A 55,602-nucleotide genomic window follows, 5' to 3' on the forward strand; every position below is an offset into this window, starting at 1 on the left:
GCGTCGCCTTCCTTCTGGGGTCAGTGGTGATCTACGGTGAACCATAGGAGACCTCCATATCGAGTCGTGAGTGGTGGTACACCCACATCGATACCGGAGGTCTCCGCCTACTTCACGGACCGATCACAACGTGTCGGGGAACTACACCTAGAACGCGGCCTGATGCGGTGATTGCCGATAAGGCCTACTCCAACGGGATCATTCGGAACTACCTCACCACCCGGGGAGTGAAGGCGGTGATCCCGCAGAAGTCCAACGAGAAGACCTCGCGGAAGAATAAAGGTTCAACAGGTGGCCGGCCGCCGACCTTCGACGCCATGCTCTACAAGGGCCGCAACGTCGTTGAACGCCACTTCGGACTGGCCAAGCAATGGCGCGGCATCGCCACCCGATACGAGAAGCTGGCCATCACCTACCGGGCCACCGCAGTGCTCTGCGCCGTGGTCGCCTGGCTACGCAATTAGGAGACATGCCCTAGTCCACGTATTCGACGCAGGTTCGGTCAGGGGGAACGCCCCGGTGGAGAACCCACAGGCCATAGTCGTCAGCGGTGACGGTATCAAAACCCAACCGCTCTGCTCGGGCGAACGCCTCCTCCGGAGTCAGGGGGTCGCTGCCGCCGAGTTCATCGGCCCAGGAATCGATGATCAGCCAATTGACCCGCTGGTCATCCAGTGTGCCGGCTAGGCCCACGTAGGCTCGGCCGGTCAGGTGGGGCGCAGCGGTGTCGGCGGCCTCCACGCACGCTCCGTCCGGGATGAGATCGACCGCACGCTGATGGGCCTGAGCGCGGTCAGGGAACTGCCAATTCTGTCCCGTATAGGTCCAGTGGAGGGGAAAGATGTGATGCTCGCGTTCGGTGGCCACCTGCATCACCGCGCCACCCACCAGTGAGAGCGCAATCAGACTCATCGGCAGCACGGCTGCGGGCCGGAACGAGTCCCGGCGTGGGCGCAGCCGGTTGCGGATCCGGCGCAGGGTGTCGAACGCGGCCAACACGAAAATCACCGCAATGGGCGCGTCGTAGTGGTAGACAAGGCCCCAGACGGTCAACCGGTCGTTGAGGAGCCGGGAGAGCAGCATCGGCAGCGCGATGAGCGTGTACGGCGAGGCCAGCGGCAGCAGCCACAGCGGCAGCAAGTGCGCGGTCAGCAGCGCGATCTTCAGCGGATGGTCCACCAGCACCGGCAGCGCGTTCCAGGGTTGGGTGAGGAGGAAGACAGCCGCAGCTCCCGCGCTGGGCCCCAGTGCTGAGTAGTGCCAGTAGGAAAACTCTCCATCGGCGGCAAAATGCGGGATGACCAGCCCGACGGCGACCCAGAGCCCAGTGAGCCCCGCGGCACCTAGCACCGCAGCCGGGAGCCAGTGCCGTCGCATCAGCAGAACTGCGGCAATCGCGATACAGGTGGCGCCCATATCCTCACGCACCAGCAGCAGCACCGCTGAGAGCACGACTGCGATCCACGGGCGGCGGCGCTCCACAGCCCAGATCACCCAGCCGAGGATCGGGACCGCGAAAGCGATTTCGTGGAAGTCCCAGTCAATAAACACCTGGAAGGGCCACCAGGCAAGCAGCGCGGCTGCGGCGAGAATACCGATGCGGAAGCTGAACCACCCCCGCACGAGCAGAAAGATCGGCACCGCGGCGCTGACCAGCAGCACCACCAAGGCGATATTGAGCACGCGCGGGTCGCCCCAGAGCCAGTACAGCGGGGCCAGCACAGCGATGATCGGGTGGAAGTGATCACCGAGCAGATGAAAATTCTCGCCCTTGATGGGCACCAGCGGTGCCTCGAACTCAGCGTAGCGGCGTACCGCCTGGTCGAATATCCCAAGGTCATAACCGCGGGCTTCGAAGTTGCGGAACCGCAGCAGAGAATGCGCCAGGTACAGTGCGGCGAACCCCGCCATGACAGCGAAAAGCGCCAGCATCTCCCGGACAGCAGGGCGGGTCACTGAGGGGCCTTGGACTGCTCTGCGGTGACCGGCAGCTCACCGGTGTGCAATTGTTCAGCGCTGTGGGCTCCTGAGCTGGCGCGGCGTCCCGGCTCCACGGTTTCCAGCCGGATGCGGTCGTAGGTGTGCAGCGCATAGGTGCGGCCAAGTCCTGGGGCTTTGAAATGCAGCGGAGCGGCAAACCACCCTTGTGTCCACATCCATCGAGCTGAGGGTAGGAGCGCTATGAGCAGCATCGACGCCGCGGAAGTCGCCAGGGACAGGCGCAGCATCTCTTGATCGAGGTCGAGGAACTCCCACACTGAGAGCTGGTCCTGGGCTCCGTAGCAAATGAAGAAGCCCACGGTGAAGACGACCCACTTGGTCTGCCAGTCGTTGCGGACGCCCACCGCGGCAAACAGAGGCAGCAGCCACAACAGGTACCACGGGTGAATGATGGGTGAGAGCACCACCAGCGCGGCGAACGCCCACGTCATGCGTTGCATGATGTGGCGGTCGCGGCCGATGAACATCAGCAGCACCACGATCAGGACGCTGGCGAGCCGGCCGGCCAGCCGCAGTGCGTCCAACGTCCAGTCGGCGTCCTGACCCAGCGCATGCAGCGTATTGCTCAACGTGTCATCCACAATCCCGACAGGTGACCAGAACGACTTTCCTGTGTCGCCGGTGCCTGCCAGCACCATGATCCAGCGGAGCCCGTACCCGTTAACCCACCCGACCAGGAGCAGAATGGCCCCGGTCAAGCCTGCGGTGAGGCACCAGTACCGGAACTTCCGCATCCAGCCACTTTCGCCTTCAGCCCGGGCAGCAGCCCACAACAGTGCCACGAACGGCAGCAGCACCATGGAGATGATCTTCATACCAATGGAGACCGTGACCAGGACAGTGGCCACCACTCCCCGAGACCAATGTTTATCCGCAGTGGCCGCGGCATAGATGCCAGCCAAGGCGAAACCCATCATCAGCGCGTCGTTGTGGGCGCTGGAGATGAAGCTGATGATGAACAGCGGATTCGCGCACGCTAGCCACTGCGCGCGACCTGCGTGGGTCCCGAAGTGCTCTGCAAGTTTGGGCAGGTAGATCATGATCAGCACTACCCCGGCCACGCAGGCCAGGCGGAACAACAGCACCGCGGCGTCGACCTGGTTGCTGGTGAGCCACATGACGGCCGCCTCGATCCACAGGAACATGGGACCATAGGGAGTCTCGGACTGGGCCCACATCGGGTCTGTGCCGAAATGGAACCAGTTGTCCAGCTGGGAGACCCCCTCCTGATACGGGTCGCCCCCGGCGAGCACCAGACGCCCCTGATTCAGGTAGGCGTAGACGTCGCGGGAGAAGATCGGCACACAGACCAGGTGGGGTAACGACCACACGGCGGTAGCAATATTGACGATCCGCAGACTGCCGGCCGGCCAGGGGCTGCGCTCTGGCTCTCGCAGCGCGCGGCCCAGCAGCAGCCAGGCGTGAAACATCACCCAGCAGCCCAGGGTCAGCGCCACGGTGGTGACCGCGACCCCCCACGGTTCGGTGCGCAGCGGAATGACCCAGAACCACCGGTTGATCACCGACCCGTTGGCCAGCCATCCGACACCGAAGGAGCCGAAGAGCACCAGAAGGGAGCCCAGGAACCCCTGAATGAGGGCGCGAGGAACTCCCTCAGATCTCAGGTGGGGCCGCTCAGCCTCGCCTGCGGCTAGTCTGTGCACCAGTAGAAACTACCACTGCGACACTCAGAGTCGCGGATACTTCGGTGGCTCGGACTGAGCCATGTGTTCCAGCACGCGCACCACCTGCGCCGAGTATCCGTACTCGTTGTCGTACCAGACGTAGAGGATGGCCTGCTTGCCGTTGACGATAGTGGCCAATCCATCCACTACCCCGGCGGCAGTAGAGCCGACGAAGTCCGTGGAGACCACTTCGGCGGAGTCGATGTAATCCACCTGGGAATGCAGCGGGCCTTCGAGGGACTGCTTGCGGAGGAACGTGTTGAGCTCCTCCTTGGTGGTCTCCCTCTGCAGCTCCAGGATCAGGATGGCCATCGAGACATCCGGGGTGGGAACCCGGATTGCATTGCCGGAGAGCTTGCCCGCCAGCTCGGGAAGCGCTTTGGCCACGGCCTTGGCGGCACCTGTTTCGGTCAGCACCATGTTCAGGGCAGCGGAACGCCCCCGGCGCTCGCCCTTGTGAAAATTGTCAATCAGATTCTGATCGTTGGTGTAGGAGTGGACAGTCTCCACGTGCCCATGGTCGATTCCATAGTGATCCTGCATCAGCTTCGCCACAGGGGTAATGGCATTGGTCGTGCAGCTGGCAGCGGAGATCACGGGGGCATCTTCATTGATCTGGGAGTGGTTGACCCCATAGACAATGTTCTTGATATCGCCCTTCCCCGGCGCAGTCAGCAGCACCCGGGAAGCACCCGCGGATTGGAGGTGTTTGCTCAGCCCCTCCTCATCTCTCCAGATACCGGTGTTATCCACCACCACGGCGTCGTTGATGCCGTACGCGGTGTAGTCGACCTCTTCGGGGGTCGAGGCGTAGATCACCTGGATGTAGGTGCCGTTGGCGATGATGGCACTGTTCTCCTCATCGACCCGGATAGAACCCGCAAAAGGTCCGTGGACCGAATCCCGGCGCAACAACGAGGCGCGCTTGGCGAGGTCGTTGCCCTTGCCTTGGCGCACCACAATAGCGCGCAGCCGCAAACCTGTGGCGGAGGAAGCGTGCCCGACCATAATGCGCGCCAGGAGCCGGCCGATGCGCCCGAATCCGTAGAGCACCACGTCCTGGGGTTCGGCGCGCCCCTGCCCCTTCTGGCCGATGATCTCGGCGAACTCCTCGCGAAGGAACTCATCAACGTCAGTGATCGGCGAAGACTTGAATCGGTTGTTGAGGCGGGCCAGGTCAATGCTGGCAGCCCCGAGGTCCAATGTGTCCAGCGCCTGCACCAGCGGCAGTGTCTCGGAGATGGGCAGCTCCACCTCATCGACCTGGCGTGCGAATCGGTGTGCTTTGAGAATGTCGATCGCTGACTGGTTGACCAGTTGGCGGCCATAGATGCTGGTGACCACGTTGTTTTCGCGGTAGAGCCGCCCGATCAGAGGGATCATGGTCTCTGCTTGGGCTTCGCGGTCGATCCATTCGTTGAGGTGCTTGCTCACTGCGGACATGGGAGGATGGGGACCCTTTCGACTAAGACGTCTTTGTCTTGCTGACGGATCTACTCTATACAAGACCGGCAGGCGGGACGGGCCGGTCGGTAAGCCGGGTTCTGTCGTGGACCATCATCCATCTGGGTGCCGCGTTGCCGCGGACCTCAAGCGGTCAACCCGGATACTCGGGCGGGCAGCCCTCGGGCGTATCCTGCTCGACCTTGCTCCGGATGGGGTTTGCCTAGCCGCCTCAGTCACCTGAGGCGCTGGTGGGCTCTTACCCCACCGTTTCACCCTTACCCGCGCTGCAGTGCAGCAACGGGCGGTCTGTTTTCTGTGGCACTGGCCTGCGGGTTGCCCCGAGTGGGCGTTACCCACCATCCTGCCCTGCGGAGCCCGGACTTTCCTCGACACTTACGTGCCGCGATGGCCTGACCGACCCGTCCCTGTCCTCTATGGTACGTCCTGACATCAGCGCCCGGCTTGCTACCCTGGCCCGGTGCTCATCATGCTCCCGCCCAGTGAAGGCAAAACAGCCGCGACCGATCCGCACGCCGAACCGCTCAACCTTGATGCCCTGACCCTGCCGTGCCTCGCACCGGACCGGAACCAGGTGCTGCAGGAGCTGATCGACGTCAGCGGACGGCAGGAGGCGCAGCAGGTTCTTGGGGTCGGGGACCGTGTCATGGAACAGGTGAGCGCCAACCAAGAGTTGCAGCAGGCCCCCACGGCGCCGGCTCACCACATCTACTCCGGTGTGCTCTTCGATGCCCTGGCAGCCGAGACGCTGACCAGCTCGCAACGTCAGCGGGCGGCAGAGCGTGTGCTGATCTTTTCTGGCTTGTTCGGCGTCACCGGTTTCACCGACCGAATACCGGCCTACCGCTGTGCCATGGACGTCAGGCTTCCCACCCTCGGGAAGCTGAGTGCGTTCTGGAGGCACCGGCTGGCGGCACCGGTGAGCGAACGGATCCGGGACCAATGGGTGGTCGACTGCCGTTCTGCTGCCTATGCCACAGCTTTCCGGCCGGATCCGCACAAGACCGTCGCGGTGAACAGCTTCACGGAGAAGGACGGCAGGCGCACAGTGGTCACCCATTCAGCCAAAGCTGCGCGGGGGACGCTGACAGGGATGATGCTGCGCGCAGATTCACCGCCGAAGACGCTCGACGACGTCGCCCACCTCGCTTCGCGGCGCTGGAAGGTCGAGGTGCGGGCCGCCACCGCGAAGAAGCCTCATCAGCTGGATCTCATTACCTCGGAGGCCACGTCCGAATAAACGGAACCCGGACCCGCCGGAGGTCCGGAGCTCAGATGAAGAGGGCGGGGTCCAGCGCGTAAGCGGCCGGATCCACCAACGGCTGGTGCTCCTCTTCACGCCGCTTGCGGTCCTTGGCGGGGACACCGATCAGCACAGACTCTTCCGGGGCGGACTTCACCACCACCGCGTTCGCGCCGACCGCCGAATTCTCGCCGATGTTCACCGGACCCAGCACCTTCGCCCCGGCGCCGACGGTGACCCCGTTGCCCAGGGTGGGGTGGCGCTTCTTCTGCTCCAGCGACGTCCCGCCCAAGGTGACACCTTGGTAGAGCATGCAGTCATCGCCGATCTCGGCGGTCTCTCCGATCACCACTCCCATGCCGTGGTCGATGAAGAAGCGCCTGCCAATGGTAGAGCCGGGGTGAATCTCTATGCCGGTGAGTCCGCGGGTCACCTGGGAAAGCACCCGCGCCGGGGTCTTCAGCGGCTTCACCCCCCACATCTTATGCGCCAACCGGTGCGCCCAGATGGCATGGAGGCCCGAATAGGCCAGAACAATTTCGACGTTCGACCGAGCCGCGGGGTCGTGCTCGCGAGCAGTGGTGATGTCCTCGCGTAGTCGTGAGATGAAGCCCATCGTGTGTGTCCTTCCGACGTGCCTGGTGGCCCTAGCCGCGGATGTCTTCGAAGAGCATGGTGGAGATGTAGCGCTCCCCGAAGTCGCATGCGACTGTCACTATGAGCTTATCCCGCATTTCTTCACGTGCGGCGACTTTCAGGGCGGAGGCCACATTGGCGCCGGTGGAGATGCCCCCGAGGATGCCCTCCTGGCTGCCCAGCTGACGGGCGGTCTCCAGAGACTCCTCCAGGTTGGCGGTGATCACCTCGTTGTAGATGCCGCGGTCGAGAATCTCAGGGACGAAGTTCGGGCCAATGCCCTGGATCTTGTGCGGGCCCGGGGTCCCGCCGGAGAGGATCGGTGAATCCTCCGGCTCGACGGCCACAATATGGATGTCCGGGCTGTACTCGCGCAGACGCCGTCCTGCACCGGTGATGGTGCCTCCGGTGCCGATGCCGAAAACCACCGCGTCGACTGCACCGTCGGTATCGCGCCAGATCTCTTCGCCAGTGGTGTTGTAGTGGACTGAAGGGTTGGCCTCATTGGCGAACTGACGCGCCCAGATGGAGTTGTCGGTCTCCTCCACGATCTGCTTAGCCTTCTCCACCGCGCCGCGCATACCTTCGGAGCCGGGGGTCAGCACGATCTCCGCGCCGTAGGCACGCAGCATCACCCGGCGCTCGGTGGACATCGTCTCCGGCATGGTCAGCACCACCCGGTAGCCCCGTGCAGCACCCACCATTGCCAATGCGATACCGGTGTTGCCGGATGTGCCCTCCACAATGGTCCCGCCGGGCGTCAGTGCCCCTGCGGTCTCTGCCGCGTCGATGATGGCTGCCCCGATCCGGTCCTTCACCGAGGAAGCCGGTGAGTAGAACTCCAGCTTCACCGCGACATTGCCGGGGAGGTCGGAGTCCAGCTTGTTCAGCCGCACCAGAGGGGTGTTTCCGATGGCCTCAGTGATGTTGTTGAGCATGGGCATAGAGCTGTCCTTTCGGTGACATGTCGGTGGTGCGTCGCAGACCAAGCTGGCTGCGTCGGTGGTCGGACCTCAGGCAGAGACTTCCTGCCGCAGCCACTGACTCCATCCGGCGCGCAGCTTGGCCACTTTGGGATCAATGATGAACTGACAGTAACCCACTCCAGGCTGCCGGGAGTGAAAGTCTTGGTGCTCCGGCTCCGCCTCGTAGACCTGACCCAGGGGCTCCAGGGCGGTGACAATCGGGGCGGTGAAGTGCCGTTGGGCGGCGTCGATCGCTTGCTGAAATTCAGCCTTTTCCGCCGCAGAGGTGTAGAACATGGCTGAGCGGTACTGGGTGCCGACGTCGTAACCCTGCCGGTTCAGCGACGTGGGGTCGTGAGTGGAGAAGAAAATCTCGTACAGCACCTCAGCGGGAAGCTCGCCCGGGTCGAAAGTGATCTCCACCGCCTCAGCATGGCCGGTGGTCCCGGAACAGACCGCATGATAGTGCGCAGGGCCGGTCCCGCCGGTATAGACCGAGCGCACACGGCTGACCCCGATGAGCTTTCGCGCGATGGAGTCCAGGCACCAGAAGCACCCGGCGGCGAGAACAACTGTCCGATCCGTCATACCGGTGCCAACTTCCCCACCCTGCGGTTCATTCCTGGGGCTCCGTGCCGGAACAGGGTAGAAATGAGCCATGACACACACCCCTTCACTGCAGGAGGTGCTCGACGTCGTCGAGGACCTGTGGCCGGCAAACCTTGCCCAGGACTGGGACGCGGTGGGGCTGGTGCTCGGTCGTCGGGATGCGGAGGTGACCAAGATCCATTTCGCGGTGGACCCGGTCTCCGAGGTGGTGGAGGAGGCCTGCACTGCCGGGGCAGATCTGCTGATCACCCACCATCCGCTGCTGCTGCGGGGGGTGACCAGTGTGGAGGCCGGAACCTACAAGGGGGCTGCCGTCCACCGGCTCATCGAGTCGGGATGCGCACTGCTGAGCGCGCACACCAACGGCGATTCGGCGGTCGGCGGGGTCAATGATGTCCTGTGCGAACTCCTGGGGCTTCAGGAGACCCGCCCGCTGGCCCAGGCGCCGGAGGGCCTGCCCGAGGAAGGCTTGGGACGCGTCGGCAGCCTGCCGGAAGGTACGACTCTGGGGGACTTCGCCGCCCGCGTGTTCGGGGTGCTGCCCGCGGTCGCGGGCGGCGTGCGGGTCGCGGGCGACCGGAACGCCTTCGTCCAGCGGGTGGCCCTGTGCGGAGGCGCCGGGGATTCGCTGCTCAGTGCCGCCAGCGAGGCCGAGGCGGATGTGTATCTCACCGCCGATCTGCGTCACCACCCGGCCTCTGAGGCGCGTGAGGCTGCGGGCGGGCAGCGGCCCTACCTCATTGATGTGTCGCACTTCGCCAGCGAGTGGCTGTGGCTTCCTGCAGCCGCCCAGACACTGGACCGGGCGCTGGCTGACCGCGACTACGAGGTGGAGATTGCCGTTTCCGGAATCAACACCGATCCTTGGGACTTTGTCATCACCCCAGGGACGTGACCCGGCGCTGCCTGCCCCGGGGTCAGGCCTGCCGACGGTAGAGTGCTGGTCTGTGACTGACTTGATAGTTGAAGCCGACGGCGGCAGCCGCGGAAACCCTGGAATCGCCGGTGCCGGCGCGCTCGTTCGTGACCGGCAGGGAGCCCTCCTCGCGGTCAAAGCCGTCCCCCTGGGGAAGGCCAGCAACAACGTCGCGGAGTACACCGGCCTCATCGCCGGACTAGAACTGGCCCGCCAGATCGACCCCGGCGCCTCGGTGGAGGTCCGTATGGACTCGAAACTCGTGGTCGAGCAGATGAGCGGGCGGTGGAAGATCAAGCACGAGGACATGAAACGCCTGGCCCAGGAAGCCAGCCAGATTCTGTCCCCGTTGCAGGTCACCTACACCTGGATCCCCCGGGCTGAGAACGCCGACGCTGACCGGCTCAGCAATGAGGCTATGGACGCCTCGGCCGCCGGACGTCAGTGGGACCCGGCGGCCAGCGCCCTGCGCGTGGGGTGAGTCAGACCTCGGTCTCGGACCTGTCGCCGGACCAGCGGGTGTGAAACGTGCCCGGCTTGTCCACACGCTGGTAGGTGTGCGCGCCGAAGTAGTCCCGCAGCCCCTGGGTCAGGGCTGCCGGCAGTCGGTCTCTGCGTAGGGAGTCGTAGTACGCCAGCGAGGAACTGAACACAGGCGCAGGCACACCATAGGTGGCCGCCGCAGCCACCACTCTCCGCCAGGCCGGCAAGCATTCGTGGATCGCTTCGGTGAACTCCGGGGCCAGCAGCAGATTCGCCGGACGTTCACCGGCAGGAGCCTCATAGGCCCTCATGATCGTGTCGAGCAGATCGGCACGGATGATACACCCAGCACGCCACAGACTGGCGATGGTGCGCATATCAAGTTCCCAGCCGTACTGTTCTGCTGCGGCGGCGAGCATGTCGAAGCCCTGGGCGTAGGAGACCAGCTTGGAGGCGTAGAGCGCTTTGCGGATGTCCTCCACGAACTCTTGGCGGGCGTCCCCTGCGCCGTAGAGCTCTTCAGCGGTGACCGCTTCGTTGATACCTGCCGGGAAGGCGCGGTTGGTCACTGCGCGCAGTTCCTGCTGCGAGGAGATCGACCGGGCGAAGACCGACTCCGCGATCGTGGTCACCGGTGACCCGACGTCCATGCCGGAGATGGCGGTCCACCGTCCGGTGCCCTTCTGCCCGGCGGCGTCGACAATCACGTCGACCAATGGCCGGCCGGTGAGCTCGTCCTCCTGCTCCAGAACCTCGGAGGTGATCTCAATCAGGTACGAGGCTAGATCGGTGGTGTTCCACTCGCGGAAAACTCTTGCCTGCTCCCCTGGCTCGAGACCGGTCAGCGAGCGCATCAGGTCGTAAGATTCGCCGATGACCTGCATGTCCGCGTATTCGATTCCGTTGTGGACCATCTTCACGAAGTGGCCCGCACCGTCGGTGCCCACCCAGGCGCAGCAGGGCTCGCCGTGATAGTCAGCGGCAATCTTCTCCAGCATTGGGCCCAGCGTGGCGTAGGACTCTTTGGACCCGCCCGGCATGATGGAGGGCCCGTTCAGCGCACCCTCCTCACCCCCGGAGACTCCGACTCCCACGAAGTGCAGGCCGTGCTCGCGCAGGGCCGCTTCGCGGCGTCGGGTCTCTTCGTAGTGCGAGTTCCCGGCATCGATGACAATGTCGCCGTCTTCCAGCAGCGGGGTCAGCTCGTCAATCACTGCGTCCACTGGCGCTCCGGCCTTGACCATGACGAGTACGCGGCGCGGACGCTCTAGCGAATCAACCAGTTCTGCCAAAGACGCCGTGCGGACAAATTCGCCTTCGGAGGAGTAGGAATTGATCAGCGCGTCGGTCCGGCCGACTGTGCGGTTGTGCAGGGCCACGGTGTATCCGTTCCTCGCCAGATTCCGAGCCAGATTTGCGCCCATGACGGCAAGGCCAGTCACTCCGATGTCAGCGCCCATTGAATGCGTCTCCCTCAGCGGTCAGTCAGTGTGGTGTATGCGGTGCCTCACTGATCCTACCGTGCAGCTCCCGCTAGGCCGGGGGGCTAGTCCCCGACTGCGTTGCGCCCACGCTGGACGATCAGCGGATCGGGCTCGCCCACCACTGCGTGATCTTTGCCCTCGTATTCGAACTGCGCCAGGAAGTGGCGCATGGCGTTGAGCCGCGCTCGCTTCTTGTCATTGGACTTGATGGTCATCCATGGTGCGTGGTCGGTGTCGGTGCGGCGGAACATCTCTTCCTTCGCTTCCGTGTAGTCCTCCCACCGATCCAGGGACTCCAGGTCCATCGGGGAGAGTTTCCACTGCCGCACGGGGTCGATCTGCCTGATGGCGAACCGGGTGCGCTGTTCTTTCTGCGTCACTGAGAACCAGAATTTTGTCAGGTGAATGCCGGCATCGACCAGCATCTGTTCGAACCTCGGCGCCTGGTTCATGAATGTCTCGTAATCGTCATCCGAGCAGAAGCCCATCACCCGCTCCACCCCGGCTCGGTTGTACCATGACCGGTCGAACAGGACCATCTCTCCGGCGGTCGGCAGGTAGTAGGCGTAGCGCTGAAAGTACCACTGTCCCTGTTCTCGGTCTGAAGGCTTCGACAGGGCCACCACACGCGCCGTGCGGGGATTGAGGTGCTCAGTGAAGCGTTTGATCGTGCCGCCCTTGCCAGCAGCATCCCGGCCTTCAAAGACAATCACATGCTTGAGCCCGAAGTCCTCGGCCCAGTACTGGAACTTCAGCAGCTCCACCTGTAGGTGGTACTTCTCAATTTCGTAGAGCTCCCGGCTCATCCGCTCCTCATAGGGATAGTTCTCCTGCCAGGTCTCCACCGCGTTGCCCTGGGGGTCGATCAGGTCGGGGTCGGGGGTGTGTCCGTCCTGGACGGTGTAGCCGCCCTCACGCAGCTGGTCGATGAATTCCCGGAGGTTCTGCCGAGGCTTGTTGGCTTCCAGGCCCTCCCACCATTCCTGCTTGACCATTGCTGCCTGTCCTTTCTGAACGCTAGAGCGCCTGCTCGCCCATCTGACCTGCGCGGGCCAGTGCGGTGAGTCGTGAGACTGTCCGGTAGTACTTCTTCATATAGCCGCTGGAGAGCATCTCCTCGGTGAACATCTGGTCAAAGGGGACCCCTGAGGCGACGATCTTCACGTCTTGGTCGTAGAGCCGGTCGGCCAGGACCACGAAGCGCAGTCCTAAGGACTGGCTCTCCACGGTCTCGACGTCCTTGAGGATCAGCACGTCCACTCCCGTGACCAGTTGCCGGTACCGGCTGGGATGAACTTTGCTCAAGTGTTCACACAATGTGGTGAAGTCATCCACCGCCCGCTGCTGGTCAGGAAATTCACGTTCGGCGAAACCTTCCAGCTCGCCGGTGCGCAGCGGGGCGGGGGCCTCAGGCAGCCCGCGGTGACGGTAGTCCTCGCCGTCGACCCGGATCACCCGGAACTGGTCCGCCAGCACCTGAATCTCGCGCTTGAAGTCCGCCGCAGCAAACCGCCCGTCGCCGAGCGAACCGGGCAGGGTGTTGGAGGTGGCCGCGAGCTTCACCCCAGCATCGGCCAGTTCACGCAGCAGCCGCGACATCAGTGTGGTGTCCCCGGCGTCGTCGAGCTCGAACTCGTCGATGCAGATCAGCTGATAGCTGCTCAACACCTCCACCGTCTTGCGGAAGCTCAGCGCGCCGACCAGGTTCGTATACTCCACGAATGTTCCGAAGGCCCGCTGGTCCTCCGGCACCCCCTGTTCGGCTGCAGCGTGATACAGCGAGGCCAACAGGTGCGTCTTGCCCACTCCGAAGCCGCCGTCGAGGTAAATTCCAGCTGGCCCGTGCGGCTTGGCTCGGCCGCCGAAGAGCTTGCCGAAGAAGGACGACGACGCCGGTTTCCCCACCGTGCCGGAGAACTCACGCAGCGCGGTGACAGCCTGCTGCTGGGAGGGGTGGTGCGGGTCGGGGATGTAGCTGTCGAAAGAGACGTCAGCGAACCGGAAGGAGGGGCGCAGTCCCGCCAGGAGATCATCGACGGTGACCTGGGGTGCGCGTTCGGACAGCGGCGGCACGACAGAAGACATGACCCCCACTTTACGCCCGTGTAGCGGGCCCATCCGGCCACCCCGGGGCGCTGGCGCCGACAGGCCGACCCGCAGGCTACGCTTAACCCATGACTGAGGATACCCATCTTCCTCCGGCCCTGGCCGAGATCGTCGAGGACTTCCACTCCGTCGATGACCGGGAGCGCCTGGAGCTGCTGCTCGAGTTCTCCCGGGAGCTGCCGGAACTTCCGGCGAAATACGGCGAGAACTATGCGGCATCCATGGAGCAGGTGGTGGAGTGCCAGTCCCCACTGTTCTTGGCGATGGAGCACCACGAGGACGGCACAGTCGATCTGGTCTTCGCCGCACCCGCCGAAGCGCCAACCACCCGAGGGTTCGCCTCCATCCTCCAGCAGGGACTCTCCGGGCTCCGCGGCGAGGAGATACTCGCTGTCCCGGACGATCTGCATCAACGGCTAGGGCTGGCGAAGGCCATCACCCCCCTGCGGCTGCGGGGCATGGCCGCCATGCTGGGACGCATCAAGCGTAATATTCGACAGCATCTGGTGCCGGTCCCGTGAGCCGGGCTCCCTCTTGGCTGCTGAGCCGTCCGGTGGCGCACCGTGGACTGCACAGCCACCGGCTGCCGGAGAACACGCTGGGGGCTTTCGGGGCTGCCATTGAGGCGGGGTTCCCCATTGAACTCGACGTGCAGCTGACCGCCGACGATCAGATGGTGGTTCACCACGACACTGATTTGCGCAGGCTCTCCGACCGGCCCCAACGAGTGCGTGAGCTGACCCTGGAGCAGCTGCGCCAGGTACGAATCGGCGGAACGGATCAGCATCCGCCGGGCCTGGTCGAGACCCTGGAATACATTGATGGCCGGGTGCCGGTGGTGGTCGAGATCAAAGCGGGCGACCCACGGTATCTGCGCGCGCTGGCCACCGCGGCCGCTCTTCGTCACTACAGCGGCCCGCTGACGGTGCAGTCCTTCGACCCCTTCATTGTGGGCTGGTTCCGCCGGAACGCTCCCGAGATCCTGCGCGGCCAGCTTTCCGGCAGCATGGCCGATGTGCGGACCATCAACTGGGGAACCCGGCGCATGCTGCAGAACTTGGCCTTCAGCGTGGTCTCCCGTCCTGACTACATCGGATACGAGTTCGGCTTCACCACCCCCCGGCGTGCCCGGCTGATCCGGAAGAAGTGGCCGCTGCTGCTGTGGACCATCACTACCCGAGAGGACATGGCCCGGGCGCTGACCCTGGCGGACAATGTGATCTTTGAAGGCTTCGACCCTTCAGCCGGAGGCACCGGGCAGGGGCTCGCTGAATAAGTCGGTCAACCACTCATAGACCGCAGAGTCCCACCGGTCCGGGTCGTAGTTCCGCTCCCTGACGTGACCGGCCTTCTCGAAGGGCACAAAGCTGACCAGCTCGTTGCGCTCAGCCAGCTCCCGACTGGGCTGATAGGGGACGACGGCGTCGTCGACGCTGTGCAGTATCAGAGTGCGGGTGTGCAGCTGGTCCGCCCGGGCGATCCAATTCAGCGCTTTCAGGTCCACTGGTGAGGCCAGGCCGGTGACTTTCCTGCCTGCTTCGTTCGACAGCAGCCACTGGGCCAGGCGGCCGACGGGTTGGGGCACGCGCCGGGACCGGGCCTGATGACTGAGCACGTCCATCCAGTCGATGACCGGACCGGTCAGCACCAGGCTGCGGATCCTCGTGGTCAGCGGGGACCGGTCGGCTACCTGCAGCGCCACTGCACCGCCCATGGACCAGCCGAAGAGGATGACGTCCTCGGCGCCGTGGTCGAGCGCGTACCGAACGGCGACTTCCACGTCCTCCCACTCGGTGCCCCCCAGGCCGTAGCGTCCGTCCGGACCGGCGGGTGCCTCTCCGTCATTGCGGTGGGATACCAGCAGCGCATCCGCACCGAGCGCCCGGGCCACCGGCAGCCCTTTGATGCCCTCTGCACGGGTCGAGGTGCGACCATGCACCATAATCGCCCAGACTTTCTTCTCGGCCAAGGGTCCGGCAGGGTTGCCGTGCGGGACGTACCAGGCCGGAGCATCGCCGACCGGAAGCCGGAGCGTCACATCGGTGTAGTCGAATCCGGCTTCGGCAGGGCTGCGGTACAGCGTGGAGCTGAATGACCCCGTCCTGGTCCGTCGCAGATCTCCGCCGTGAACGCCCAGCACCCTGCGCGTCACCGTCCGGCGCTCGAGGGCGGTGATCTGACCTATCTGAGCCACGGCTGCACCGCGGTTGAAGTGCAGCCCGTACCATCCGGGAACCGTGGTCTCCTTGGTGGCGGGCAGGATGACCTGGAGTCCGTCGGAATCCTCGATCACCGCGAGGACCTCTACGCGCTCTGAGGCGTCGTGGACCGGGACGACCACCATCCGAGCCAGGTATGCCGAGGCGCTCGACATCAGGCCGGCCAGCGCTGTGCCGACGGCCAACCCCGTCCCTGCGCCCAGCAGGGCCGAGCGCACCCAGGGGGTGGGCTCGGCTTCGCGCCGTGTGAGCTGAGCTTGCATTATCCTCCCGCAGCCTCTGACTTCCCCCACTGTACGTCTGCTCCGCATCGGCCCCTAAACTGGAGCCATGCAGAACGACCCATTCCGCGAGAATCTCAATGACTTCGAATTCCACGTGCTGCGCGAAGGCGGCACCGAACGCCCTTATACCGGAGAGTACTGGAACAATAAGGAGCCTGGCACCTATTTCTGCAAAGCCTGCGGGGCCAAACTTTTCTCCTCGGAGACCAAGTTCGACTCCCGCTGCGGGTGGCCCAGCTTCTTCAAGCCCGCGGAGAATTCCAACGTGACCTACGTCAACGACTCCAGCATGGGCATGACCCGCATTGAGGTGCAGTGCGGATCCTGCGGCTCCCACTTGGGTCACGTGTTCGAAGGCGAAGGGTTCGACACCCCCACCGACCTGCGCTATTGCATCAACTCGGTGTCCATGACCTTCGAACCGGCCTCCGACGCCCCCGGCACGGTGGGCAACTGAAATGGGAAAACAGCGCTCGACGGCGACCCATCTGGACCCCAGTTTCGCCTCCGACAATGTCGCAGGCATCAGCCCCAGCATTATCACCGCCCTCGCCCGGGTCAATGAGGCACCGGCGGCCCCATACGGGGGCGACGCCGCCTCAGCCGCTCTGGAGGAGTGGGCTCAGCAGGAGTTCGGCTCGCAGGCGGAGATCTACCCGGTCTTCAACGGAACTGGCGCAAATGTCGTCGCCCTGCAGGCGATGCTCCCTAGGTGGGGCGCGGCCATCTGCAGCGCCGGAGCGCACCTGAATAACGACGAAGGCGCCGCTCCGGAGCGGCTGGGGTCCATCAAGCTCCTGCCCCGGGCGGCGCCGCAGGGCAAGCTGGACGTCAGCGATATTGAGGCTGAGCTGGGTGCGGTGGGCTTCGTCCACGCTGCCCAGCCGCTGGCGGTGACCCTCACTCAGTCCACCGAAGTCGGCACCCTCTACAGCCTCGAAGAGCTGGCAGCCGTCTCCGCCGCCGCCCACCACCACGGTATGGGCGTGCACATTGACGGTGCACGGTTCGCCAATGCTGCGGTGGCCCTGGGGGTGGGACTCGGCGAGCTGGCCGCGCATTCGGGTGCCGACGTGGTCTCGCTGGGCGGGACGAAGAACGGCGCGCTGGCCGCGGAGGCTGTGGTGGTGGTGAACCCCGACCGCGTGGCCGGCCTGGGGTTCATCCGCAAATACTCCATGCAGCTGGCCAGTAAACAGCGCTTCATCTCCAGCCAGCTGCTCGAACTTTTCAGCACTGAGCTCTGGCACCGAAACGCCGAACATGCCAACGCCCAGGCGGCCAAGTTGGCCCAGCGGCTGCAGGATCTGGAAGGAGTGCGGGTGGCTGCCATGCCTTCGGTCAATGCGGTCTTCCCGGAGGTACCTGCAGAGATGGCTGCGCGCATTCAGAGCAGCTACCTGGTCCATACCTGGGATACCGCGCCCTCAGGAAACCCCGTGCTCCGCCTGATGTGCTCCTGGGAAACGACGGACGAACAGATCGAGGATCTGCTCAGTTGCGCCCTGCCGCGGCGTGCCTGACCGCCTGCTGTGGGGGTATTCCATAGGCTTAGGTAGTGAGCGTATTCGGCCCCCTCGCCGGAAGCCCCGCGCAGCCGGCCTCCAGCATCGATGAGTTGCCTGCTCGGTTTCGCAGCGCCATCGACCAGCTGCGCCGCGCTTCTCCCCGCGCTGACGCGGTCGTCGAAGAAGTGCCCGCCCCGGTTCGGCTGGCTCCCTATGCGGCAGCCCTGAGTGCAGAAATCGCCGACCACCCGGCCACCGGTCGCTTTATTCTGCTGCATGACCCTGCTGGACAGCAGGCCTGGGGCGGGGATTTCCGGGTGGTGATCTACATTCGTGCGGAGCTGGACCCTGAAATGGGCAACGACCCGCTGTTGGCCTCGGTGGCGTGGACCTGGTTGAGCGACTCCCTGGCCCAGCATGGGGTCCAGCACTCGCACGCCGGCGGGACCGCCACCCGGATACTCTCGGAGTCCTTCGGCTCCCTGGAGCGTCGCGAGGCCACCAATGATGTGGAGTTGCGGGCCTCCTGGACACCCGAGGACGCCCACTTCGGCGCGCATCTGGAAGCGTGGGCGGACATGGTGTGCTCCTTTGCCGGACTGCCTCCGCTGCCGGACGGCGTGGTGGCCCTGCCCCATATTCGGAGGAGCTGATGGAGGATCCGGAGACGCCGTCGCTGCCATTGAAGTCCGAGCCGGAGGAAGGTGTGCCTGCAGTCATTGCCAGTCAACGCGGGCTGGCTCGCGCTGCTGATGCGCTGGCGGCCGGCCACGGACCCGTGGCTGTGGACGCCGAGCGGGCCTCCGGCTTCCGGTACGGTCAACGCGCCTTCCTCGTTCAGCTCAAGCGCGCGGGAGCGGGAATCTGGCTGGTGGATCCTGAGCCGTTTGACAACCTGGAGCCCCTGCAGCAGGCGCTTGAGGGCACTGAGTGGATACTTCACGCGGCCACGCAGGACCTGCCGTGTTTGGCTGCTCTGGGCATGCAGCCGCACCGGCTGTTCGACACCGAACTGGCCGCTCGGTTGGCAGGGCTGCCCCGGGTAGGGCTGGGAGCGGTGGTCGAACAGCTCCTTCAGGTGCGGCTGGCCAAGGAGCACTCCGCCGCAGACTGGTCACGCAGGCCCCTGCCCAGTGAGTGGCTGCGCTACGCAGCCTTGGACGTGGACCTGCTCCTCCCGTTGCGTGAGAAGCTCGCTGCGCTGCTGGAGTCTCAGGGGAAGTCGGTGTGGGCAGAGCAGGAGTTCGAGCACCTGCGCACCTTCGAGCCGGTAACCGTGCCGAAATCTGAGCGTTGGCGCAAGACCTCTGGGCTCAGCAAGCTCAAGTCCCCCCGGAAGTTGGCCGTGCTGCGCGAGCTCTGGAATGAGCGGGAGTCGCTGGCGGAGAACCGAGACCTCGCCCCGACCCATCTGCTGCCTGACCGGGCATTGGTCGCTGCGGCCGACGCCCTTCCGCGGACTGTGCCGCAGCTGCTGGCGGTTCCCGGCTTTCAGGGGCGGGCGGCCAAGCGTGAGGCCCCCCGGTGGCTCCGTGCGATTCAGGCCGGCGCGCAGACGGAGGACCTGCCGGCCCCCCAGCGTTCCACCGGCGCCCCTCCCCCGCCCCGGACATGGAAGGACCGCAATCCGTTGGCTTTCCGCCAGTTCCGCACCGCCCGAGACCGTCTCGCCCGGCGCGCGGAACAGCTGCAGATGATGCCGGAGTCGCTACTGGCTCCCGCGGTGCTGAAACAGATCTGCTGGACACCGCCGGAGGTGATCGATCCGGACACCGTCGCTGGCGCACTGGCTGAGCACGGGGCTCGACCCTGGCAGGTCAACCAAGTTTCAGCGATCGTCACCGTCGCGATGCTCGAACCTGAGGACCTCAGCGAGGTGTAGGCCCCGATGGTCACCGGTATTACCGGCGGGTAGGATGTGATGCGGAACGCATTCTTCCCGCACACCACAGGAGGCCACAGTTGCCCGCCGAGTTCTCACGCTACCGTCACCTGACCGAAAACTTTCCTCAGGAATTGGTCACTCACGCCCGGGTTGAGGATCTTCCACTGCCAGGAGGATCCGGCACACTGGCCCTGCTCCGGATGGACAACGGGGACCAGAAGCGGCCCAACACGCTGGGACCCGGGTCACTGATCGCTCTCGGGGAAGCCGTCAGCGAGCAAGCCGATCGCGCCCGGTCCGGGGAAATCACCGCCCTGGCCATCACCGGAAAACCAGGGGTCTTTGCAGCCGGTGCGGACATTGTCTCCGCCCGGTCGCTGACCGAATCTCAGCACGGCATCGAGCTGGCAGAGCTGGGCCACACCGTGTTCAATCTGGTCGAAGATTTCCCAGCCCCGACATTTGCGTTCATCAACGGCTCCGCGCTCGGTGGCGGACTGGAAGTCGCCCTGCCTGCCGACTACCGGAGCATCTCAGCCTCCGCCAAGGCCATCGGGCTGCCCGAGGCCTTCCTGGGTCTGGTGCCGGGGTGGGGAGGCATTTATCGTCTCCCCCGGCTCATCGGCCCGGAGGCGGCAGCACAGGTCATCTTTGTCAATGCGCTGAACAACAACCAGACTCTCAACGGCCGCAAGGCCTATGAGTTTGGCATCGCCGATGCCCTCTGGGACGAACCCACCTTCGAACAGTCTTCGGTGGAGTGGGCGTCCAGGATTCTCGCTGGCGACGACGCCGCCCTGACCGATGTGGCACAGCGCCGGGCGCACAATTCCAGCGCGGAGGCGTGGGCGGCAGCTGTCCAGACTGCCGAGCAGACGGTGGCTGCGAAAACGGGTGACACTGCGCCCGGTCCGCTGCGCGCACTGGACATCTTCCGCCAGGTTCCGCACAGCTCACGTGAGCAGGACAGGGCCCGTGAAGTGGCAGCTCTCGGTGAGCTCCTGGTCAGTGACGAGTTCAAGAACGTGGTCTACGGATTCATGGAACTGGTGCAGAAACGGGCCAAGAAACCTGCTGGTGTCCCGGCGGCCAGTCCCCGCCCGATCGGGCGCGTCGGCGTCGTCGGCGCGGGCCTGATGGCCTCTCAGCTGGCCCTGGTGTTTTCCCAGCAGCTGCGTGTGCCCGTGGTCATCAGCGACGTGAACCAGCAGCGCGTGGATCAGGCGCTGGCCTACATCGCCGAGCAGAACGCCAAACAGGTGAGGAAGGGGCGCCTGACCCAAGAACAGGCCGAAGCCCTGACCGGCCTGGTCAGCGGGTCTACGGATAAGTCGGCCTACGCAGAAGCGGATTTTGTCATCGAGGCGGTCTTCGAGGAGCTCGGAGTCAAGAAGCAGGTCTTCGCTGAGCTGGAGGGGATCGTGTCTCCAGAGACCATCCTGGCAACGAACACCTCCTCCTTGTCAGTCACAGAGATGGCCGCCGACCTGCAGCACCCAGAACGGGTGATCGGATTCCACTTCTTCAACCCGGTCCAGGTCATGCCTCTGGTGGAGATCGCCCGCACCGCTCGCAGCGCTGATGAGCCGATCGCCACAGCGTTCGACCTCGCAGCTTCGCTACGAAAGACTCCGGTGCTGACCAAGGACAGCACCGCGTTCGTGGTCAACCGGCTGCTGCTGAGACTGATGGGCCAGGTGCAGCAGGCCTTCGACCAAGGCACCGACGCCCGCACCGCGGACCAGGCGCTGAAGCCCCTGGGGCTGCCCATGACGCCCTTCGAGCTGCTGGCCATGGTGGGCCTCCCGGTGGCACAGCACGTCACCGAGTCGCTCCACGCCGCCTTCGGCGAGAGGTTCTATGTCTCCAAGAATCTGCAGACGCTGATCGACCACGGAGTCACCGAAATCTGGAGCCAGGACGCCGCTGGTGAGCACTACATCAAGGACTGCACCCTGCAGCTGATGGACTTCGGCGACTCGGCGCAGTCCTCCGAGGAGGTGCTGAACACGGTGCTGGAGGCCTTGGCCGAGGAGATCGGACTGATGCTGCAGGAGCAGGTGGTGGCCTCGGTCAAGGATATTGACCTGTGCATGCTCCTGGGTGCCGGCTGGCCTTTCCACCGCGGCGGGATCACTCCGTACCTCGACCAGCAGGGCATCAGCCAGCGAGTCCACGGCGCACCTTTCCACCACTGAGCGGGCGGCCTTCCGCCGCTGCGCTCAGTGTATTGGCCTGACAGGTTGGTCCATCTGGTGGCGGGAGGCTGGTGCAGCAGCGGGCATCACCCCTTCCCTTGGTCAGGGTGCGATGACATCGCTCCATCTCACCATCAGCGACGGATCTCAGATCCGACGCTCTCAGGCACGAGGGAGGGGTGGAGAACGCACGGAATTGACAGTGGTTGGCGTGTCAGTGTTCAGATGCACGGATCACACTGAGTCAACCCACGTCTCCGATGGATACAGCTAGGGCTGCGCGCGGAAGGCCGGGATCTCCCCAGTGGGCAGATCCTCACCGGGAAGGCGCCGGGCAAACGGGACTTTGGTGCCGAGCACCTGAGCCACGGTGTCATGGGCGATCTGCGCGGACGTCAGTCCCACCCGCTCCAACACTTGTCCTCGGGATCCGTGGCCGAGGAACTCCACCGGAAGTCCGACCTCATTCAGGGCTGTGTCGACCCCGGCTTCACGCATCTCCTGCCGGATGCGGGAGCCCACCCCGCCGGCTTTCACACCGTCTTCGATGCAGACCACGATGCGGTGACGAGCCGCCAGCGCCACCACGGACTCCGGCACCGGGAGCACCCACCGCGGATCCACCACCGTGGCAGTGATCCCTTGATCTTCCAAGCGCCGGGCCACATCGAGGGAGAGTTCCCCCATCGCACCCACGGAGACCAGCATGACGTCATTGGTGTAGGAACCATCGTCATCCTTCGCGCTGCTGGTATAGAGCACATCTACGTGGTCCCGCAACCGCTCCACTGCTTCGAGCTCATCATTGACGGTGCCTTTGGAGAAACGGACCACAGTGGGAGCATCTTCCACCGCGACGGCCTCGCGAAGCTCCTCACGCAATCGTGTTGAGTCCCGGGGTGCTGCGATGCGCAGGCCGGGCACAATCTGCAGCAGTGACAGATCCCACATTCCATGGTGGCTGGGACCGTCGGGACCGGTGACGCCGGCGCGGTCGAGGACGAACGTGACCCCTGCATTGTGCAGCGCCACGTCCATCAGCACCTGGTCGAAGGCCCGATTGAGGAACGTCGCGTAAAGGGCCACCACGGGGTGCAGGCCGCCATAGGCCAGTCCGGCTGCCGAGGCGACCGCATGCTGCTCGGCAATGCCGACATCAATCACTCGATCGGGGTGCCGTGCCGCCAGGGTGCGCAGCCCCACCGGGGTGAGCATCGCCCCGGTCAGGGCCACAATGTCCTGGCGCTCATCGGCGATCGCGGCGATCTCCTCTTCGAACACCGAGGTCCAGGAGCGTGCTGATCCGCGGGCGACCGGGTCCCCTGTCTCAGGGTCGATGACACCCACAGCGTGGAACTGGTCAGCTTCGTCGGCACGGGCCGGCGCGTAGCCACGACCTTTTTCGGTGAGGGCATGCACGATCACGGGTCCTTCATACTTGCGGGCATCCGCCAGAGCCTCCTCCAGGGCTGACTGGTCGTGCCCGTCCACCGGACCGATATATTTCATGCCGAGGTCCTCAAAGAGCCCCTGGGGAGCCCAGAAGTCCTTTGCGCCCTTCTTGGCGGCATGCAGGCTCCGGTAGACCATCTGGCTCATCGGACCACCGCTGACGAGTCGGCGTTTGGTCCCGTCCATCACAGACTCATACACCGGGTGGGTGCGGACCTTGTCCAGGAAGCCGCGCCGGAGTGTCGAGAGCTGATTGGCGATTCCGCCCACGGTGGGCGCGTAGGACCGGCCGTTGTCATTGACCACAATCACCACCCGGCGGTCCTTGTCTGCGGCAATGTTGTTCAGCGCTTCCCACGCCATCCCGCCGGTGAGGGCGCCGTCCCCAATGACCGGGACCACATACCGGTCACCCTCGCCTGCCAGCGCACGGGCCCGGGAGATCCCATCCGCCCACGCCAGGGAGCTGGAGGCGTGAGAAGACTCAACGATGTCGTGGACGGACTCGCGCCTGTCGGGATAGCCGGCCAGGCCGCCCTCCTGCCGCAGTGTAGAGAAGTCCTGCCGCCCGGTGAGCAGTTTGTGAACATAGGACTGGTGCCCGGTGTCGAAGATCACCGAGTCCCGGGGAGAGTCAAAGCTGCGGTGAATCGCCAGGGTGAGCTCAACGACGCCGAGGTTCGGCCCCAGGTGCCCTCCGGTGGCGGAGACATGGGTGATAAGAAACTGCCGAATCTCCTCGGCCAGTCGTTCCATCTGCTCAGGACTGAGCTTGGACAGCTCCTGGGGTGAGCGGATCGTAGGAAGAATGCTCATTTGATTCAGTCTACCGAGTCCCCGGCACCACGCGGCTACGGGATGTTCAGTTCGCCGGTGAAGTGTCTGCGCCCAGTCCGGGGATTCCACCCCACAAAGTGCTGTGTCTTGTTCACCCCCGGTGCCGCGCAGAAGGCGACTTTGCCCGGCAGAGTCACCGGCGCCTCGAAACTGATGCTCCAGCGGTGTCCGGCACCCTCCGGTTCCCGTCCTTCGAGCATGCGGGCGGCCAGGTACATGCCGTGCACGATGGCGCCCTTCTGGCCGAGCGCCTTCCCGGCCAGCCCGCTCAAGTGCAAGGGGTTGAAGTCTCCGGAGATGGACGCATACCTCCGGCCGACGTCCGCACCGAGAGTCCACAGCCCTGTCTTCTGGGGCGGTGTGAACTCCTCCCGGGGCCCGGAGGTGGACTCGGTCTTCGCGTACAGATAGGTGCCCAGTCCCAGGTAACAGGACGTCGAGGTGTACAGCAGATCCGCGCTCCCGGTCTGCTGAATATCAATGCCAGCGGGGTACATCTCCAGGACGAGGTCCACCTGTGTCCCTCTCCGGTGCGGGGCAAAGTTTTCGACCCGAGCCAATATTTGTACCGGGGTGCGCGCCGGCACTGGGTGGTGGTGTGTCACCTGGTTCGACAGGTGAACCATCCCGACCAGGGGCAGCGGGAAGTCGGACCGAGACAACAGCGCCATCTGCACCGGGAACCCCGCGATGTGCAACAGGACAGAGGGCAGCGCCTGCCGGTGTGTGCCGTCGAAAGGCTCTCCCTCGAGCAGCAATCGATACTGCTCCGCCTGTTCCTCGGTGATGCCGGGGTGCTCGGTGAGCAGTGGCCGGTCCGGCAGCGCTTTGAGGCTGCCGCCTGAGGACAGGCGTGACCTCACGGCGTTCAGCGCCGCCTTCCGGTAGAGACGTCCCAGCTTCGGCAGCGGTATGGGGATTGGGTCATTCATGAAATCTCACGCTCCCACCAGGTTCTGACCGCAGACCCGCAGCGTCATTCCGGACGTACCGGCCGCCGCCGGAGAGGCCAGGTAGGCCACAGTCTCAGCGACGTCCTCGGGTCGGCCTCCCTGACTCAGTGAATTCAGCCGCCGCGCGACCTCTCGGGTGGCGAAGGGCATCTTCGCGGTCATCTCGGTCTCGATGAAACCGGGAGCGACGGCGTTGATGGTCCCGTGCCGAGCCTGAAGCTCCGCGGAGGAGGCCGCGACCATTCCGATCACACCGGCCTTGGAGGCCGCATAGTTCGACTGACCGCGGTTTCCCGCGATCCCAGATGTTGAGGCCAGGGAGACGATACGCGGTCCCACCCTTCCCTCGGGGCGGCTGAACAGTTCGGAGTCCAGCAATGCGCGATTCATCCGCAGCTGCGACTCAATATTGACCGCGATGACGGAGTCCCAGCGGGCGGCATCCATATTGGCCAGGAGCTTGTCGCGGGTAATGCCAGCATTGTGCACCACAATGTCCAACCGGCCGTAGTACTGCTGCGCATGCTGGAGAATTCGCTCCCCCGCGTCGTCGCGAGTGATGTCCAATTGCAGCGCGGTGCCGCCGACCTCGTTGGTGACCTCGGCCAGCTGTTCGCCTGCTGCCGGCACGTCCACTAAGATCACCTGGGCCCCATCACGGTGCAGTGTCCGGGCGATTGCCGCCCCGATCCCGCGGGCGGCACCGGTGACCACCGCTGTCTGGCCCTGCAATGGAGCCTCCCAGTCAGTCGGCAGCATGCCGTGGTCAGAGCCGACGGTGATGAACTGTCCGGAGACGAACGCGGAGCGTCCTGAGAGTAGGAACCGCAACGCCCCGGCCGCTGACGGTGCTGCCACGTCCACACCAGCATCCAGCATCACCCCGTTGGCGGTGCCGCCGGCCCGCATTTCGTGGGCCAGCGAGCGAGTCAGACCCTCCACGCCCTTACGGGCGGCCCGCTCCGCCGGGAGCTGACTCTGCGCGGGATCGCGAAAGACAGTGACGACCCGGGCGCAGGATTTCAGCTGCTTCAGCAACCCCCCGACTGCCAGGACTGTCTCACTGAGGTCCGCTGGGGTGGAGACTGCGTCGAACATGGCGACCACTGCGGCGACCTGCTCCTTGGGACCGACGTGCCGGCGCACGTCGAGCCCCCAACTCAGCAGGTGACGAGCCAGGGCATCGGAGGCTTCGGTGGAGCCGATCAGCACCACCGGGCCGTGTATCAGCGGGGCCCCGGGCCGGTAACGGCGCAGCTTTGCTGGCTGCGGAAGTCCGAGCGCCTTGGTTAGCTTCTTCCCCACGCCGGTAGTGGCGAATTCGGTGTAGGTGTCCTGAGCCATGGGAAGCTCACCGTCCTTCGATGATTGCAGTGATGCCCTGGCCCCCGGCCGCGCAAACCGAGATGAAACCCAGTTTTCCCGGTTTCCCGTGCAGCAGCTTCGCCAGCGTGGCCACGATTCGACCGCCGGTCGCGGCAAAAGGATGGCCGGCGGCAAGTGACGACCCATTGACGTTGAGCCTGCTGCGGTCAATGCTGCCCAGCGGTCGGTCCAGTCCCAGTGTCGTCCGGCAGAAGTCCTCGGACTCCCACGCCTTCATCTGAGCCAGCACCGTGGAGGCAAACGCCTCGTGGATCTCAAAGTACTCAAAGTCCTCGAACGTGAGCCCATTGCGCTGGAGCATACGAGCTGCGGCATAGGTGGGGGCCATCAGGAGGCCCTCGGCGCCATCGACGAAGTCGACTGCACTGTGCTCATAGTCCACAAAATTGGCCAGCTTGGGCAGGTCGTGGGCATCGGCCCACTCCTCTGACCCCAGCAGCACCGCTGAGGCTCCATCTGTCAGCGGGGTGGAGTTGGCTGCGGTCATCGTGGCGTTGGCCCCCAGGTCCTTGCCGAACACCGGGGACAGTTTGGTGAGCTTCTCGAGGCTGGAGTCAGCCCGCATATTGTTATCGGCGCTGAGCCCGTTGAAGGGCGAGATGAGGTCGTCGAAGAACCCGTCCTGGTACGCCGCGGCCAGGTTCCGGTGTGAAGCGACGGCCAGTTCGTCCTGTTCCTGGCGCGTGATTCCCCATTTGTCTGCAGTAATGGCCATATGCTCCCCCATGGACAGCCCGGTCCGCGGCTCCCCTGTGCCGGGGGCTCGGGGAGCTAGGTGCCCGGGCCGGATCTTCGCCAGTGCCCTCAGCCGCTGCCCGGTGCTCTTGGCTCGCGTGGCCTCCATCAGGATGGCGCGCAGGGCATCACTGACCACGATAGGAGCATCAGAGATGGAGTCGACTCCCCCGCCGATCGCCGAATCGACCTGACCCAGCTTGATCTTATTGGCCAGCGAGCCAATGGCTTCGGTGCCGGTGGCGCAGGCCATCTGCACGTCATAGGCCGGTGTCCGGGGATCCAGGGGGGTGCCGAGCGCTGATTCGCGGACCAGGTTGAAGTTCTTCGAGTGCTTCAGCACGGCACCTGCCGCCACTGCTCCGAGCTGTTCGCCCTGCAGGCCGAAGCGAGCCACCAGACCTTTGAGTGCGGAGGTCAGCATGTCTTGGTTCGAGGCATTCGCATAGGCGCCGTGGGCACGAGCGAAGGGGATGCGATTACCACCGATGATGACGGCGTCGCGCGGTGTTGCTGCCATGGTCTGCTCCTGAGGGATCGCCAATATTACTCGTCAGTATCTTAGTGTACCTGCAACCCCATTCCAACCCTTGACCTTCGGGACCAGCACCTCTCGATGCCCCGGCGATATGGAGCCGATTCCCCTGGTGTCAGTGGGGCAGGACGAGCGCATTGTCGCGGCTACGAACGTGGCTGGGTTCGCAGGGGGTGCTCACACGAGGGCCTCGCCCCGAATGTGTGGCGAGGTAGGCACCGGCAGCCGCGTGGCAGGAAATCGCAGCCGTTCGAGCTGGGTCAGCCTCAGGCCCGAGCGCCGAATGTTCGCCAGCGTGTCGCGACCGGTGTGGCAGCCGCCGGCGACCTGCGGCCAGAGGGTCGAGTCAAGCAGCTGCTGCAGCCATCGGTGCGCCGTAGCAGGCGGTGCGGCGACGTGTTCGAAGAACCGCAGGCGTCCACCGGGACGGAGCACCCGCCGGATCTCCTCCAGCGCAGCCGGCTGGTCACGTACCGAGCACAGCACCAGTGAGACGACCGCGGCGTCGAACGAGTCGCTCTCGGCGGGCAGCCGTTCGGCAACTCCGTCCACGACGCGGATTCGGCCGTCCAGCCGGGCGGCCCGTTGCTCGGCCAACCGGCGGAGGTGCGCCTCGGGCTCCACGGCGAGGACGTCAGTCACCGTCGTGGGGTAGTGAGCGAAGTTGCTGCCCTCGCCGGCACCGATCTCGATCACCCGTCCTTCGAGGCCGGCCACGAGTTCACGGCGGTGGTCCGTGCCTCCGGACCGGTCGAGCTGGCGGGCGACCCGGGGCCAGAGTCGAGCAAACAACGGATGGTGGACCTGTTCGGACATGGCCTCTCCTTGTCTGTCGCGCCCCCGTTGCTGAAGGCGGCACCTGGCTCGAGCAGGCCGGCGTCGACTGCCGGAGCGGATTCAACTGCCGATACATTGGTGAGACGCAGGAACGCGCGCAGAACCAGCTGCTCCGAGAGCCACCGCGGGCCACGGCACCCCCAACCTACCGGACCGACTACCACTCAGGAGACACCTCATGTATACCCAGGCAGCGGCCTACCGCTCATTACCAGGAGGAGCACTCGACCCCGACCGCCAGCTCTATGATCGCATCGCTGCAGCCGAGCGCCGCTTGGTCAAGAAGTTCGACATTCCTGTGCGATCAGGGCACGCATGGGAGGTACCGGCTGGGCACGTCGTACGCATAAGCCAGGTGGATGGCCCCCAGGTGGGGGACCTGAATCTGTGGAACCTCCACGATCCCCGGGAAAGATTCTGGGCTGCGCGAACGCGCCAGCTGCAGAGATCCTCCATGAGCACCTATGACCGTTTCTGGTCCACGCTTCCGCACCTGCGACCGTTAGCCACCGTGGTAGCCGACACCCTGGCGGAGCATCCCGACGCCGCCGTGATTCACGACCTTCTGGGCACCCGTTGCGACCCATACGTCAATCGCATGCTCACCGGCCTCGACTTCGACTACCACTGTCATTCCAACCTGACCCGTGCCGTCCAGCCTTTCGGATTGACAGAGGCCGACGTCCACGATGTCCTCAACGTTTTCCAGCTGGCCGGACTGAACAACAAATATCAGTACTTCATGGCGGCCTGTCCGGCAAAGCCCACGGACTACTTCGAGTTTTTCGCTGAGGTCGACCTGCTCTGTGCACTGTCCACGTGCCCGGGTGGGGATCTGTCAGTGGATATGTGGGGCCCCGAGGCCGCCAGTGCCGAGGAACAGCTGGAGCACTGTCATCCCCTAGCTATTGAGGTGTACGCCGTGGAGGACACAGCGCTGACCGGGTGGCAGCCTCCTATGCCCGCCCAGTACCAGGGCGACCACGGAATCCAGGATTGACGGCGACGGTCGCAGGGAGTCGTGGTCAGGACGACTGGCGAAGTTACTGAGCAGTATCTTAGACTTGACGTGCTGGCTGTCACTATCCCCGAATACCTGAGGAGTTCACCATGGGCGCACATGAAGACGTCACCACCGGCCCCATCGACACTGCCGCGGTGGACACCGCTCACCTGGAGGAGCTCCTGCTGGGCCGCTGGGCCGAGACCCGCCGGACTGCTCGGGAGGTGTTGAAGGATCCGGTCTTTCACAAGGTGGAGAACCAGACCAAAGAGGATCAGCGCGAGCGCACGTTCAAACAGTGTCATGCGCTGGTGGAGGCCAAAGCGGTTCATCGCGCCTTCCCCGAAGAGTTCGGCGGAGACAATGACAACGGCGCTAATATTGCCGCCTTTGAGGAGCTGGTGACTGCTGATCCCTCGCTGCAGATCAAGGCTGGAGTCCAATGGGGGCTCTTCGGCGCTGCGGTGCTGCACCTGGGTTCGCGGGAGCACCAGCAGCAGTGGCTGCCCGGCATCATGGACTTGTCCGTTCCGGGGGCCTACGCGATGACTGAGTTCGGCCACGGCTCCGATGTGGCCGCACTGGGCACCACAGCCACATACGATCCCGAGACCGAAGAGTTCCTCATTCATACCCCCTTCACCGCCGCCACCAAGCGGTACTTGGGCAACGCTGCGCTGCACGCCACCGCTGCGGTGGTCTTCGCGCAGCTGATCACCCGCGGGGTCAACCACGGTGTGCACTGTTTCTACATGCAGATCCGCGACGAGTCGGGCAGTCCGCTTCCGGGTATCACTATCAACGACGACGGCCATAAGGGTGGCCTCAACGGTGTGGACAATGGCCAGCTCAGCTTCGACCAGGTGCGCGTACCCCGCACTCACCTGCTCAACCGGTACGGGGATGTGGCAGCGGATGGGACCTACACCTCCCCCATCACCTCCCCCGGACGGCGCTTCTTCACTATGCTCGGCACTCTGGTGCAGGGCCGGGTCTCGCTCTCCGGCGCGGCAGTTGCCGCCTCGAAGCTCGCCTTGATCGGCGCGGTGACCTACGGCAATCAGCGGCGGCAGTTCCACGCCGCCTCCAGCACAGAGGAAGAGGTGCTGCTGGACTACCAGCTCCACCAGCGCCGGCTGATTCCGCGCCTGGCTAAGACGGTGGCGCTGAGCTTCGCGCAGGAGAAACTGTTGGGCAAGCTCGACGAAGTGTTCTCCGGTGCCGACGACTCTGATGAGAACCGTCAGGAACTGGAGACTCTGGCTGCGGCTGTGAAACCCGTGGCCACCTGGCACGGTCTGGATATGCTCCAGGAAGCTCGAGAGGCTTGCGGTGGTGCCGGCTTCATCTCGGCTAACCGCTTTACCTCGCTGCGGGCTGATCTGGATGTCTATGTCACGTTCGAAGGGGACAACAATGTCCTTCTCCAGCTGGTGGCCAAGCGGCTGCTGGCTGACTATGCCGCCGAGTTCAAGAACGCTGATGTGGGGGCGCTGGCCAGCTATGTGGCCAATCAGGCCGGTGACCGGATCATGCACCGTTTCGGTCTGCGCCGCGCGCTGCAGGGGGTGCGGGACACCGGCAATGAGCGGCGCAGCGCCAACTGGTTCAAGCAGACTGCGGTCCAGCACGATCTGCTGGCTGACCGGGTCCGCCAGATGGTGGCGGATGTGGCAGCCCAGCTGCGTCCGGTCGCCAAACTCCCGTCTGCGCAGCAGGCTAAGGTGTTCAACGACCATCAGTACGAGATCATCAATACCGCCAAAGCGCACGCGGAACTGCTGCTGTGGGAAGCGTTCACTGAGGGGCTGGAGAGTGTCCAGGATGCAGGGACCCGTCAGGTCCTGACGTGGCTGCGCGATGTCTACGCGCTGACCACCATCGAGGAGACGCTCGACTGGTATCTGGTCAATGGGCGGATCTCAGCCCAGCGCGCTCGGACTCTATCGCCCTACATCAATCGGCTGGTGGCCCGGCTGCGCCCCCACGCCCAGGACATCGTCGACTCCTTCGGCTACGGACCCGAGCATGTGCGCATGGAGGTGGCCTCCGGCGCTGAGGCCGAACGTCAGCACGAGGCCATTGAGCATTACCGCGCGCTGCGGGCTTCCTCTGCGGCCCCCGTGGAGGAGAAGACGCTGCTGGAGCGCCAGCGCGCCGCTGCCAAGCGACCCTAGGGTCAGCTCACCTCATCCCATGGCCGCCTGTTGTGCTCGCAGCGAGCGCAGCAGGTGGTCTTCCTCCTCCAGCACGATTCGCCGAAGAGCAGCCGGAGCTGAGCGGTTCTGCTCCAGCCACTGCTGGGTCAGCTGCGCGATGAGGTGCTCGGCCGGCTCCTGACCGGGCTGAAGGCGCTGGACTCCGGGAAAGAGTCCGCGGATCACCCGCGTGGCCTGACCCTGGGACATCCGCTCCCACACATCGGTCAGCGCATCGAAGTACTGGGGTTCGTACCCGAGTGCGCGGCTGTGCGGGTCTGCGCGGAAACCCTCGACGGTCGCGGTGAGGTGGTCATTGGACAGTTCGACGCCGTCCGCATCAGTTCCCGCAATGGCCTGTTCCAGTGCGGCCTGCTTCACCTGTGGGTCCGGGCGCGCCGCCATTGCCAATCGGTGACCGATCTTGCCCCGGGCGGTGGTGCGCCGGGCGATTTCTGCGTCCAGATCTGTTGCGCTGATCCGTCCGTGTGCGGCCAGCGCTTGAAGGAACGCCCAGCGCAGCTCCTCGTCCTGCTCCGTCTCCAGCGCCGCCTGCAGTGAGTCGAGCTGGCTGGGGTGACGTCGCGAGAGTGAAGCCAGGGTGCGTCTCGCCGCAAGCCGGGCGTCTCCCGGCTGCGCCGCAGCGATGAACCCGGCAAGTCCGGCAGCGAAGCGTCGTTCCAGGTCCTCCTGTGACGACGCTGGGGTGTAGAGCTCACAGGCCTGATTGGCCTGACGCAGCAGGGACTGCACCACGGAGACTTCGGGGATCTGCAGCCCGAGCCGCAGCACCGCTTCCACGAAGCGGTCGGCCGCGAGCAGCCCGTCCCGGACCATGGACCACAGCGAGGCCCAGACCGTAGCGCGGGCCAGCGGATCACCCAGCGGGTAGGTCAGGGCCGCATCGATGGAGTCTGCATCCAGGACGACTTTGGCATAGGTGAGGTCGTCGTCGTTGGGCAGGACGACCCGCGGTGTCTCAGCAGCCGGCAGCTGCAGTCCGGTCACCGGGGTCAAGCCTGACTCGGCGGTGGGGTCGATCTCGGCCGGCAGTGACTGCGCGCGGGTGAGCACGCCGGTGCCATCGAGCGTGAAGAGGCCGACCCGCACCACATGCGGGCGGCTGATCGGTGCCCCGGTGGTGGGATCAGTACCGGCCTGGCGCACCTGCACCATTCCAGTCTCGTCCACCGGCGCGCTGAGCACCGGGATTCCGGAGGTCTGCAGCCAGGCCGCCGACCAGCTGCGCATATCTTTGCCGGTGGCTTCCTCCAACACCTCCAGGAAGTCCTCGAGCTTGGCATTGCCGAAGGCGAAGCGCTGGAAGTACTGCCGAGCGGCCGCCCGGAAGGCTTCGGCGCCGGCGTAGGCGGCCAACTGCTTCAGCACGCTGGCCCCTTTGGCGTAGGTGATGCCGTCGAAATTCTGGTCGGCGGCTTCGAGGTCGGGGATGTCAGCGACTATGGGATGGGTCGTGGGAAGTTGGTCCTGCACGTAGGCCCAAGCTTTGCGCGAGCTGGCGAAGGCCACCCAGGCGGTGGTGAAGTCTGTGGCGGCGTCGACGGCGTAGGAACCCATGTAGTCGGCGAAGGACTCCTTCAGCCACAGGTCGTCCCACCACGTCATGGTCACCAGATCGCCGAACCACATATGCGCCATTTCATGCAGGATCGTGTTGGCTCGTGTCTCGTGCTGCGCCTCGGTGGCGCCGGTATCGAAGACATACTTCTCGGTGAAGGTCACCAGACCGGGATTCTCCATGGCGCCCAGGTTGTACTCGGGGACGAACACCTGATCGTACTTCCCCCAGGGATAGGGGTAGGCGAACTCACGGTGGAAGAAGTCCAGTCCCTGTTTGGTGATCTTCAGGATCTCCTTCGCGTCCAGATGCTCGGCCATGGAAGCCCGGCACAGCACGCCCAGGTCAATGCTGAGCCCCTCGGGGCCTGCGCCACGCCAGTGATCAGTGACCATGTGATACGGCCCAGCCAGCAGAGCCGTGACGTACGAGCTCATCAACTCCGTCTGGGCGAAGTCGACCCGCACCACCCCGGGACCCACCTGATGCCGAGCGACCTCGGCGGCGTTGGAGCGCAACTGCCAGGACTCCGGTCCGGTGACTGAGAAGCGAAACCGTGATTTGATGTCCGGCTGGTCGAAGACCGGGAAGACACGGCGGCAGTCGGCCGGCTCGTATTGGGTATACAGATAGACCGCACCGTCGCTGGGGTCGACAAACCGGTGCAGCCCCTCCCCTGACCTGGAGTACCGTGATCGTGACTCAATCTCCACCACGTTGGCGCCTGCCGCCAGACCATGAAGCCGGATCCCGGCACCGGTGGCCGCCCGATGCACATCATGTGCCCTCCCGTTGACCTTCAGAGAATCGACTGAGTCACCCAAGTAGTCGAGAAACGGCACCTCCGCACCTGCCTCCGCCGCAGCGGGGTCATAGTCGAGCTCAATGCGGCAGCTCACGGGGTAGCGCAGAGCACCTTCCTGCTGTGCTGCGGAGACGTCAATGTGCACCGCGTAGGAGGAGACTTTCAGACAAGATGAGCGGAAAGCGGCCTGGCGCCGGGTGAGATTGGCAATTTCTGACATAGTGTTATTCAAACAGACCCGCAGAGGAGAGTAGGAAAATGTCAGATCTCTTCGCTGAGTATCCGAAGGCCATGCAGCGCTCCACGGCATTCGACGAAATGTTCACGCCCGAGGGTCAGCTGCGCTCCGAATACTCTGGGGTCAATGACGTGCTCCAATCGCTGACCGTCCCGGATGTCTCGGCCCGGGCAGAGACGATGGCGCGCACCTTCCTCGACCGCGGCGTGACCTTTGACTTCGCCGGAGAGGAACGGGCCTGGCCGTTGGACATTGTTCCGCGGATCATTCCCGGTGAGGAGTGGAACGGCATCTCCGCCGGCGTCGCACAGCGGGTGAGGGCCCTGGAGATGTTCCTCAATGATGTCTATGACCGGATGGAGATTGTCCGCGACGGCGTCATGCCGCGGTCGCTGATCACCACCAGCGCCCACTTCCACCGCGAGGTTCATGGCTTCACCACTCCCGGCAGCGTGAGGGTGCACATCTCGGGCATCGACCTCGTCCGTGACGATACCGGCACCTTCCGCGTGCTCGAAGACAACGTCCGTGTCCCCTCCGGCGTCTCCTATGTGTTGGAGAACCGGCGGGCGATCGCCAAAGGACTTCCGGAGGCCTTCTCCGGCGCGGCTATCCGGCCGGTGGAGGAGTACCCGCGGCGGCTGCTCTCCGCGCTGCGCCGCACCGCTCCCGAAGGTGTCGACGACCCCACCGTGGTGGTGCTGACACCGGGGGTGTACAACTCCGCGTACTTCGAACACACGCTGCTGGCAGGAATGATGGGTGTGGAGCTGGTCGAGGGCCGAGACCTGGTCTGCCGCGCCAACCGGGTCTACATGCGGACCACCGAGGGCGAGCAGCGGGTGGATGTCATCTACAAGCGGCTCGACGACGACTTCCTGGACCCGCTGCAGTTCCGTGCAGACTCCATGCTCGGGGTGCCCGGTATTGTCAACGCCGCCCGCGCGGGCAACGTCACCATCGCCAATGCGGTGGGCAACGGCGTCGCTGATGACAAGCTCGTCTACACCTACGTGCCGGACATCATCCGCTACTACCTCAACGAAGAGCCATTGATCCCCAATGTGGACACTTTCCGGCTGGAGGAGCCTGAGGCTCGCGAAGAGGTCATGGACCGGTTGGCTGAGCTCGTGGTCAAGCCGGTGGACGGCTCCGGGGGCAAAGGGCTGGTGATCGGCCCCGCCGCCAGCCGGGAGGAGCTCGAAGCGCTGCGGCAGAAGGTGCTCGCTGACCCCCGCGGGTGGATCGCCCAGCCGGTGCTGCAGCTCTCCACGGTGCCCACCCTGGCAGACGACACATTCGGCCCGCGGCACGTGGACCTGCGGCCCTTCGCCATCAACGACGGCGAGGACGTGTGGGTGCTTCCCGGCGGGCTGACCCGGGTCGCCCTGACCGAAGGATCCCTGGTGGTCAATTCCTCCCAGGGCGGCGGCTCCAAGGACACCTGGGTCGTCGATCAGGACGGTGCCGAGACCGGTGAGGTCTCCACCGCAGTGCCGTGGAGCACTCGACGCGGCCGGCGCGCCACCCAGCGAGTCTGGCCCTCGGCCTTCCACACTGACGCCAGCTCCTCAGACGCCTATGATGAGCAGCAGCAGCAGCAGAACCAAGGGGGAGCCCCATGCTGAGCCGGATTGCCGAATCACTGTTCTGGATCGGTCGGTATGTGGAGCGCGCCGACGGCACCGCGCGCATCCTGGATGTGCACCTGGAGCGGTTGAATCAGCTGCCGCTGGCGGAGCAGCGCACTGTCTCGGCGAATCTCATGTCGGTGATGGGAGTTGACACCAGCGACGACGACTCACCTCCCGGTCTGCAGCAGCTGGTCACCCGGATGGCTTTCGACCTCCGGCAGCCCAACTCCATTGCCGGCTCGCTCTCCGCGGCCCGGGAGAATGCCCGTCGTGCCCGGGAAACGGTCTCCGCCCCCGTGTGGGAGTCGCTCAACGCCACGTGGAACGGTCTCACCAGTCACCGGCGCGACGTGGTGGGCACCTACCGGTTCTGCACCTGGGTCATTGAGCGCACCGCCACGGTGCAGGGCATGGCCGACTCTACGATGAGCCGTGACGACTCCTGGCAGTTCCTCGCGCTGGGGAGGTCTCTGGAGCGGGCGGATATGACCGCGCGCATGCTCGCCACTGGTGATGAGGAGGCCTTCCGTCTCTCCTGGGCAAACATGCTGCGCTGCGCAGGCGCGTATGAGTCCTTTCTGCGCAGCCGCCGGGCCGCCTTCGGCGATACCTACGCCGTGGAGTTCCTGCTGCTGGATCGGCTCTTCCCCCGGTCGGTGGTGTCCTCGCTGCGGCAGGTGGAACAAGCGCTCATCGCGCTGGACCCGGAGTACAGCCGTACCGGGAAGATGGATTCGGCGCGGCGGTTGGTCGGCCAGGCCTGCACGTTCTTGGAGTACCACCACTCTCACGACCTGCTCGCAGAGCTTCCCGAACACCTGGAGCGGGTCCGCGCTGCGTGCTCAGGTGCGTCGAACGCCATTACGTCGAAGTACTTCGCGCAAGCGGCCGAGCAGGCCTGGACAGGAGAGCACATATGACGCGGCTGCACGTGGTCCACACCACTGACTACCGTTACGGGGCGCCGGTGACAGTCTCCTACAACGAAGCACGCGTGACGCCGCAGACCGACGCCGCCCAGGTGGTGTTGGAGACCGATCTGAAGATCTCGCCGCACACCACCGCGTTATCGCATTACCGGGACTACTGGGGTGCCAAGGTGCACACCTTTGACCTGCACTCCCGCCACGAGCGGCTGACAGTCACCTCACAGGCACTGGTGGAGGTCCACCGCACGGAGAAGCAGCACGCCCCCGAAGACCTTCTCGACTGGGATGAGCTGACCAGCGAAGAAAATGTCGAGGAGTTCAGCGACTTCCTTCCCCAGTCCCGCCTTTCTGAGCCCGGCGAGTCTCTTGCCGGGGCCGCTCACGGTCTTGCTGCGGGAAAGTCCCCGCATGAGACGGCGCGGGCCATTCTGGCCTGGTTGCGCGAGGAGATGGAGTATCAGCCCGGCACCACTGCGGTGCACTACAACGCCGAGACCTCCTTCTCCGAACGCCGCGGCGTGTGCCAGGACTTGTCACACGTGGTCATCGGGGCCCTGCGGGCGGTCAGCATCCCAGCTCGGTACGTCTCCGGCTACGTTCACCCCAACCCGGAGGCGGAGATCGGAGAGACCGTCGCCGGGCAGTCTCACGCCTGGCTGGAGTGGTGGGACGGGCGGTGGCACTCCTGGGACCCCACCAACCACAAGCCCGCCGGCGATCACCACATTCTGGTGGCCCGGGGCCGGGACTACGCGGATGTGACCCCCTTCAAGGGGATCCTCTCCGGCGGCGGTCCGGACACTAGCCTCGGAGTGAAAGTCGCCATTACCCGTCAGGCTTGAGCGGCTGCCTCCCGCTTGGCTTTGCGTTTGTCGTGGAGCAGGCAGAGCCCGATTGCCAGGGCGAACAGCAGGGTCAGGGGGATCATGATGAAGAACATGCTTACAGCTTCTCCCCCGGGGGCGGCCAGGGCGGACATCACCGCGATGAGCATGACCACCCCTCGCCATGACCGCAGAATCTGCTGGCCGGTCACGAGGCCCATCATGTTCAGTCCCACCAAGATGACAGGGATCACCATCGCGATCCCGCAGGCCAGGAACAGGTGCAGCACAAAGGTGAAGTACACATCCGGGGCGATGATGTTCGAGGTGCCCTCAGGATTGAGCGAGAAGAAGAACTGGATGGCCCGCGGCAAGAGAGTGTAGGCGGTCCCTATCCCGGCCAAGAACAGCGGGACACTGGCTGCGATGAACGCGATGGCGTACCGCTTCTCGCGCTTCTGCAACCCGGGCATGATGAATGCCCAGATCTGATAGAGCCACACTGGGGAGGAGATCACCACTCCCACGAACAGGGAGAGCCTGATCAGCAGGTCCAGTGGCTGTCCCACAGCATTGAATGCTAATGCCGTCAGGCGCCCGTCGTCGTTGTTGCTGTGCTCCACTACCGGCTGCTGCAGCGCGGCGACGAGCCATTCGTAGAGGAAGAAACCGGCGACTGCGCCCAGAAGGACTCCTGCAGCCGCGATCAGCAGCCGGCGGCGCAGCTCCCGCAGGTGTTCGCGAAGGGGCATCCGCCCCTCAGGGTCCCGCCGTCGCTTCCGGGGGCCTCTGCCGGCCGGTCGCTGCCGTTCGGCCAGGGTCATCACAGTCTCAGGCGTGGTCGCGGCGTTCGCGGTTCTTGTCCACGTCGGCCGTGGGGTCGATCACTTTTCCCTCCACCGCTTTGCGCTCCGGGTCTTCTGCCGAGGCGTCCCGGTCCTCGTCCTGCGTCGTCCTGACCTCAGACTTGAAGATCCGGGCCGACTCTCCCAGGGACCTCGCCAGCTTCGGCAGCTTGGTCGCCCCGAAGAGCAGCAAGAGAATCAGCAGCAGAATTAACCACTGCCACCCAGCAATGTTCATCATCAAGTCCTTTCTTTGAACCCCTCAAGTGTAGCCGCGCTGGCGCGGCAGCCGCATCACCTAGGGCCGGGAGCGCTCCACCAGCTCCAGCGCCCGCGCCGCTACGGCCTGGCGCAGTCCCCCCGGACGAATGACCTCAATGTCCCCGCCGGCCCGCAGGCAGGTGCCGATCACTGCCTCCTCGGTCACGAAGGAGGTGGAGATGATTCGGGCTCCGCTGGTCTTGTCGGTCTGCTGCCTCACCGGGCTGAATAAGACGGATTGCCCAGCGGCGCTGGGCGAGAACCGCAGCACCACAGGGATCGCCGCATCGGCCGGTGCTGATGGGGTGCTGCTGCCGGTTTCGCGCAGCTGCGCGCCCTGCTCACTCTGCTGCTCATGGGGCAGCGGCCGAAGGTCAGTGATCCGATCCAGGCGGAAGAACCGTTCGCCCTGCGCCCGGCGGCACCAGGCACGCAGGTACACGTGCGGTCCCTGGTGGACCACCTGGACGGGGTCGACCACCCGGGTGGTCCGGCGATCGGAGATATCGGTGTAACACAGGTCCACCGGGTGGCTGGCGATGATGGCCTGCTGGGCCTCTTTCAGCGCGGCCCGGTCGCCGGCCCCGGGTCCCAGGGACATCGACGCCGCAGTCTGGGCCAGCGTCGCCGGGACAATCGCCAGGACCTTCGTGCGCAGACTCTCAGCTGCCGCAGCGATGTGCTCATCCTCGGGCAAGCCGAGCTCGATGAGGCTCTGCAGGGCGATCAGCAGCCCCAGCGCCCCGGGCTTAGTCAGCGAGACCGGCTTGTCCAGCGCACCGCCGCCCGTGGATCGCAGCACGATGGGCTCATCCGCGGCCAGGTACCGGGTGACAAACTCCTCATCGTTGAGAGGAGGAAACGGCTGCACGTCGAGTGTGTCCGGGTACTGGTCTGTGGTGACGAGGCTGATGCTGAGCAGATCCCGGAGCAGCTGGGCGGGACTCAGGGAGTACTTCTCCATCAGTTCGCTGGGCTGGACTGCGCCCCGGGCCAGCAGCAGCGCGATCATATTGATGACCCGCTCGGTCTTGGCGGCCGCGTCATCCTTGCGCCGCCCAGGAGTGACACGCGTGAGTTTCGGCAGCGTCCGGGGGGCCTCGCCCTGGTGCGCCCGCAGCGCTCCTTCCAGCACCTGGTGTCCGGTGAAGCCTTCGACGCCGCGGTCCAGTTCCGCGGCCACATCGAGGTCTTCGTAGCGCTCTGCGCGCGCGATCTGCTCCACGGTGGCGGCCTCGTCCTCACCCAGAGAAGAGGGCGGAAGCGTGCTGATAGTCCCGGAGACCCGGTCCAGCCGGTAGAGGCGTTGGGCCTTCCGGTCCAAGTCATGGGCCAGCAGGTACCAGTGCCCTCGGGCGCCGGTGCCCAGCGGCACGGCCCGCCGGGTTTCGGCTTGGGCCCGGCCCCGGGCTGTGTAGCGGAAGGTGATCGGGGTACGCAGACCGATCCGCGCGATCTCCAGCAGATGGTCCACCTCTTCGGCGGAGCCGATAGACGCCTGGGTGACCTGCGGGGCGCCCGGGGGCGCAGGCTCGGAGGCGTGCGGATCAACAGCCCACACGGCATGCGGGAGTCCAGCAATGGTGTGCTGGGCGAACTGCAGCTGAGCCTGGTACAGGGCCGAACGCTCTGCGGCAGTCAGGTCCAGGTCCGGAAGTCCGTACTGGCTCCGGCTGATCCGGTAGCGGTAGTCCTCATCTGCGGTGGGCTCAATGAGGTCGATGCCGCAGTGTCGGAGGTGGTCTTTGTCGTGGGTGAAGAGTTTTTCCAATGCGGCGTCAGCCCGCTGGCGCTGAGCGCCGGTGAGCCGGTCTCGCTCGTCGCGGCGTTCGCGGTAGAGTTCGATCTTGTCGAAAATCTGCTCCCGGGTCAGACCGCCGGGGCGGTTGAGCAGGGCGTTGGCCAGGGACAGGGCGCGGACCACTCCGTCTTCGGCCGTTGCTGTCTGCGGTGCATCCTCCGCAAGATTCTCCTCATGCCACTGCATTGTCGCTGCGGCGTCAGTCGGCCTTCTGGACCTTCACGAGATCGACCACGAAGATCAGCGTCTCATTGGGTCCGATCGCTCCTCCGGCACCGGCCTCGCCGTAGGCCAGGTGCGGCGGTATCTCCAGGCGGCGTCGTGCGCCCTCCTTCATGCCGATCAGCCCCTGGTCCCAGCCTTGGATGACCTGACTGATGCCGGCGGTGAAGTCCAGTGGCGTCCCGCGGTTCCATGAGGCGTCGAACTCCTCACCCGAGGCCCAGGAGACCCCCACATAGTGGCAGGAGATGTGGTCGCCGGGCACCACCTCCGGACCGGAGCCGGGGATCAGCTCCTCTATGACCAGTTCCTCCGGCGGGGTCTCCCCGGGGAAGTCCACCTCGGGTCGGGTACGGTCATAGCTGCGCTGTCCGAATGACATGTCACTCATCCTCGTCGTCGGTGTCGTCGGCCTCAGGGGCGTCGTCGTTCTCATCCTCATCCTCAGGCAGCTGCTCGAACATCGTCTCCAGCTCTTCGATGGAGGTGACGCCGAACTGCATAGCGAGGCCTTCGAGCTCTTCAGCGGTCATGCCGGTCTCGGCTGCCAGCTCCTCCAGCCGTTCACGATCCTCGTCGCTGAGCTCAAGTTGGGGGGCCTCGCCCTGTTCAGGCTGTCCGGTTTGGCCCCCCTGGAGCTGCTCCATCGACTCGTTGTCGATTGTTCGGGCGATGTCGACCACGAAGATCAGCGCACCTCCGGGCTGCCCGCCCTCGGTGGTGCCGTCGTCATTGGTGGTTTCGCCGTATGCCTGGTCCTCCGGGATGACCAGCAGGACCCGGTCTCCCACACGGTGTCCCGGGATGCCCTCAAGCCACCCATCGATCACCCCTCCGGTGAGGGAGAAGCCGAAGGGCTCGCCGGCAGTGCCGGGTTCTGCTGAGCCGGCGTCATCGCCGTCGTCTTCGGCGTCGGTGTTCCACGAGGTGTCGAACTCCTCGCCGTCCTCCCAGCGCCACCCGCGGTACTGGACGAACACGTAGTCGTCGTCCGCAACCTCCTCGCCTTCTCCGGCGATCAGCACTTCGCTGCTGAGCTCACTGGGGGCTTCAGCGTCCTCATCGTGATCGTCCAGCTCTGGGACGGCGCCGATCTCGGAGTCGATCTGCGGCAGATCTCCGGACTGCTCCTGCTCCTCACCGTCTGCGTGAGCCGGGGTCTGGCCGAGCACCTCGAACAGGTAGATGGCCGGCTCCGCGATGCCCTGCTCAGGGTCGGGCACCAGATAGAAGGCGACATCCGCGCCGACGGTGACACCCTCGGCGCTGAGCCCCTCAGCGAAGAACTGCTCGACCTCGAAATCTGAGGCGGCCAGCGCCGGCAGCGCCAGGAAGGGCTCAACCGGGTCGTCATGGGAACTCTGCTGGATTTCTCCGGTGGAGGGGTCGACGATGCTCAGCTGATAGTCCATCAGGGCGTCGCTGTTGACCTGCTCCCCGTCACCTTCGTTGACGACGTAGGAGGAATTCTCCTCGGCTTCGATGTCGTCGTAGATCACCACCTCAGGAGCCTCACCCTCGCTGGTGGGGTTGACCTCGATGTCGGACAGCGCCTCTGATTCGCCGAGGCCGGAACCATCGGCGCAGGCGGTCAGCAGCAGCGCTGCAGCGGCTGAGAGGGCGAGCGGGGCTTGGGCTCTGGCATGGATGTGCATCGGGTGGAACTCTACTATCTCCGGGTGGCTTCGTCAGATCAGTGGGGGCTCCGGCACCTGTGTGCCGGGCGCTCGGGTGTACTTGTCCGTCAGCGCGAGCGTGGCTCCCTGACGGCTGCGCTCCTCCAGGCTGCGTTCCTGAAGCTCGCTGCTGCGGTCGCCGAGCTTGTCCAGCAGTGCCTCCACGCGCTGATCCTTCGCGGCGAACGGGTCTTTGACCATGATGGCCTCCAGCGGCCGGTCGGTGAGCTTGTGGTGGACCCAGTCCACGGTGCATTCGGCGCCGTAGGCCCGGGCGGTGGAGAGGAACTCCCCGCGCAGTGCCGCCCGGGTGGGCGGGGGTGTGGTCATGGCGTGGGTGACCTGGGCCCCTGAGACGATGGTTGCGGCCCGGCCCCGGCGGACCAGCAGGTGGTACAGCCCCCGGTCCGGGTGGACATCGTGATAAGCCATATCGATCTGCTGCAGGCGGGGGTGGTTGAGGTCCAACCGGCGCTGATGGCTGACCTCTTCGACCAGCCGTTTCTTGATGGCCCAGTCAATCTCCTGGTCGATCAGCTGGTGCTCGCCGGTCTCGACAGCCTGCAGGGTCCGATCCCACAGTTCGAGGATCTGGTCGACGTGGCTGTGGTGGGCTCCGCGTTCGGAGACGAAGCGGGTGACCCGGCGCAGAATCTCGCGCTGAATGTTGATAGCGGTGACCTGCTCCCCGGTGCGGGTGCGCACCCGGGCCTGGCCACTGATGTCGTGGCTGATGGCGCGAATGGCTGCGATCGGGTTCTCCAGCTCGAAGTCTTCGATAGGCACACCGGCCTCGATCATCCTCAGCACCAGATCTGTGGAGCCGTAGCGCAGCAGAGACGTGGTCGTCGACATGTTGGAGTCGCCGACGATCACGTGCAGCCGCCGGTGGCTGGCCGCGTCAGCATGCGGCTCATCGCGGGTGTTGATGATGGGGCGTGACCGGGTGGTGGCACTGGAGATGCCTTCCCACATGTGGTCGGCCCGCTGCGAGAACGCGAAGTGCGCTTCGTAGGTGTCGTCTTCCTGGACTACTCGTCCCGCCCCAGCGATGATCTGTCTGGTCACCAGGAAGGGAAGCAGGATGCCCGAGAGTCGGCGGAAGTGGGTAGTGCGGGGTATCAGGTAGTTCTCGTGGCTGCCGTAGGAGTTCCCGGCGGAGTCCACGTTGTTCTTCAGCACGTAGACCGCACCGGTGAAACCGTCCTGGTGGATGCGTTCCTGGGCCGCCATGGCGAGGTCATGCATGACCCGTTCTCCGGCGCGGTCCGAGGCGATGAGGTCGATCAGGTCATCGCATTCGGCGGTGGCGTATTCAGGGTGGGATCCGACGTCGAGATAGAGACGCGAACCGTTGGGGATGAAAATATTTGAGCTGCGGCCGAAATCGACTACGGGACGGAACAGGTAGCGAGCAAGCTCGTCTGGGGGCAGCCCTCTACCGGTCTCGGGGCGGTGGGTGAGTCCGAATTCGGTTTCCACGCCGTAGACACGACGGTCCACGCCCTACTGGCCGCCCTTCTGCACAAATCCTTTGACGAACTCTTCGGCGTTGGCCTCCAACACCGTGTCGATCTCATCCAGCAGGCTGTCCAGCTCGGCGGCACGTTCGGTGGCCTGCGGGTTTCCCTGCACCTGGGCGGCGGCGTCTGCGGAGTCCGGCTGGTCGCCCTCGCCGTGCCGGTGGGGCTGCTTCTGCGGCTGTGCTGGCATGGGACTATCCTACCGCTGGCCCAGGATGCTCTGCAGGTCACGCACCAGCTGCGCGGGATTGGCTGCCTGCTGCAGCACCTGATCAGTCTGCTCTCTGCTGCCGGTGAAGGGGTTGCTCAAGTGCAGCCGCACCACCGGGGAGACCTCGTCAGGCCGCAGCAGGATCTGGTCCCAGGAGGCACCGGCCACGGATTCGGCATATTGGGTGATGAGCTGTCCGCGCAGCCAGGCGCGGGTTTCCTCGGGAGGATGTGCTGCCGCCCAGGCGACCTGCTCGTCGGTGTAGAGCCGGCGCATCCGTCCTGCGCGCACCAGCCGGTAGTACAGGCCCTTCTCGGGGCGCAGGTCGTGATACTGCAGGTCAATCATGCCCAGCTGCGCGGAGTCCCAGCTGAGGCCGTCCCGGCGTCGGTAGGACTGCAGCAGCTGCCACTTCGCCACCCAGTCGACCCGGTCCGCGGCCAGGGTGATGTCCTCGCTGAGGTCGGACAGGACCTCCCCCCAGGCTTCCACCAGCTCGGCTGTCTCGGTATCGGGTGCAGGGGCTGCGCTGACTTCACGGGCGTGTTCGAAGACCGCCTCCAGATACTGCTGCTGCACCTGAAGAGCGGTCATGGGCCCCTGATTGGTCGCCACGGTGCACGTCAGGGTGGGATCGTGAGAGATGTCCTTCAACGCTTGGACCGGATCGAGGAGCCTCACCTGGGGTGCTCTTCCGGCCTCGATGAGGTCGAGGACCAGTGCGGTGCTGCCCACCCGCAGCCAGGCGGAGTATTCGCTCATATTGGCGTCACCGATGATGACGTGCAGCCTGCGCCACCGGTCAAAGTCGGCGTGCGGTTCGTCGCGGGTGTTGATGATCGGACGCCGCACCGTGGTCTCCAGACCCACCTGCTCTTCGAAGAAGTCAGCGCGCTGAGAGATCTGGAAGCCCGCAGTCTGGGAGCGCTGGCCGATGCCCACGCGGCCTGCACCGCAGATCACCTGGCGGGTGGCGAAGAACGGAAGCAGCCCGTTGACGATGTCGTCAAACGGCACTGTCCGGGGCACCAGGTAGTTTTCGTGTGCCCCGTAGGAGACCGACTTGTTGTCGGTGTTGTTCTTGTAGAGCCGGATCTCGGGGGCGCCCGGCTCCTGTGCCAGCCGCTGGGCGGCCGCGCGGGCGATGAGGTCACCGGCGACGTCGTAGAGCACCGCCCGTTTCGGGCCCACCGTCTCGGGTGCGGAGTATTCAGGGTGGGCGTGATCCACATAGAACCTGGCGCCGTTGCCCAGTACGAGGTTCATCAGCATCTGCGGCTGGCCGGCCTCGGTGCGGTAGAAGTCCCCGCGCCAGTGCGCGGACCCCGGCGGGTGATCGCCCCGCTCCGCTGCGTCGGCGGGGCTGGGGTCTCCTCCGGAGATGTTCCCCAGGGCGTCCCGGACCGCCCCGGCACCGGGTTCCTGCTCTGCGGCGTAGCTGACCGCCTCGGAGGTGTCGGTCAGCTGCGTGGGGTGCGCTGCGGACCGGGGCAGTACCCATCCCCTGGCGTCCACCAGGGGGGATTCGGACTGGTAGTCCCACTCTGTGCCGGCGACTGCTCCCCCGGATTCGGTCACCTGGGCGGCGTAGGCGTTGATCAGCTCGATGGATAGGCTCACGTGGCTGGCTCTGGGGTTTGCCGGGGCGTGGATACCGTATTCGGTCTCCATCCCGATCAGGCGCCGGGCGCTCACGCTGGCGGACCGTTTCCAGCAGGGGCGGCGGCTCCGGACTCCAGTGAGGTGCGGCGCAGCCCGGCGACCATGTCTCGCTGCTCGGCCAGCTCCTGCTGGATAGCGGCGTCGAGGTGCTGCTGGGTGATGCCTTTGACGTGTTCCTGTTCCGCCTGCGCCAGGTACTCCTTGATGGCCAGTTTCTTGGTCCGGTCAATGATGTTGCTCAGCACCGCTCCAGACATCAGCCCAGCGTGCGCCGGGTAGAGTTGGGAGACGGTAGCCTCGATCAGCGCCTCACGCAGCGCCTGACGCCCTCCGTGCCCTTCGATCAGAGCCGCACGCAGCGGCACCGAGTCACCCAGGTGGATCCGGAGGATCTCCCGGGCCCCGTCGGCGCTGGGACGCTGCACCCGGATCTTCACATCCAGCCGTCCGGGCCGGAGGATGGCGGGGTCGATCATGTCTTCCCGGTTGGAGGCACCGATGACGATGACGTTCTCCAGCGACTCCACCCCGTCGATCTCAGCCAGCAGCTGGGGCACGATAGTGGTCTCGACGTCGGAGGACACCCCGGTGCCGCGGGTGCGGAACAGCGCCTCCATCTCGTCGAAGAACACCACCACCGGTGAGCCCGCCGAGGCCCTCTCGCGGGCCCGGGCGAAGATGACTCGGATGTGCCGCTCGGTCTCGCCGACGTACTTGTTGAGCAGCTCGGGACCTTTGATGTTGAGGAAGTATGCGCCCGATTCCTCACCGGCTGCCAGGGAGGTGGCCACGGCTTTGGCGATCATGGTCTTGCCGCAGCCGGGTGGGCCGTAGAGCAGAATGCCTTTGGGGGCGCGCAGCCCGTGTTCGCGGTAGAGCTCAGCGTGCAAGAACGGCAGCTCCACCGCGTCCCGGATCTGTTCGATCTGTTCGGCGAGCCCTCCGATGTCGCGGTAGGCGATATCGGGAGTCTCTTCCAGCACTACATCTTCGACGTCGGAGAGCGGGACCACTTCGGTCGCTGTACCGGTGCGCAGGTCCACCACCACGGTGTCGCCGACCCGGGCGGGCTTATCCCCCTCAGATTCGGCTCGGGCAGCAGCGGCGGAAAGTTTGACCACCCGTTCCTCCTCCCCCCGGGCGAGCACTACCAGCCGGCCGTCCGGCAGGATTTCTTTGACTCGGGCAATCTCGCCGGTGCCTTCCGGGTCCAGCACCGCAATCACGGTGTAGTTCTCGTTGAGCAGGACCTGACTTCCCGGGGTGAGCTCTTCGGGGCGGATCAGCGGAGAGACTGAGACGCGCAGTTTCCGGCCCGAGTGGAGGACATCGCAGCCGGGCGCAGTGGCGGCCTCGATCTCGCGTCCTTCGGTGCGCTCGCGCTGTTCGCGGTAGCCGATCACCGTGGCGAAGGTGAAGGGTGGCTGCCCGTCTGCTTCCAGTGCTTGTTTCAGCTGGTCGATCTGACCGCGGGTGGCCTCCAGCGCCCCGGTGAGGCGTTCATTGCTGCGGCCTGCGCTGTGCAGCTGCTGCTCCAGGGTCCGCTGGCGCTGCCGCAGGTGATCGATCTGCCGGTGAGCCTGCTCGAGTTTGCCCCGCAGCTCTGCGGTCTCGGTGGGAGTCTCACTGGTCATTCACAACCTCCTTGGCTGCCTCGGCGTGCTGGAGAGAGCTGGCTGCTGCCTTGCGGGCCTTCTTCTTGGATACCACGCGAGTCTGGAGAGTCTCCTCATCCCAGGTCTGCTCCTCGCTGGTGCCGGCCCACGCCTGCACATCGGCAGCGGCGGGTTCGGAGACCTTCTCGCGCTTCTTCAGCTCCAGGGGCAGCTGATTGTCAGCCAGCCGTCGCGTGGACAGCAGGAATCCGGTGTGCGCGACCATCCGATGGTCGGGGCGCACCGCGAGCCCGTCGAGGTGCCAGGTGCGCAGCATGGTCTCATGCGCCTCAGGCTCGGTGAACCCCCCGCTGCGCCTGATCTCCTCGGTCAGCCGGGACAGCTGGGTCACGGTCGCGACGTAGCTGACCCACACTCCCCCCGGGGCCAGCACCGTCCGGACCGCATTGAGGCAGTTCCAGGGTGCCAGCATGTCCAGCACCACGCGGTCCACCCCACCCGGCTGCTCGATCTCCAGTGGTTTCTCTCCGGCGTCACCGATGAAAATCTGCCATCCAGGGTGGGGCTCGCCGAAGAACGCTTCCACATTGCTGCGTGCGATGTCGCCGAACTCCTCACGGAGTTCGTACGAATGAAGGGACCCAGCGTCACCGGTGGCGCGCAGCAGTGAGATGCTCAGTGCGCCGGAGCCCACGCCGGCCTCCAGCACGTGGGCACCGGGAAAGATGTCCGCGACCTGGACGATCTGGGCAGAATCTTTCGGGTACACCACGGTGGCTCCCCGCGGCATCGAGAGCACGTAGTCGTTCAGCAGCGGGCGCAGCACCTGGTACCGGTAGCCAGCGCTGTTCTCGACGACGATGCCCTCGGGCTGGGAGATCAGCTGGTCGTGGTGCAGCACTCCGCGGTGGGTATGCCATTCACCACCCTCGGCGAGGGTAATCGTGGACTTCCGGCCTTTGTAGTCGGTCAGCTGCACACGCTGTCCGGCTCTCAGCAGACCGGTGCGCATGTGCTTGCCGATAGGTGCGCGCCCGGTCATACTGCGGCCGGAGAAGGTTCGCGGACCAGCAGCTGCTGCAGGTCGGCAGGCCCGGTCCCGACAAGCGTCTCCAGCACATGCCACTGCCCGGACGTCGGCAGCGGGGTCAGGTGCGGCACGGCCACGGTCACCAGCCCGGAGGCTGCCGCGGCGGCAGTGCCGGGGACTGAGTCTTCAATAGCTACGCACTGCTGGCGGCTCAGCGGGGCACCGGTGAGTGTTTCGTGATCGGCTGCCATCGTGTCAAAGGCCAGGTGATAGGCCTCCGGGTCCGGTTTCCCGGCCGCCACCATGTCTCCGGTGACCAGGAACTCCAGGTGACCGGCCGGCAGGGCATCCGCCACCGCCCGCGCCAGCGGGGGGAAGCTCATCGTGACCATGGCGCTGCGCACCTGGTCGCGGTGCAGCTGCTCGAGCAGGTCACGCGCACCGGGGCGCCACGGTATCCGCTGCGCGCACCGCTGGACCACCTCGGCGACGAGGTGATCAATGATCTCACCGATGGACATTTGGACCCCGGCACCTTGAAGCACCGCCGCGGAGTACGGCAACGCCTGGCCCGTCAGATGCTGAGCCTTCTCCTCGCTCCACGTTCCGCCGTGGGCGGTGACCAATGTGTGTTCAGCTTCGATCCAGTACGGCTCGGTGTCCACCAGGGTGCCGTCCATGTCCCAGAAAACGGCCTGCAATTCTGACATGCCCACCATCGTACGCTTCCACCAGCATTGGCTTGCCAGTACTGTGAGAAATGTGAGTGAGGACAAAGAAGCATCCGGTGCGGAGGATCCCGATGCCCCTGTGGAGCGGGTGGATCGCTCCCAGATGCTGGCCGCCCACCTGCGCCGGACCGCACCCGGGGGCGAGGACCGGCACAGTCGTCCCACCGTGATGGTGCTGGCTTTTGAGGGGTGGAACGACGCCGGCGGGGCCGCCTCGACTGCCGTGCGCACCGTGGCTCAGGCCTTCGGCGCGGAGCTGGTCGAGAAGCTCACCGACGAGGAGTACTACGACTTCCAGTTCTCGCGGCCCAAGATTGGCCGCACTCCGGCTGGTCGGGAGATCATCTGGCCTTCGACCAGCATTCTGCGCGCCAGCCCGGCCTCCGGTGAGTTCGACCTGCTGTTCGTCCACGGCGTCGAGCCCAGTTTCCGGTGGCGGGCGTACACGGCGGAGCTGCTGACCAAGGCGGCGGAGCACCAGGTGGCCGCAGTGGTCCTGGTGGGGGCCCTGCTGGCGGATGTGCCGCACACCCGGCCCATTCCCGCCTCGTTCTCCTCCGAGGACGCCGAGATTCAGGAGTTGCTGGACATTGACGAACCCACCTATGAAGGGCCGGTGGGGATCGTTGGTGTCCTGGCCCATACCGCGTTCCAGGCCGGGATCCCGTCCCTGTCCCTCTGGGCTGCGGTGCCGCATTATGTGGGGCAGGCCCCCTCCCCCAAGGCCCAGCTGGCCCTGATGAGGAAGTTGGAGGAGCTGTTGGGCGTGCCGCTGGACCCGGAGCAGGCGGAGGAGATCTCCGAGGACGCCGCCGCGTGGGAGCGCGGGGTGGATGACCTGGCCGAGGAGGACGCGGAGATCGCCGACTACGTCAAACGGCTCGAAGAGGCCACAGACACCACGAATCTGCCCGAAGCCTCCGGGGACGCGATAGCGGAGGAGTTCGAACGCTACCTGCGGCGCCGCAAACCTCCGGAGAACTGAACCCGCACCTCAGGGCCCTCAGGAGCCGCTCAGGCGGTGAGGTCCAGACCTAACAGGGCCAGCACGACGTCGCGCACCTGAGCTGCTGAGTCCTGTGCCGCCAGGTGCCCTGCCGCCCAGAGGTCGAGGGTGTCGAGGGCCGCAGGAGAGTTCAAGTCACCGGCCAGCGCGCTCATCAGTGCGTAATGAAGTTCACCCGGGGCGGCGGCCTCGTGCGCACTGTCTGCGGCCCGGTGCTCCCTGGTATGGAGGGCTGACTTCCAGCTCGCGAGCCGCTCAGCGGCTGCCTCGAGCGCCGCCTCCGTGAAGGACCAGTCCTGCCGCCAGTGGTGGGAGAGGATGAGCACACGAATCGCTTGAGGGTCCCACCCTTGGGCTCGGAGCTGGGAGACCAGCACCAGGTTGCCCTGCGATTTGGACATCTTCTCCCCCGCCAGGCCCACCATCCCGGTGTGCATGTATCCCTCGGCCAGCGGTTTGCCGTCGGCGGCGGTGGCATGTGCCGCAGAGAATTCGTGGTGGGGGAAGCGGAGATCAGAACCGCCGCCCTGAATGGTGAACGGCGCAGGCAGGTTCCGCCGCGCAATGACGGAACACTCGATGTGCCACCCCGGGCGGCCCCGCCCCAACTGCCCACCTGCCCACTGCGGCTCCCCGTCGCGGGCGGCACGCCACAGCAGCGGATCCAACGGGTCACGCTTTCCGCGCCGGTCGGGGTCTCCCCCTCGCTGCGGAAAGAGCTCCTCCATATCAGCGCGGCCGTAGGCCCCGACACTGCCCAGCCGCCACTGGGTGCTGCGCTCGGCGGCCGAGATGTCAAAGTAGTAGTCCTCTCCGGCAGCATCAGCGGCACTGACCGGGTAAGCGATGCCGCGCTGCAGCAGACTCTCCACGTCCTCCACCACTGCAGGGATCATCTCGACTGCCCCCACATAGTGGTCCGGGGGGATCACCCCCAGGGCGGCCATGTCTTCACGGAACAGCTCGGTCTGCGACTCCGCCAGCTCTCGCCAATCGACGTCCGTGGCCGCAGCCCGCTCTAACAGCGGGTCGTCGATGTCGGTGACATTCTGCACATACTGCACCTCCAACCCGCAGGCACGCCAATACCGGACCAGGGTGTCGAAGTGAACGTAGGTGTTGGCATGGCCCAGGTGCGTCGCGTCGTAGGGAGTGATCCCGCAGACATAGAGCGAGGCGATCCCTGCTGTAGAGGTGGTGCTGACCGTGGTCCCCTGCGGTGTGTCGTACAGTTCCAGGCTTTCCGGCACCGCCGGCAGGACTGGCACAGTGGGTGCGCTCCACGATCTCACGCAATATTCCTTTCACAGGCGGGTGACTCCACCACCGGTCAACTCCGTGCAGCCGGTGATAATTCCACAACGGGAGCGTCAACCACGAGCCTGCTGGCAGGGCGGGTGTGGCCGGGAGGGTTTCAGTCCTGTTCGACGTCCTCATCGAGGTCATCGTCTTCGAGGATGTCGTCCTCGTCGGCGTCTTCGTCGTAGAGATCCAGCGGGGTCACCTCTCCGGTCGAGGCGAAGAGGGCATCCTCATATGCTTCGAAGGCGTCGGAGATGTTGTAGAACGCGGTCTCCACCGAAGGGTCGTCCTCGCCCCGGCGATTGACTGCTGCGGAGAGATGTTCCTCAAGTGCGTTGTTGAGCGCGTTGAGAGCGATGCGAGGATCGAGGTTCATATCGCCACAGTACCAACGTCTCAGCCCTCAACGGTACCCCCTCTTGACGGGTGTTCTACAGTAGTGCTGATGGCAGAGCAGACTCCCTCCTCCGCGCTAGGCCGGTACACCGTTGAGGACGATGACGGGCGCGGTTGGGAGTACATGGTGCTGACCTGCCAGCCGCGGGAGTCGCTGGCTGAGGTGAGGCGACAGGTCGTGGACTATGCCGAGTACGGCCGCTGGGAGCTGCGGCGCTCAGCCCTTTACACCGGTGGTGTCCGCAAGTACTGGCTGCGCCGGCGCATGATGCGGGTGCGGCGCACCTTTTGAGCACCGTTACCGTATTACTGCTCCAGCAGGAACCGGTGAAGCACCCGGACACCGAATTTCAGGGCATCGACCGGAACACGTTCGTCCACCCCGTGGAACATGCCGGTGAAGTCCAGCTCTGCCGGAAGACGCAGCGGCGCGAACCCGTAGCCGGTGATCCCCAGCTTGGCCAGGTGCTTATTGTCGGTGCCTCCGCCCAGCATGTAGGGAAGCACCACCGCATCAGGATCCTCGGCGCGCAGCGCCTGGACCATCTGCTCCACCAGCGCCCCGGAGAAGGGGACCTCCAGGGCGGGCCCTTCGTTCATCAGCTCGAAGTCGACCTTCTCCCCGGCCAGTTCGCGCAGAGTGGAGGCAACTTTCTGATCCTGCTCGGGCAGGGTGCGGGCATCCACCAGCGCCTGAGCCTGGCCGGGCACCACATTGTGCTTATACCCGGCCTCCAGCAGCGTGGGGTTGGAAGTGTTGCGCAGGGTGGCGGCGATGAACTTCCCCGCAGAACCGGACGCGTCAATGAGCGGCTCAGGGTTCTCGGGGTCGAAGGGGATGCCGGTGATCTCTGAGAGCTGCTCAAACAGAGCGCGGGTGGTCTTGGTGTACTCCAGGGGCCACTCATGGGCGCCGATAGCCGCCACCGCCTCTGCCAGGTGCACCACGGGGTTATCCCGGTGAACCGCTGAGCCGTGCCCGGCAGTGCCGCGCGCGGTCATCTTTGTCCAGTGGATGCCCTTCTCCGCAGTCTGGATGAGATAGGCCCGGGTGCCGGCGATGTCAGCGGAGAATCCTCCCACTTCGCTGATCGCCTCGGTGGCACCGTCGAAGAGCTCCGGGTGGGCATCGGTGAGCCAGCGCGCCCCGTAGGCGCCGTTGTCCTCCTCATCGGCGAAGAAGGCGAAGATGATGTCACGTCTGGGGCGGTGTCCGTCTTGAGCCATCTGCAGCATGGAGGCCAGGATCATGGCGTCCATGTCTTTCATATCGACTGCCCCGCGGCCCCAGATCAGCCCGTCGATGATCTCGGCGGAGAACGGGTCCACCTGCCAGTCGGCTGCTTGGGCGGGGACTACATCCAGGTGACCGTGGACCACCAGAGCCCCAGCGGCGTCGTCGGTGCCCTTCATCCGGGCCACGACGCTGGTCCGGCCCGGGGCCTTTTCGAAAAGCTGCGGTTCAAGTCCCGCCTGCCGCATGATGTCCGCACAGTATTCGGCGGCCTCGCGCTCGCCATTCGATTTGCCCTCACCCCAGTTGGAGGTGTCGAATCGAATCAGGTCCCGGCAGAAGTCAACGACGTTACTCTCCATATCGCCACCCTATCGCCATCCCTCCGGAGGAGTCCGGTGTGGCACCGGGTGGGTGTGTAGGGTAGGATCGAGTGTTGGCCCTTCAGCGGCCTGCGATCTTTATTTTCCCAGCTTCTGGCAAAAACCAGCGGCGCATGAAAAGGAACTGAGCATGAAACCTGATATTCACCCCACGTACCAGCCGGTAATCTTCAACGATCTCTCCTCCGGCGAGAAGGTGCTGACTCGCACCACCGCCACCAGCGAGAAGACCATGGAATGGGAGGACGGCAACACCTATCCGGTGATTGACGTCGAGGTTTCTGCAGCCTCACATCCCTTCTACACCGGTAAGCAGCGCATCATGGACTCCGCCGGTCGTGTGGACAAGTTCAACAAGCGCTTCGCCGGTTTCGGCGGCAAGAAGTAAGAGTTTCTGACTCGGCCTGCTCGCGTGCTAAGCTCTCTTGGCTTCACGTTGAGGCAGGCACCCTGCGCGGGTGGCGGAATAGGTAGACGCGCTAGCTTGAGGTGCTAGTCCTCTATTAATGAGGGTGGGGGTTCAAGTCCCCCTCCGCGCACAGAATGATAGGCGGAATGACGGGGATGCAGAGCCACTGACTGGCTCTGTATCCCCAAATTTCCCGGAATTATCCCCAAATGAGGGAATAGACTCGCGTCATGGCAACGATTGAGACGCGCAAGGGCAAGAAGAAAACCTCTTACAGGGTGGTCTGGTATCACCGCAAAGATAAGCGCCACCAGACCTGTGACACCTTGGTTGACGCCGAGCTCTGGAAGGCCCTGATAGAGCAGACCGGTGGCGATGATGCGGCCGCCCGGCGTGCTGTAGAGGCTCAGGCGTCAACGGCGCCCATGCTGTCGGACGTGGCTGAATCGCACATCGACCGGCTCATAGACATCACGCCCTACACCCGTGGCAAGTACCTTGCGATGGTTCGCAATCAGTGGAGCATGCTGGATGCGCCCGTAGACACACTGACCGAAGACGACATCATTCGTTGGGTGCAGTGGATGCGGCGCGACGGCCGCGACGGCGAAGGCTATTCGGCCAAGTCCATCAAGAATTCGCACGGGCTGCTGTTCAGTGTCCTGGCATATGCCGTCAAACGTGGCCACCGGCCAGACAATCCTGCAGCAGACACGCGGTTGCCAGTGGTGCGACGCACTCAGACTGCCGAGCGCAACAAATACATGACGGCCGAAGAAGTCGCGGCTCTGCGCCATCACATTGGCGACCGTCACCTGCCACATTTCGACCTGCTATGGGGCACCGGCATGCGTGCCGGCGAATTGCTCGCACTGACACCGGAAGACTTCACAGTCATTGATGGCGTGGTGCACGTCAGTGTCACTAAGTCAATCAAGATGCCAGAGCGTGGCACACGCGCCTACATCGGCGAACCGAAGTCGCAGCGATCCTTCCGCACCATTGATGTGGACGACGGCACCATGAGCACCGTGTGGCCATTGGTCAGGGCTGCCGGTCACGGGCAGCTGGTGTTCAGCCTGTCGACCTCAGAGCGCCTGACTAACTCCAGAGATCTCTGGGTGCGAATGTGGGAACCTGCTCTGCGGCGCGCGCAGGCTGCCGGCTTTACCAAATCGCCCAGCGTCCATTCTCTGCGCCACTCGCACGCCTCGCACCTCATAGCCCACGGCGTGCGCATGGAAGATGTGTCAGACCGGTTGGGGCATGGCTCTGTAGGTATTACTGACGCTGTCTACCGGCACCGGGTGCCGAGTACCACGGCGACCGCGTCAAGCACCTTCGCCCGTGGCAACCTGGTCACGCACGCTGCACCGGCAGAGATTCCCGCGTGACCTCGAAAATATCCTGGGCAAACGAAGCGCCTAGTTGTACTTCCCCGTGAGGTTGTGAACGCGGGCTGAGGGAACAGTCCCTCCGATCGCGGTGTGGGTTCGGTGGTGATTGTAGTAGTGAAGGAACTCCTGGTAGGAGGTTTCACGGGCTGATTCGTTGGAGTAGGGCCTCGCGTAGGCCCATTCCTGCATCAACGTCCTGTTGAACCGCTCGACCTTGCCGTTGGTCTGCGGCCGGCGGGGCTTAGTCCGTTGGTGTTTGATGGCCT

50 protein-coding genes, 1 tRNA gene, 1 other RNA gene and 1 pseudogene are annotated in these 55,602 nt (G+C 65.0%); 21 read left to right on the plus strand and 32 right to left on the minus strand.

What is annotated here, in order from left to right; all coding sequences use genetic code 11:
* Positions 1–146: 146 nt before the first annotated feature.
* A pseudogene (locus tag FEF27_RS10425) lies at positions 147–464 on the plus strand (transposase); the annotation flags it as partial.
* Between the two features lie 10 nt (positions 465–474).
* Here the strand turns inward: FEF27_RS10425 and FEF27_RS10430 are convergent.
* From FEF27_RS10430 to rnpB, 4 genes are all read right to left on the minus strand, one after another.
* Positions 475–1,956, minus strand: a complete 1,482-nt coding sequence (locus FEF27_RS10430; RefSeq protein WP_138170803.1) for a DUF2079 domain-containing protein — start codon at positions 1,954–1,956, stop codon at positions 475–477.
* Positions 1,953–3,665 carry a polyprenol phosphomannose-dependent alpha 1,6 mannosyltransferase MptB gene (gene mptB / locus FEF27_RS10435; RefSeq protein ID WP_138170804.1) on the minus strand — a complete coding sequence of 571 codons (1,713 nt, stop codon included), beginning with the start codon at positions 3,663–3,665 and terminating at the stop codon, positions 1,953–1,955. The genes FEF27_RS10430 and mptB overlap by 4 nt, the downstream gene beginning before the upstream one ends.
* Before the next feature lie 24 nt (positions 3,666–3,689).
* Positions 3,690–5,129, minus strand: a complete 1,440-nt coding sequence (locus FEF27_RS10440) for a glyceraldehyde-3-phosphate dehydrogenase (RefSeq protein ID WP_138170805.1) — start codon at positions 5,127–5,129, stop codon at positions 3,690–3,692.
* Positions 5,130–5,203: 74 nt separating this feature from the next.
* Positions 5,204–5,554, minus strand: an RNA gene (gene rnpB, locus FEF27_RS10445) — RNase P RNA component class A.
* A gap of 65 nt (positions 5,555–5,619) precedes the next feature.
* Between rnpB and FEF27_RS10450 the strand changes: the two genes are divergently transcribed.
* Positions 5,620–6,390 (plus strand): YaaA family protein, encoded by a 771-nt coding sequence (locus tag FEF27_RS10450; protein ID WP_243729205.1) that lies wholly within the window; start codon positions 5,620–5,622, stop codon positions 6,388–6,390.
* A 31-nt stretch (positions 6,391–6,421) separates the two neighbouring features.
* Here FEF27_RS10450 and epsC read toward each other — a convergent pair whose 3' ends face one another.
* The 3 genes from epsC to msrA form a co-directional block, all read right to left on the minus strand.
* The gene (gene epsC, locus FEF27_RS10455) at positions 6,422–7,009 is read right to left on the minus strand and encodes a serine O-acetyltransferase EpsC (protein WP_138170807.1); all 588 of its coding nucleotides are present in this window, start codon (positions 7,007–7,009) and stop codon (positions 6,422–6,424) included.
* A gap of 31 nt (positions 7,010–7,040) precedes the next feature.
* Positions 7,041–7,973, minus strand: coding sequence for a cysteine synthase A (gene cysK, locus FEF27_RS10460; protein WP_138170808.1), 933 nt, complete (start codon positions 7,971–7,973; stop codon positions 7,041–7,043).
* 69 nt (positions 7,974–8,042) lie between these two features.
* Positions 8,043–8,582, minus strand: a complete 540-nt coding sequence (gene msrA / locus FEF27_RS10465; RefSeq protein WP_138170809.1) for a peptide-methionine (S)-S-oxide reductase MsrA — start codon at positions 8,580–8,582, stop codon at positions 8,043–8,045.
* A gap of 70 nt (positions 8,583–8,652) precedes the next feature.
* Between msrA and FEF27_RS10470 the strand changes: the two genes are divergently transcribed.
* Entirely contained in the window at positions 8,653–9,498 is an 846-nt protein-coding gene (locus FEF27_RS10470; protein ID WP_138170810.1) for a Nif3-like dinuclear metal center hexameric protein, read from the plus strand.
* A gap of 52 nt (positions 9,499–9,550) precedes the next feature.
* On the plus strand, positions 9,551–10,000 hold the full coding sequence (locus tag FEF27_RS10475; protein ID WP_424991679.1) for a reverse transcriptase-like protein: 450 nt from the start codon (positions 9,551–9,553) through the stop codon (positions 9,998–10,000).
* 1 nt (position 10,001) lies between these two features.
* Here FEF27_RS10475 and gndA read toward each other — a convergent pair whose 3' ends face one another.
* The 3 genes from gndA to zapE all read right to left on the minus strand — a co-directional run bounded on the left by gndA (position 10,002) and on the right by zapE (position 13,571).
* On the minus strand, positions 10,002–11,462 hold the full coding sequence (gndA, locus tag FEF27_RS10480) for an NADP-dependent phosphogluconate dehydrogenase (RefSeq protein WP_138170811.1): 1,461 nt from the start codon (positions 11,460–11,462) through the stop codon (positions 10,002–10,004).
* An 86-nt stretch (positions 11,463–11,548) separates the two neighbouring features.
* Complete coding sequence (gene ppk2 / locus FEF27_RS10485; RefSeq protein WP_138170812.1) at positions 11,549–12,481, minus strand: polyphosphate kinase 2; 933 nt, start codon at positions 12,479–12,481, stop codon at positions 11,549–11,551.
* A 22-nt stretch (positions 12,482–12,503) separates the two neighbouring features.
* Positions 12,504–13,571: a cell division protein ZapE gene (gene zapE, locus FEF27_RS10490; protein ID WP_138170813.1), complete on the minus strand. Its 1,068-nt coding sequence runs from the start codon at positions 13,569–13,571 to the stop codon at positions 12,504–12,506.
* A gap of 89 nt (positions 13,572–13,660) precedes the next feature.
* Between zapE and FEF27_RS10495 the strand changes: the two genes are divergently transcribed.
* Entirely contained in the window at positions 13,661–14,113 is a 453-nt protein-coding gene (locus FEF27_RS10495) for a SufE family protein (RefSeq protein ID WP_138170814.1), read from the plus strand.
* Complete coding sequence (locus FEF27_RS10500; protein WP_138170815.1) at positions 14,110–14,868, plus strand: glycerophosphodiester phosphodiesterase family protein; 759 nt, start codon at positions 14,110–14,112, stop codon at positions 14,866–14,868. Before FEF27_RS10495 ends, FEF27_RS10500 begins: the two co-directional genes overlap by 4 nt.
* On the opposite strand, the gene FEF27_RS10505 is transcribed toward FEF27_RS10500, so the two are convergent.
* Positions 14,833–16,074 (minus strand): alpha/beta hydrolase family protein, encoded by a 1,242-nt coding sequence (locus tag FEF27_RS10505; protein ID WP_243729201.1) that lies wholly within the window; start codon positions 16,072–16,074, stop codon positions 14,833–14,835. The two genes, FEF27_RS10500 and FEF27_RS10505, sit on opposite strands and share 36 nt — an antisense overlap.
* A 67-nt stretch (positions 16,075–16,141) precedes the next feature.
* Between FEF27_RS10505 and msrB the strand changes: the two genes are divergently transcribed.
* The 5 genes from msrB (at position 16,142) to FEF27_RS10530 (ending at position 21,686) form a co-directional block, all read left to right on the plus strand.
* A complete protein-coding gene (gene msrB, locus FEF27_RS10510; protein ID WP_138170817.1) occupies positions 16,142–16,552 on the plus strand; it encodes a peptide-methionine (R)-S-oxide reductase MsrB in 411 nt (136 codons plus the stop codon).
* Position 16,553: 1 nt separating this feature from the next.
* Entirely contained in the window at positions 16,554–17,618 is a 1,065-nt protein-coding gene (locus tag FEF27_RS10515; RefSeq protein ID WP_138170818.1) for a threonine aldolase family protein, read from the plus strand.
* A gap of 35 nt (positions 17,619–17,653) precedes the next feature.
* On the plus strand, positions 17,654–18,256 hold the full coding sequence (locus FEF27_RS10520) for a DUF3000 domain-containing protein (protein WP_138170819.1): 603 nt from the start codon (positions 17,654–17,656) through the stop codon (positions 18,254–18,256).
* A complete protein-coding gene (locus tag FEF27_RS10525; protein WP_138170820.1) occupies positions 18,256–19,485 on the plus strand; it encodes an HRDC domain-containing protein in 1,230 nt (409 codons plus the stop codon). The genes FEF27_RS10520 and FEF27_RS10525 overlap by 1 nt, the downstream gene beginning before the upstream one ends.
* Positions 19,486–19,565: 80 nt before the next feature.
* Positions 19,566–21,686 (plus strand): 3-hydroxyacyl-CoA dehydrogenase NAD-binding domain-containing protein, encoded by a 2,121-nt coding sequence (locus tag FEF27_RS10530; RefSeq protein WP_243729202.1) that lies wholly within the window; start codon positions 19,566–19,568, stop codon positions 21,684–21,686.
* 270 nt (positions 21,687–21,956) lie between these two features.
* Here the strand turns inward: FEF27_RS10530 and dxs are convergent, their stop codons facing one another.
* From dxs to FEF27_RS10555, 5 genes are all read right to left on the minus strand, one after another.
* Positions 21,957–23,954, minus strand: a complete 1,998-nt coding sequence (dxs, locus tag FEF27_RS10535; RefSeq protein ID WP_138170821.1) for a 1-deoxy-D-xylulose-5-phosphate synthase — start codon at positions 23,952–23,954, stop codon at positions 21,957–21,959.
* A 35-nt stretch (positions 23,955–23,989) separates the two neighbouring features.
* Positions 23,990–24,907, minus strand: a complete 918-nt coding sequence (locus FEF27_RS10540; protein ID WP_138170822.1) for a MaoC family dehydratase — start codon at positions 24,905–24,907, stop codon at positions 23,990–23,992.
* A 6-nt stretch (positions 24,908–24,913) separates the two neighbouring features.
* A complete protein-coding gene (locus FEF27_RS10545) occupies positions 24,914–26,272 on the minus strand; it encodes a 3-oxoacyl-ACP reductase (protein ID WP_138170823.1) in 1,359 nt (452 codons plus the stop codon).
* Between the two features lie 7 nt (positions 26,273–26,279).
* Positions 26,280–27,569: an acetyl-CoA C-acetyltransferase gene (locus FEF27_RS10550; protein WP_138170824.1), complete on the minus strand. Its 1,290-nt coding sequence runs from the start codon at positions 27,567–27,569 to the stop codon at positions 26,280–26,282.
* 192 nt (positions 27,570–27,761) lie between these two features.
* Positions 27,762–28,400 carry a class I SAM-dependent methyltransferase gene (locus FEF27_RS10555; RefSeq protein WP_138170825.1) on the minus strand — a complete coding sequence of 213 codons (639 nt, stop codon included), beginning with the start codon at positions 28,398–28,400 and terminating at the stop codon, positions 27,762–27,764.
* A gap of 199 nt (positions 28,401–28,599) precedes the next feature.
* Between FEF27_RS10555 and FEF27_RS10560 the strand changes: the two genes are divergently transcribed.
* On the plus strand, positions 28,600–29,421 hold the full coding sequence (locus FEF27_RS10560; protein WP_138170826.1) for an urea carboxylase-associated family protein: 822 nt from the start codon (positions 28,600–28,602) through the stop codon (positions 29,419–29,421).
* A 110-nt stretch (positions 29,422–29,531) separates the two neighbouring features.
* The gene (locus FEF27_RS10565; protein ID WP_138170827.1) at positions 29,532–31,601 is read left to right on the plus strand and encodes an acyl-CoA dehydrogenase family protein; all 2,070 of its coding nucleotides are present in this window, start codon (positions 29,532–29,534) and stop codon (positions 31,599–31,601) included.
* Positions 31,602–31,613: 12 nt separating this feature from the next.
* Here the strand turns inward: FEF27_RS10565 and pepN are convergent, their stop codons facing one another.
* Positions 31,614–34,226, minus strand: coding sequence for an aminopeptidase N (gene pepN / locus FEF27_RS10570; protein ID WP_138170828.1), 2,613 nt, complete (start codon positions 34,224–34,226; stop codon positions 31,614–31,616).
* A 38-nt stretch (positions 34,227–34,264) separates the two neighbouring features.
* Between pepN and FEF27_RS10575 the strand changes: the two genes are divergently transcribed.
* The 3 genes from FEF27_RS10575 to FEF27_RS10585 are packed head-to-tail and all read left to right on the plus strand — an operon-like array spanning position 34,265 to position 37,649.
* Positions 34,265–35,872: a circularly permuted type 2 ATP-grasp protein gene (locus tag FEF27_RS10575; RefSeq protein ID WP_138170829.1), complete on the plus strand. Its 1,608-nt coding sequence runs from the start codon at positions 34,265–34,267 to the stop codon at positions 35,870–35,872.
* Entirely contained in the window at positions 35,866–36,798 is a 933-nt protein-coding gene (locus tag FEF27_RS10580) for an alpha-E domain-containing protein (protein ID WP_138170830.1), read from the plus strand. The genes FEF27_RS10575 and FEF27_RS10580 overlap by 7 nt, the downstream gene beginning before the upstream one ends.
* Entirely contained in the window at positions 36,795–37,649 is an 855-nt protein-coding gene (locus FEF27_RS10585) for a transglutaminase family protein (protein WP_138170831.1), read from the plus strand. Before FEF27_RS10580 ends, FEF27_RS10585 begins: the two co-directional genes overlap by 4 nt.
* Here FEF27_RS10585 and tatC read toward each other — a convergent pair.
* Genes tatC through FEF27_RS10640 form a run of 11 tightly spaced genes read right to left on the minus strand, consistent with a single transcriptional unit; the run spans position 37,640 to position 49,188 of the window.
* Complete coding sequence (tatC, locus tag FEF27_RS10590; RefSeq protein WP_138170832.1) at positions 37,640–38,455, minus strand: twin-arginine translocase subunit TatC; 816 nt, start codon at positions 38,453–38,455, stop codon at positions 37,640–37,642. The genes FEF27_RS10585 and tatC overlap by 10 nt on opposite strands.
* 7 nt (positions 38,456–38,462) lie before the next feature.
* Complete coding sequence (tatA, locus tag FEF27_RS10595; protein ID WP_138170833.1) at positions 38,463–38,717, minus strand: Sec-independent protein translocase subunit TatA; 255 nt, start codon at positions 38,715–38,717, stop codon at positions 38,463–38,465.
* Positions 38,718–38,774: 57 nt separating this feature from the next.
* On the minus strand, positions 38,775–40,724 hold the full coding sequence (locus tag FEF27_RS10600) for a helix-turn-helix transcriptional regulator (RefSeq protein WP_138170834.1): 1,950 nt from the start codon (positions 40,722–40,724) through the stop codon (positions 38,775–38,777).
* A 13-nt stretch (positions 40,725–40,737) separates the two neighbouring features.
* Complete coding sequence (locus FEF27_RS10605) at positions 40,738–41,142, minus strand: FKBP-type peptidyl-prolyl cis-trans isomerase (RefSeq protein ID WP_138170835.1); 405 nt, start codon at positions 41,140–41,142, stop codon at positions 40,738–40,740.
* A gap of 1 nt (position 41,143) precedes the next feature.
* Positions 41,144–42,415 (minus strand): FKBP-type peptidyl-prolyl cis-trans isomerase, encoded by a 1,272-nt coding sequence (locus tag FEF27_RS10610; protein ID WP_138170836.1) that lies wholly within the window; start codon positions 42,413–42,415, stop codon positions 41,144–41,146.
* A 33-nt stretch (positions 42,416–42,448) separates the two neighbouring features.
* Positions 42,449–43,939 (minus strand): Pup--protein ligase, encoded by a 1,491-nt coding sequence (pafA, locus tag FEF27_RS10615; RefSeq protein ID WP_138170837.1) that lies wholly within the window; start codon positions 43,937–43,939, stop codon positions 42,449–42,451.
* A gap of 3 nt (positions 43,940–43,942) precedes the next feature.
* Complete coding sequence (locus FEF27_RS10620) at positions 43,943–44,149, minus strand: ubiquitin-like protein Pup (RefSeq protein WP_138170838.1); 207 nt, start codon at positions 44,147–44,149, stop codon at positions 43,943–43,945.
* Between the two features lie 9 nt (positions 44,150–44,158).
* Positions 44,159–45,865, minus strand: coding sequence for a depupylase/deamidase Dop (gene dop / locus FEF27_RS10625; protein ID WP_243729203.1), 1,707 nt, complete (start codon positions 45,863–45,865; stop codon positions 44,159–44,161).
* Positions 45,862–47,466, minus strand: a complete 1,605-nt coding sequence (gene arc / locus FEF27_RS10630; protein ID WP_138170839.1) for a proteasome ATPase — start codon at positions 47,464–47,466, stop codon at positions 45,862–45,864. The genes dop and arc overlap by 4 nt, the downstream gene beginning before the upstream one ends.
* The gene (locus FEF27_RS10635; RefSeq protein ID WP_138170840.1) at positions 47,456–48,490 is read right to left on the minus strand and encodes a tRNA (adenine-N1)-methyltransferase; all 1,035 of its coding nucleotides are present in this window, start codon (positions 48,488–48,490) and stop codon (positions 47,456–47,458) included. The genes arc and FEF27_RS10635 overlap by 11 nt, the downstream gene beginning before the upstream one ends.
* Complete coding sequence (locus FEF27_RS10640; protein WP_243729204.1) at positions 48,487–49,188, minus strand: HAD family hydrolase; 702 nt, start codon at positions 49,186–49,188, stop codon at positions 48,487–48,489. Before FEF27_RS10640 ends, FEF27_RS10635 begins: the two co-directional genes overlap by 4 nt.
* Positions 49,189–49,312: 124 nt before the next feature.
* Here FEF27_RS10640 and FEF27_RS10645 point away from each other — a divergent pair, with 124 nt between their 5' ends.
* Positions 49,313–50,194 (plus strand): PAC2 family protein, encoded by an 882-nt coding sequence (locus FEF27_RS10645; protein WP_138170851.1) that lies wholly within the window; start codon positions 49,313–49,315, stop codon positions 50,192–50,194.
* Positions 50,195–50,223: 29 nt separating this feature from the next.
* On the opposite strand, the gene mshC is transcribed toward FEF27_RS10645, so the two are convergent.
* Complete coding sequence (mshC, locus tag FEF27_RS10650) at positions 50,224–51,507, minus strand: cysteine--1-D-myo-inosityl 2-amino-2-deoxy-alpha-D-glucopyranoside ligase (protein WP_138170842.1); 1,284 nt, start codon at positions 51,505–51,507, stop codon at positions 50,224–50,226.
* 122 nt (positions 51,508–51,629) lie between these two features.
* Positions 51,630–51,893: a hypothetical protein gene (locus tag FEF27_RS10655; protein WP_138170843.1), complete on the minus strand. Its 264-nt coding sequence runs from the start codon at positions 51,891–51,893 to the stop codon at positions 51,630–51,632.
* 69 nt (positions 51,894–51,962) lie between these two features.
* On the opposite strand from FEF27_RS10655, the gene FEF27_RS10660 reads away from it, so the two are divergent.
* Positions 51,963–52,205, plus strand: coding sequence for a DUF5703 family protein (locus FEF27_RS10660; protein ID WP_138170844.1), 243 nt, complete (start codon positions 51,963–51,965; stop codon positions 52,203–52,205).
* Between the two features lie 14 nt (positions 52,206–52,219).
* Here the strand turns inward: FEF27_RS10660 and FEF27_RS10665 are convergent, their stop codons facing one another.
* Positions 52,220–53,509: a M20/M25/M40 family metallo-hydrolase gene (locus FEF27_RS10665; protein WP_138170845.1), complete on the minus strand. Its 1,290-nt coding sequence runs from the start codon at positions 53,507–53,509 to the stop codon at positions 52,220–52,222.
* A gap of 151 nt (positions 53,510–53,660) precedes the next feature.
* Between FEF27_RS10665 and FEF27_RS10670 the strand changes: the two genes are divergently transcribed.
* From FEF27_RS10670 to FEF27_RS10680, 3 genes are all read left to right on the plus strand, one after another.
* On the plus strand, positions 53,661–53,918 hold the full coding sequence (locus FEF27_RS10670) for a type B 50S ribosomal protein L31 (RefSeq protein WP_119903413.1): 258 nt from the start codon (positions 53,661–53,663) through the stop codon (positions 53,916–53,918).
* A 64-nt stretch (positions 53,919–53,982) separates the two neighbouring features.
* Positions 53,983–54,069, plus strand: a tRNA-Leu gene (locus FEF27_RS10675).
* Between the two features lie 100 nt (positions 54,070–54,169).
* A complete protein-coding gene (locus tag FEF27_RS10680) occupies positions 54,170–55,333 on the plus strand; it encodes a tyrosine-type recombinase/integrase (RefSeq protein WP_138170846.1) in 1,164 nt (387 codons plus the stop codon).
* A gap of 30 nt (positions 55,334–55,363) precedes the next feature.
* Here the strand turns inward: FEF27_RS10680 and FEF27_RS10685 are convergent.
* Positions 55,364–55,602, minus strand: a 239-nt coding sequence (locus tag FEF27_RS10685) for an integrase core domain-containing protein (RefSeq protein WP_138170847.1), incomplete at its 5' end; no start/stop codon positions are given.

It is taken from the genome of Nesterenkonia sphaerica (assembly GCF_005771565.1).
Lineage (GTDB): Bacteria > Actinomycetota > Actinomycetes > Actinomycetales > Micrococcaceae > Nesterenkonia > Nesterenkonia sphaerica.

Coding starts and splice junctions, on each gene's coding strand:
- FEF27_RS10440 (WP_138170805.1), bottom strand. CDS start 5,129: ATGTCCGCAGTGAGCAAGCACCTCAACGAATGGATCGACCGCGAAGCC.
- FEF27_RS10450 (WP_243729205.1), top strand. CDS start 5,620: ATGCTCCCGCCCAGTGAAGGCAAAACAGCCGCGACCGATCCGCACGCC.
- epsC (WP_138170807.1), bottom strand. CDS start 7,009: ATGGGCTTCATCTCACGACTACGCGAGGACATCACCACTGCTCGCGAG.
- cysK (WP_138170808.1), bottom strand. CDS start 7,973: ATGCCCATGCTCAACAACATCACTGAGGCCATCGGAAACACCCCTCTG.
- msrA (WP_138170809.1), bottom strand. CDS start 8,582: ATGACGGATCGGACAGTTGTTCTCGCCGCCGGGTGCTTCTGGTGCCTG.
- FEF27_RS10470 (WP_138170810.1), top strand. CDS start 8,653: ATGACACACACCCCTTCACTGCAGGAGGTGCTCGACGTCGTCGAGGAC.
- gndA (WP_138170811.1), bottom strand. CDS start 11,462: ATGGGCGCTGACATCGGAGTGACTGGCCTTGCCGTCATGGGCGCAAAT.
- ppk2 (WP_138170812.1), bottom strand. CDS start 12,481: ATGGTCAAGCAGGAATGGTGGGAGGGCCTGGAAGCCAACAAGCCTCGG.
- zapE (WP_138170813.1), bottom strand. CDS start 13,571: ATGTCTTCTGTCGTGCCGCCGCTGTCCGAACGCGCACCCCAGGTCACC.
- FEF27_RS10495 (WP_138170814.1), top strand. CDS start 13,661: ATGACTGAGGATACCCATCTTCCTCCGGCCCTGGCCGAGATCGTCGAG.
- FEF27_RS10505 (WP_243729201.1), bottom strand. CDS start 16,074: ATGCAAGCTCAGCTCACACGGCGCGAAGCCGAGCCCACCCCCTGGGTG.
- msrB (WP_138170817.1), top strand. CDS start 16,142: ATGCAGAACGACCCATTCCGCGAGAATCTCAATGACTTCGAATTCCAC.
- FEF27_RS10515 (WP_138170818.1), top strand. CDS start 16,554: ATGGGAAAACAGCGCTCGACGGCGACCCATCTGGACCCCAGTTTCGCC.
- FEF27_RS10525 (WP_138170820.1), top strand. CDS start 18,256: ATGGAGGATCCGGAGACGCCGTCGCTGCCATTGAAGTCCGAGCCGGAG.
- dxs (WP_138170821.1), bottom strand. CDS start 23,954: ATGAGCATTCTTCCTACGATCCGCTCACCCCAGGAGCTGTCCAAGCTC.
- FEF27_RS10540 (WP_138170822.1), bottom strand. CDS start 24,907: ATGAATGACCCAATCCCCATACCGCTGCCGAAGCTGGGACGTCTCTAC.
- FEF27_RS10545 (WP_138170823.1), bottom strand. CDS start 26,272: ATGGCTCAGGACACCTACACCGAATTCGCCACTACCGGCGTGGGGAAG.
- FEF27_RS10550 (WP_138170824.1), bottom strand. CDS start 27,569: ATGGCAGCAACACCGCGCGACGCCGTCATCATCGGTGGTAATCGCATC.
- FEF27_RS10555 (WP_138170825.1), bottom strand. CDS start 28,400: ATGTCCGAACAGGTCCACCATCCGTTGTTTGCTCGACTCTGGCCCCGG.
- FEF27_RS10560 (WP_138170826.1), top strand. CDS start 28,600: ATGTATACCCAGGCAGCGGCCTACCGCTCATTACCAGGAGGAGCACTC.
- FEF27_RS10565 (WP_138170827.1), top strand. CDS start 29,532: ATGGGCGCACATGAAGACGTCACCACCGGCCCCATCGACACTGCCGCG.
- pepN (WP_138170828.1), bottom strand. CDS start 34,226: ATGTCAGAAATTGCCAATCTCACCCGGCGCCAGGCCGCTTTCCGCTCA.
- FEF27_RS10575 (WP_138170829.1), top strand. CDS start 34,265: ATGTCAGATCTCTTCGCTGAGTATCCGAAGGCCATGCAGCGCTCCACG.
- FEF27_RS10580 (WP_138170830.1), top strand. CDS start 35,866: ATGCTGAGCCGGATTGCCGAATCACTGTTCTGGATCGGTCGGTATGTG.
- FEF27_RS10585 (WP_138170831.1), top strand. CDS start 36,795: ATGACGCGGCTGCACGTGGTCCACACCACTGACTACCGTTACGGGGCG.
- tatC (WP_138170832.1), bottom strand. CDS start 38,455: ATGACCCTGGCCGAACGGCAGCGACCGGCCGGCAGAGGCCCCCGGAAG.
- tatA (WP_138170833.1), bottom strand. CDS start 38,717: ATGATGAACATTGCTGGGTGGCAGTGGTTAATTCTGCTGCTGATTCTC.
- FEF27_RS10600 (WP_138170834.1), bottom strand. CDS start 40,724: ATGCAGTGGCATGAGGAGAATCTTGCGGAGGATGCACCGCAGACAGCA.
- FEF27_RS10605 (WP_138170835.1), bottom strand. CDS start 41,142: ATGTCATTCGGACAGCGCAGCTATGACCGTACCCGACCCGAGGTGGAC.
- FEF27_RS10610 (WP_138170836.1), bottom strand. CDS start 42,415: ATGCACATCCATGCCAGAGCCCAAGCCCCGCTCGCCCTCTCAGCCGCT.
- FEF27_RS10620 (WP_138170838.1), bottom strand. CDS start 44,149: ATGCCAGCACAGCCGCAGAAGCAGCCCCACCGGCACGGCGAGGGCGAC.
- arc (WP_138170839.1), bottom strand. CDS start 47,466: ATGACCAGTGAGACTCCCACCGAGACCGCAGAGCTGCGGGGCAAACTC.
- FEF27_RS10635 (WP_138170840.1), bottom strand. CDS start 48,490: ATGACCGGGCGCGCACCTATCGGCAAGCACATGCGCACCGGTCTGCTG.
- FEF27_RS10640 (WP_243729204.1), bottom strand. CDS start 49,188: ATGTCAGAATTGCAGGCCGTTTTCTGGGACATGGACGGCACCCTGGTG.
- FEF27_RS10645 (WP_138170851.1), top strand. CDS start 49,313: ATGCTGGCCGCCCACCTGCGCCGGACCGCACCCGGGGGCGAGGACCGG.
- FEF27_RS10655 (WP_138170843.1), bottom strand. CDS start 51,893: ATGAACCTCGATCCTCGCATCGCTCTCAACGCGCTCAACAACGCACTT.
- FEF27_RS10660 (WP_138170844.1), top strand. CDS start 51,963: ATGGCAGAGCAGACTCCCTCCTCCGCGCTAGGCCGGTACACCGTTGAG.
- FEF27_RS10665 (WP_138170845.1), bottom strand. CDS start 53,509: ATGGAGAGTAACGTCGTTGACTTCTGCCGGGACCTGATTCGATTCGAC.
- FEF27_RS10670 (WP_119903413.1), top strand. CDS start 53,661: ATGAAACCTGATATTCACCCCACGTACCAGCCGGTAATCTTCAACGAT.
- FEF27_RS10680 (WP_138170846.1), top strand. CDS start 54,170: ATGGCAACGATTGAGACGCGCAAGGGCAAGAAGAAAACCTCTTACAGG.